57 protein-coding genes and 1 pseudogene (2 of these 58 only partly in view) are annotated in these 54,945 nt (G+C 61.0%); 25 read left to right on the top strand and 33 right to left on the bottom strand.

Features of this window, described 5'->3' with window-relative positions:
• The 4 genes from ABVN19_RS11845 to ABVN19_RS11830 all read right to left on the bottom strand — a co-directional run.
• On the bottom strand, positions 1–140 hold the 5' end (the start) of the coding sequence (locus ABVN19_RS11845) for an N-acetyltransferase (RefSeq protein WP_028945992.1). The gene continues 367 nt to the left of window position 1, outside the view; only the first 140 of its 507 coding nucleotides appear in the window; it begins with the start codon at positions 138–140; its stop codon lies off the left edge, out of view.
• A complete protein-coding gene (locus ABVN19_RS11840) occupies positions 137–511 on the bottom strand; it encodes a hypothetical protein (protein ID WP_028945993.1) in 375 nt (124 codons plus the stop codon). The genes ABVN19_RS11845 and ABVN19_RS11840 overlap by 4 nt, the downstream gene beginning before the upstream one ends.
• Positions 512–889: 378 nt before the next feature.
• Complete coding sequence (locus tag ABVN19_RS11835) at positions 890–1,231, bottom strand: DUF3077 domain-containing protein (protein WP_105641956.1); 342 nt, start codon at positions 1,229–1,231, stop codon at positions 890–892.
• Between the two features lie 510 nt (positions 1,232–1,741).
• The gene (locus ABVN19_RS11830; RefSeq protein ID WP_105641957.1) at positions 1,742–2,185 is read right to left on the bottom strand and encodes a GNAT family N-acetyltransferase; all 444 of its coding nucleotides are present in this window, start codon (positions 2,183–2,185) and stop codon (positions 1,742–1,744) included.
• Between the two features lie 291 nt (positions 2,186–2,476).
• Between ABVN19_RS11830 and ABVN19_RS11825 the strand changes: the two genes are divergently transcribed.
• The 3 genes from ABVN19_RS11825 (at position 2,477) to ABVN19_RS11815 (ending at position 6,516) form a co-directional block, all read left to right on the top strand.
• Complete coding sequence (locus tag ABVN19_RS11825; RefSeq protein ID WP_105642058.1) at positions 2,477–2,998, top strand: sigma-70 family RNA polymerase sigma factor; 522 nt, start codon at positions 2,477–2,479, stop codon at positions 2,996–2,998.
• Between the two features lie 8 nt (positions 2,999–3,006).
• On the top strand, positions 3,007–3,927 hold the full coding sequence (locus ABVN19_RS11820; RefSeq protein ID WP_158259229.1) for a FecR domain-containing protein: 921 nt from the start codon (positions 3,007–3,009) through the stop codon (positions 3,925–3,927).
• 84 nt (positions 3,928–4,011) lie between these two features.
• Positions 4,012–6,516 (top strand): TonB-dependent receptor, encoded by a 2,505-nt coding sequence (locus tag ABVN19_RS11815; RefSeq protein ID WP_105641959.1) that lies wholly within the window; start codon positions 4,012–4,014, stop codon positions 6,514–6,516.
• A 275-nt stretch (positions 6,517–6,791) separates the two neighbouring features.
• On the opposite strand, the gene ABVN19_RS11810 is transcribed toward ABVN19_RS11815, so the two are convergent.
• Entirely contained in the window at positions 6,792–7,808 is a 1,017-nt protein-coding gene (locus ABVN19_RS11810) for a hypothetical protein (RefSeq protein ID WP_105641960.1), read from the bottom strand.
• Positions 7,809–7,993: 185 nt separating this feature from the next.
• Between ABVN19_RS11810 and ABVN19_RS11805 the strand changes: the two genes are divergently transcribed.
• Positions 7,994–9,010 carry an AraC family transcriptional regulator gene (locus tag ABVN19_RS11805; protein ID WP_158259230.1) on the top strand — a complete coding sequence of 339 codons (1,017 nt, stop codon included), beginning with the start codon at positions 7,994–7,996 and terminating at the stop codon, positions 9,008–9,010.
• Positions 9,011–9,232: 222 nt separating this feature from the next.
• Here the strand turns inward: ABVN19_RS11805 and ABVN19_RS11800 are convergent, their stop codons facing one another.
• Positions 9,233–9,724 carry a GNAT family N-acetyltransferase gene (locus tag ABVN19_RS11800; protein ID WP_105641962.1) on the bottom strand — a complete coding sequence of 164 codons (492 nt, stop codon included), beginning with the start codon at positions 9,722–9,724 and terminating at the stop codon, positions 9,233–9,235.
• 242 nt (positions 9,725–9,966) lie between these two features.
• On the opposite strand from ABVN19_RS11800, the gene ABVN19_RS11795 reads away from it, so the two are divergent.
• Together ABVN19_RS11795 and ABVN19_RS11790 are read left to right on the top strand one after the other, a co-directional pair.
• A complete protein-coding gene (locus ABVN19_RS11795) occupies positions 9,967–10,359 on the top strand; it encodes a hypothetical protein (RefSeq protein ID WP_256585842.1) in 393 nt (130 codons plus the stop codon).
• Positions 10,337–10,477, top strand: coding sequence for a hypothetical protein (locus ABVN19_RS11790; RefSeq protein ID WP_177431061.1), 141 nt, complete (start codon positions 10,337–10,339; stop codon positions 10,475–10,477). Before ABVN19_RS11795 ends, ABVN19_RS11790 begins: the two co-directional genes overlap by 23 nt.
• Before the next feature lie 126 nt (positions 10,478–10,603).
• Here ABVN19_RS11790 and ABVN19_RS11785 read toward each other — a convergent pair whose 3' ends face one another.
• Entirely contained in the window at positions 10,604–11,521 is a 918-nt protein-coding gene (locus ABVN19_RS11785) for a LysR family transcriptional regulator (protein ID WP_028946002.1), read from the bottom strand.
• Positions 11,522–11,619: 98 nt separating this feature from the next.
• Between ABVN19_RS11785 and ABVN19_RS11780 the strand changes: the two genes are divergently transcribed.
• Positions 11,620–12,618, top strand: coding sequence for a cyclase family protein (locus ABVN19_RS11780; protein ID WP_105641963.1), 999 nt, complete (start codon positions 11,620–11,622; stop codon positions 12,616–12,618).
• Between the two features lie 197 nt (positions 12,619–12,815).
• Here the strand turns inward: ABVN19_RS11780 and catA are convergent, their stop codons facing one another.
• The 4 genes from catA to ABVN19_RS11760 form a co-directional block, all read right to left on the bottom strand.
• Positions 12,816–13,448 (bottom strand): type A chloramphenicol O-acetyltransferase, encoded by a 633-nt coding sequence (catA, locus tag ABVN19_RS11775; protein WP_105641964.1) that lies wholly within the window; start codon positions 13,446–13,448, stop codon positions 12,816–12,818.
• Positions 13,449–13,464: 16 nt separating this feature from the next.
• Positions 13,465–13,803: a hypothetical protein gene (locus ABVN19_RS11770; protein WP_146117325.1), complete on the bottom strand. Its 339-nt coding sequence runs from the start codon at positions 13,801–13,803 to the stop codon at positions 13,465–13,467.
• A gap of 162 nt (positions 13,804–13,965) precedes the next feature.
• Positions 13,966–15,480 (bottom strand): nucleobase:cation symporter-2 family protein, encoded by a 1,515-nt coding sequence (locus ABVN19_RS11765; RefSeq protein ID WP_028946005.1) that lies wholly within the window; start codon positions 15,478–15,480, stop codon positions 13,966–13,968.
• Between the two features lie 131 nt (positions 15,481–15,611).
• Positions 15,612–16,970 (bottom strand): 8-oxoguanine deaminase, encoded by a 1,359-nt coding sequence (locus ABVN19_RS11760; RefSeq protein ID WP_028946006.1) that lies wholly within the window; start codon positions 16,968–16,970, stop codon positions 15,612–15,614.
• A gap of 71 nt (positions 16,971–17,041) precedes the next feature.
• Here ABVN19_RS11760 and ABVN19_RS11755 point away from each other — a divergent pair, with 71 nt between their 5' ends.
• Positions 17,042–17,182, top strand: a complete 141-nt coding sequence (locus ABVN19_RS11755; protein ID WP_158259231.1) for a hypothetical protein — start codon at positions 17,042–17,044, stop codon at positions 17,180–17,182.
• Complete coding sequence (locus tag ABVN19_RS11750) at positions 17,179–17,442, top strand: hypothetical protein (protein ID WP_146117326.1); 264 nt, start codon at positions 17,179–17,181, stop codon at positions 17,440–17,442. Before ABVN19_RS11755 ends, ABVN19_RS11750 begins: the two co-directional genes overlap by 4 nt.
• 60 nt (positions 17,443–17,502) lie before the next feature.
• On the opposite strand, the gene ABVN19_RS11745 is transcribed toward ABVN19_RS11750, so the two are convergent.
• Positions 17,503–18,240, bottom strand: coding sequence for a GntR family transcriptional regulator (locus tag ABVN19_RS11745; protein WP_028946007.1), 738 nt, complete (start codon positions 18,238–18,240; stop codon positions 17,503–17,505).
• Between the two features lie 158 nt (positions 18,241–18,398).
• Here ABVN19_RS11745 and ABVN19_RS11740 point away from each other — a divergent pair, with 158 nt between their 5' ends.
• Both ABVN19_RS11740 and ABVN19_RS11735 read left to right on the top strand, forming a co-directional pair.
• A complete protein-coding gene (locus tag ABVN19_RS11740) occupies positions 18,399–19,223 on the top strand; it encodes an amidohydrolase family protein (protein ID WP_028946008.1) in 825 nt (274 codons plus the stop codon).
• A 30-nt stretch (positions 19,224–19,253) separates the two neighbouring features.
• On the top strand, positions 19,254–20,552 hold the full coding sequence (locus ABVN19_RS11735) for an SLC13 family permease (RefSeq protein ID WP_028946009.1): 1,299 nt from the start codon (positions 19,254–19,256) through the stop codon (positions 20,550–20,552).
• Between the two features lie 73 nt (positions 20,553–20,625).
• Here ABVN19_RS11735 and ABVN19_RS11730 read toward each other — a convergent pair whose 3' ends face one another.
• From ABVN19_RS11730 to ABVN19_RS11685, 10 genes and pseudogenes are all read right to left on the bottom strand, one after another.
• Positions 20,626–23,025, bottom strand: coding sequence for a TonB-dependent receptor (locus tag ABVN19_RS11730; RefSeq protein WP_105641966.1), 2,400 nt, complete (start codon positions 23,023–23,025; stop codon positions 20,626–20,628).
• A 78-nt stretch (positions 23,026–23,103) separates the two neighbouring features.
• Positions 23,104–24,084 (bottom strand): FecR domain-containing protein, encoded by a 981-nt coding sequence (locus ABVN19_RS11725; RefSeq protein WP_105641967.1) that lies wholly within the window; start codon positions 24,082–24,084, stop codon positions 23,104–23,106.
• The gene (locus ABVN19_RS11720; RefSeq protein WP_028946011.1) at positions 24,081–24,578 is read right to left on the bottom strand and encodes a sigma-70 family RNA polymerase sigma factor; all 498 of its coding nucleotides are present in this window, start codon (positions 24,576–24,578) and stop codon (positions 24,081–24,083) included. Before ABVN19_RS11720 ends, ABVN19_RS11725 begins: the two co-directional genes overlap by 4 nt.
• Before the next feature lie 292 nt (positions 24,579–24,870).
• Positions 24,871–25,746, bottom strand: coding sequence for a universal stress protein (locus tag ABVN19_RS11715; protein WP_028946012.1), 876 nt, complete (start codon positions 25,744–25,746; stop codon positions 24,871–24,873).
• Positions 25,747–25,863: 117 nt separating this feature from the next.
• Entirely contained in the window at positions 25,864–26,166 is a 303-nt protein-coding gene (locus ABVN19_RS11710; RefSeq protein WP_245219128.1) for a PLD nuclease N-terminal domain-containing protein, read from the bottom strand.
• A gap of 18 nt (positions 26,167–26,184) precedes the next feature.
• Positions 26,185–27,015 (bottom strand): alpha/beta hydrolase, encoded by an 831-nt coding sequence (locus tag ABVN19_RS11705; RefSeq protein WP_105641968.1) that lies wholly within the window; start codon positions 27,013–27,015, stop codon positions 26,185–26,187.
• 159 nt (positions 27,016–27,174) lie between these two features.
• Positions 27,175–27,987, bottom strand: coding sequence for a TonB-dependent receptor (locus ABVN19_RS11700; RefSeq protein WP_105641969.1), 813 nt, complete (start codon positions 27,985–27,987; stop codon positions 27,175–27,177).
• A gap of 16 nt (positions 27,988–28,003) precedes the next feature.
• Positions 28,004–28,140: pseudogene (locus tag ABVN19_RS11695) on the bottom strand (tautomerase family protein); the annotation flags it as partial.
• A gap of 65 nt (positions 28,141–28,205) precedes the next feature.
• Positions 28,206–28,820 carry a class I SAM-dependent methyltransferase gene (locus tag ABVN19_RS11690; RefSeq protein WP_028946017.1) on the bottom strand — a complete coding sequence of 205 codons (615 nt, stop codon included), beginning with the start codon at positions 28,818–28,820 and terminating at the stop codon, positions 28,206–28,208.
• A 3-nt stretch (positions 28,821–28,823) separates the two neighbouring features.
• On the bottom strand, positions 28,824–29,225 hold the full coding sequence (locus ABVN19_RS11685; RefSeq protein WP_028946018.1) for a hypothetical protein: 402 nt from the start codon (positions 29,223–29,225) through the stop codon (positions 28,824–28,826).
• Between the two features lie 264 nt (positions 29,226–29,489).
• Here ABVN19_RS11685 and ABVN19_RS11680 point away from each other — a divergent pair, with 264 nt between their 5' ends.
• Complete coding sequence (locus ABVN19_RS11680) at positions 29,490–30,131, top strand: GIY-YIG nuclease family protein (protein WP_028946019.1); 642 nt, start codon at positions 29,490–29,492, stop codon at positions 30,129–30,131.
• A 94-nt stretch (positions 30,132–30,225) separates the two neighbouring features.
• On the opposite strand, the gene ABVN19_RS11675 is transcribed toward ABVN19_RS11680, so the two are convergent.
• Positions 30,226–31,086, bottom strand: coding sequence for a CAP domain-containing protein (locus ABVN19_RS11675; protein ID WP_028946020.1), 861 nt, complete (start codon positions 31,084–31,086; stop codon positions 30,226–30,228).
• Positions 31,087–31,258: 172 nt separating this feature from the next.
• Entirely contained in the window at positions 31,259–31,855 is a 597-nt protein-coding gene (locus ABVN19_RS11670) for a hypothetical protein (RefSeq protein ID WP_028946021.1), read from the bottom strand.
• 157 nt (positions 31,856–32,012) lie between these two features.
• Between ABVN19_RS11670 and ABVN19_RS11665 the strand changes: the two genes are divergently transcribed.
• Positions 32,013–32,738 (top strand): tellurite resistance TerB family protein, encoded by a 726-nt coding sequence (locus ABVN19_RS11665; protein ID WP_028946022.1) that lies wholly within the window; start codon positions 32,013–32,015, stop codon positions 32,736–32,738.
• A 241-nt stretch (positions 32,739–32,979) separates the two neighbouring features.
• Here the strand turns inward: ABVN19_RS11665 and ABVN19_RS11660 are convergent, their stop codons facing one another.
• The 3 genes from ABVN19_RS11660 to ABVN19_RS11650 form a co-directional block, all read right to left on the bottom strand.
• Entirely contained in the window at positions 32,980–33,363 is a 384-nt protein-coding gene (locus ABVN19_RS11660; RefSeq protein ID WP_028946023.1) for a hypothetical protein, read from the bottom strand.
• 68 nt (positions 33,364–33,431) lie between these two features.
• Positions 33,432–34,409, bottom strand: a complete 978-nt coding sequence (locus ABVN19_RS11655) for a carbon-nitrogen hydrolase family protein (RefSeq protein ID WP_105641970.1) — start codon at positions 34,407–34,409, stop codon at positions 33,432–33,434.
• 38 nt (positions 34,410–34,447) lie between these two features.
• Positions 34,448–35,884 carry a cytosine permease gene (locus ABVN19_RS11650; protein WP_105641971.1) on the bottom strand — a complete coding sequence of 479 codons (1,437 nt, stop codon included), beginning with the start codon at positions 35,882–35,884 and terminating at the stop codon, positions 34,448–34,450.
• 278 nt (positions 35,885–36,162) lie between these two features.
• On the opposite strand from ABVN19_RS11650, the gene ABVN19_RS11645 reads away from it, so the two are divergent.
• From ABVN19_RS11645 to ABVN19_RS11635, 3 genes are all read left to right on the top strand, one after another.
• On the top strand, positions 36,163–37,101 hold the full coding sequence (locus ABVN19_RS11645; RefSeq protein ID WP_105641972.1) for a LysR family transcriptional regulator: 939 nt from the start codon (positions 36,163–36,165) through the stop codon (positions 37,099–37,101).
• Positions 37,102–37,402: 301 nt separating this feature from the next.
• Entirely contained in the window at positions 37,403–38,869 is a 1,467-nt protein-coding gene (locus tag ABVN19_RS11640) for a DUF1214 domain-containing protein (protein WP_028946027.1), read from the top strand.
• Positions 38,870–39,072: 203 nt separating this feature from the next.
• Complete coding sequence (locus tag ABVN19_RS11635; protein ID WP_105641973.1) at positions 39,073–40,485, top strand: DUF1254 domain-containing protein; 1,413 nt, start codon at positions 39,073–39,075, stop codon at positions 40,483–40,485.
• A 217-nt stretch (positions 40,486–40,702) separates the two neighbouring features.
• On the opposite strand, the gene ABVN19_RS11630 is transcribed toward ABVN19_RS11635, so the two are convergent.
• Positions 40,703–41,620 carry a LysR family transcriptional regulator gene (locus ABVN19_RS11630; protein ID WP_028946029.1) on the bottom strand — a complete coding sequence of 306 codons (918 nt, stop codon included), beginning with the start codon at positions 41,618–41,620 and terminating at the stop codon, positions 40,703–40,705.
• Positions 41,621–41,745: 125 nt separating this feature from the next.
• On the opposite strand from ABVN19_RS11630, the gene ABVN19_RS11625 reads away from it, so the two are divergent.
• The 5 genes from ABVN19_RS11625 (at position 41,746) to ABVN19_RS11605 (ending at position 46,037) form a co-directional block, all read left to right on the top strand.
• Positions 41,746–42,504 (top strand): 5-oxoprolinase subunit PxpA, encoded by a 759-nt coding sequence (locus tag ABVN19_RS11625; RefSeq protein ID WP_028946030.1) that lies wholly within the window; start codon positions 41,746–41,748, stop codon positions 42,502–42,504.
• Positions 42,505–42,567: 63 nt separating this feature from the next.
• Positions 42,568–42,813 (top strand): acetyl-CoA carboxylase, encoded by a 246-nt coding sequence (locus tag ABVN19_RS11620; protein ID WP_028946031.1) that lies wholly within the window; start codon positions 42,568–42,570, stop codon positions 42,811–42,813.
• A gap of 10 nt (positions 42,814–42,823) precedes the next feature.
• Positions 42,824–44,197: an acetyl-CoA carboxylase biotin carboxylase subunit gene (locus tag ABVN19_RS11615; RefSeq protein WP_028946032.1), complete on the top strand. Its 1,374-nt coding sequence runs from the start codon at positions 42,824–42,826 to the stop codon at positions 44,195–44,197.
• Positions 44,194–45,066, top strand: coding sequence for a carboxyltransferase domain-containing protein (locus tag ABVN19_RS11610; protein ID WP_028946033.1), 873 nt, complete (start codon positions 44,194–44,196; stop codon positions 45,064–45,066). Before ABVN19_RS11615 ends, ABVN19_RS11610 begins: the two co-directional genes overlap by 4 nt.
• Positions 45,063–46,037, top strand: coding sequence for a biotin-dependent carboxyltransferase family protein (locus ABVN19_RS11605; RefSeq protein ID WP_105641974.1), 975 nt, complete (start codon positions 45,063–45,065; stop codon positions 46,035–46,037). Before ABVN19_RS11610 ends, ABVN19_RS11605 begins: the two co-directional genes overlap by 4 nt.
• Before the next feature lie 116 nt (positions 46,038–46,153).
• On the opposite strand, the gene ABVN19_RS11600 is transcribed toward ABVN19_RS11605, so the two are convergent.
• From ABVN19_RS11600 to ABVN19_RS11590, 3 genes are all read right to left on the bottom strand, one after another.
• Positions 46,154–48,601: a TonB-dependent receptor gene (locus ABVN19_RS11600; RefSeq protein WP_105641975.1), complete on the bottom strand. Its 2,448-nt coding sequence runs from the start codon at positions 48,599–48,601 to the stop codon at positions 46,154–46,156.
• 110 nt (positions 48,602–48,711) lie between these two features.
• The gene (locus tag ABVN19_RS11595; protein ID WP_105641976.1) at positions 48,712–49,635 is read right to left on the bottom strand and encodes a FecR domain-containing protein; all 924 of its coding nucleotides are present in this window, start codon (positions 49,633–49,635) and stop codon (positions 48,712–48,714) included.
• On the bottom strand, positions 49,632–50,147 hold the full coding sequence (locus tag ABVN19_RS11590) for a sigma-70 family RNA polymerase sigma factor (protein ID WP_028946037.1): 516 nt from the start codon (positions 50,145–50,147) through the stop codon (positions 49,632–49,634). The genes ABVN19_RS11595 and ABVN19_RS11590 overlap by 4 nt, the downstream gene beginning before the upstream one ends.
• A 234-nt stretch (positions 50,148–50,381) precedes the next feature.
• On the opposite strand from ABVN19_RS11590, the gene ABVN19_RS11585 reads away from it, so the two are divergent.
• Positions 50,382–50,858, top strand: coding sequence for an isochorismatase family protein (locus ABVN19_RS11585; protein WP_105641977.1), 477 nt, complete (start codon positions 50,382–50,384; stop codon positions 50,856–50,858).
• A gap of 74 nt (positions 50,859–50,932) precedes the next feature.
• Here ABVN19_RS11585 and ABVN19_RS11580 read toward each other — a convergent pair whose 3' ends face one another.
• Complete coding sequence (locus tag ABVN19_RS11580; protein ID WP_028946039.1) at positions 50,933–51,706, bottom strand: ParA family protein; 774 nt, start codon at positions 51,704–51,706, stop codon at positions 50,933–50,935.
• Between the two features lie 218 nt (positions 51,707–51,924).
• Between ABVN19_RS11580 and ABVN19_RS11575 the strand changes: the two genes are divergently transcribed.
• From ABVN19_RS11575 to ABVN19_RS11565, 3 genes are read left to right on the top strand one after another with little or no spacing between them, the layout of a single operon-like run.
• On the top strand, positions 51,925–53,241 hold the full coding sequence (locus tag ABVN19_RS11575) for an alpha/beta hydrolase (RefSeq protein WP_051270725.1): 1,317 nt from the start codon (positions 51,925–51,927) through the stop codon (positions 53,239–53,241).
• A gap of 14 nt (positions 53,242–53,255) precedes the next feature.
• Complete coding sequence (locus ABVN19_RS11570) at positions 53,256–53,660, top strand: hypothetical protein (RefSeq protein WP_028946040.1); 405 nt, start codon at positions 53,256–53,258, stop codon at positions 53,658–53,660.
• Positions 53,644–54,720: an alpha/beta fold hydrolase gene (locus ABVN19_RS11565; RefSeq protein WP_028946041.1), complete on the top strand. Its 1,077-nt coding sequence runs from the start codon at positions 53,644–53,646 to the stop codon at positions 54,718–54,720. The genes ABVN19_RS11570 and ABVN19_RS11565 overlap by 17 nt, the downstream gene beginning before the upstream one ends.
• 128 nt (positions 54,721–54,848) lie before the next feature.
• Here the strand turns inward: ABVN19_RS11565 and ABVN19_RS11560 are convergent, their stop codons facing one another.
• Positions 54,849–54,945, bottom strand: the 3' end of a protein-coding gene (locus tag ABVN19_RS11560; RefSeq protein WP_105642060.1) for an SDR family oxidoreductase. 698 nt of this gene lie beyond the right edge of the window; the window shows 97 of its 795 coding nt (coding positions 699–795); the start codon falls outside the window, past its right edge; it ends in the stop codon at positions 54,849–54,851.

Below are 54,945 nucleotides of genomic sequence, written 5' to 3'. Positions count from 1 at the left end.
AGCTGGCCGGCGCGTCGCAGTGCATCGACGATAAAGTGTTCGGTGTGGCTTGAATGCACCTGAGTGCGGAATGCGGCTTCGGTCAGGCGGCTGATGGTGTCGATGTCCTCGGCCTGTTCAGTGCGGATGATCATGTTCATGCGCAGGCCTGGGCAAGTTCGGTGTAGCTCGACTCCCCACCGCCGGTCGCACCCGACAACCAGCCCCAGACAAAGCGCAGTGTGGTCCGGCCCTGGTGATCGACAGCCACCGTGCCACGCGACCAGCCGGCAAGCATCTCTCCCTCCGTTGTCAGGCATTGAAACAGCAGTTCAATGGAGTCGGCGCCTGTCACGCGGCCGATTTGAGTGCCCCTGCGGATCCGGCCGCCCTGGTAGGTACCGGAAATGGCATCGCCCTCGACCTGATAATGAAACACGGTGCCTGCGCCGGACAATCCGCTGGCGTTGTCCGCTACCGCGAATCGGCGATTGTTCAAGCGCTCACTGATTGTGGAGAAGGGTATTTCCATGAATAGCGCATCCTGTGGTAATCAGAGATTCCAGCGCGTGATCGTTGCAGGCTGGACAAAGATCCACCTGCCAATGGCGGAACAAGCAGTCATCACACCATAGCTGCCCCGCGCTCCGCTACTGGTCGTTGTCTGCCTGTCGCAGGAAGCAATCAACAGCATTGCACTGATCGCCTGCAAAGCTGGTTACGGATGGCGAGCCGAGCCGGTGTAGCCGCTGGCACCAGCCTGCGATCGGCCGCGCAGCGGTCGTGGTTCAAATCACCGCCGTGCCAAAACTGCTGCGCCGGGCTGAACTCGCTCCCGTTCGCCACCTTGCTGCGCCAATGCGCAGCGTGCGAAGGGCCGCATCGGCGGCCCCTGTTCAACCCGCAGTCACTACTTCACTGCAGCTTGAATGGCTTCAGCCGAGCGCTGCAGAACCGTTGACGTCGCCGCCCGTGCTTCTACTTCATCCAGCAACGCCTCGATCAGCGCCAGGCTCATTTCCAGCGTGTGCTGCGAACCCCAGAGCAGGTTACGGACCTCGGGGTCGGCCAGTTCACAGGCCTGGGCGTTGGTCTGGTAGGCGCTCTTGATGAGGATGGAGGCGTGGATCAGGGCATCTTCGGACGAGACACCGGCACGTACAGCGAACAGAGGTTCGTGGCTGCCGTTGCAGGAGCCGAAGGTGGTGGCGGTTTGCGTGGTGAGGGGAGGGTCAGGAACGGGTTTTGTCATTGTGGAGCTCCTTGATTGATGGAGCCGCCACGAACCGTGACCAAACGATGGGTGGCGACTGTACGCAGGTTGGTCAACCGGGAATCAAGGAACCCGGCGCGCACGAGTGCGCCCCACGCACAGCCGCCATAACACGAAACAGCAGACACAAAAAAAGCGCCAGCTGAATCGGATGGGGCGCTTGTGCGCCTTGATTTCTCGCAGGTGACCAAACCCGGTCGCTGGATTTACAACGACAGGGGGAGGGTAGCGGGGTCGGGGGTAGTATTCAAGAGCCAGCTGAATGTGTGTCAGGTAGCGGAGCGGTGCTTGCTACGCGTGCCTGCCCCTGGAACAAGCCAACTACCAGTCAGTAGGAGCGGGCTTGCCTCGCGATGCGAGGTATCGGTGTGATTGCTGTCGCGGAGCGAGCCCGCTCTAGAGGGCTGTAAAATACGGCCGCTATCGACCCATAGCGGACGTTCGCGAAGGTCAGCGAACAGCCAGAATTCCGCGCACACCAGAGCGCGTTTATAGGCAACGTTCGTATATCAGATAGCCATTCGCACCAGTACTGATGCACAAAAAACCCGCATTCTCGTACATCACCCTTGCAGGATTGTCAGGCCGTACACTTAACCGTAACTGAGTGAAACCCTGACATGCGGCATCGAACATATATGCCTCCAGCAGCTTTGTTCCAACGCCACTGCGACGAAAGCCTGGGGCTACGTGGAGGGTGCAAAGCTCTGCGTAGTTGCCATCGGGAATCCACAATGAGTAACCTGCGAAAGCATCCACGATGACAGCGATTTTCAGATGGTCGAGGTTCTCTGTCCATCGCGTCAAATGGCGCTCAAGGTCACTACGCCATGAAGCTTCATGCGCAGGCTCCCAAGTAAGGATATAGCTCTCCTCACCGCGATAAATGGCCGGTAGATCGGTCACGCAGGCTTGTCTTACTTGTAACGCCATTCCATCAGTCCCTGATTGTTCCTTTCATCCCATCCACGTCTCGTACCGCCGCCAACGTTGGATCGAAATGCCCGATCACCACTGACAGCATTCGAGCCATTGCGAACGTTCTGCCGCCTATGCAAGGTGAATTAGTAATCTCTATGCGCTGAGGGCGAACATTTGCGTGCACAAAAGGATGCTGAGCGGGTAGTTGATCAGCCCCTTGAGAGTACCCCCTAGAATCTCGTACCATTGCGAATGATTAACATCTGCATGCAATTTTGATTATGGACGAGAGGAGTCACCGTGTTGCCTTCACCTGCTTTCGCACCTGAAACACGTGACCGCATCGCTGGTCTTTACCGTGATCATCATCTCTGGCTGCTGACCTGGCTGCAACGTCGGCATCACTTCGGTGACCAGGCCTCGGACGTCGCACAAGACACTTTCTTGCATGCGATTCTGCGCCCGCAGCAGATTGCCGGGTTGCGACAACCGAGGGCCTGGTTGAGCAGCGTAGCGAGAGGGCTGTTGATTGACCGCTACCGCCGGCAAAAGTTGGAGGCAGCCTATCTAAGGGCGCTGGCGCAATTGCCTGAGGCCGAAGCGCCCTCTGCCGAGAGGCAACTGATGCTGCTAGAGACGCTGATGCAGATCGACGCTTCGCTGGACGGCCTGGCACCGAAGGTACGTATGGCGTTTCTACTGTCGCGCTTGGAGGGGCTCAGCTACCAGGAGATCGCAGCCCGCCAGGGGGTCAGCCTGAGCAGTGTAGAGAAGTACATGTCCAAGGCCATCCGTCACTGCTACCAACTCTCACTCGAACCATGACAGACAAGGTGCTCGATCAAGCCATCGACTGGCTGGTGAAGCTCGAGTCCTCACAATACGCACCGAGCGTGAGTGCCGCGTGCATGGCTTGGCGCCAGGCAGATCCAAGGCATGAGGCGCACTGGCAAGCCTTGCAGGAGGCTCAAGCCTGGTTCTCGCATGCGCGTGAGCTACCGCCCGGTGTCGCAATCGATACACTTGGCAACCAGGGACGCCGCACGGCGATCAAGACGCTTGGCTTGGGCCTTCTTGGCCTGGGCATGGCGGGTGGTGTCGTGCAGCAATCGCCTTGGCGCACCAGTTTCGCCGACTACAGCACCAGCACCGGCGAGCGGCGCCGCTTTGCACTGGCCGACGGCAGTACTGTGCAACTCGACAGCAGGAGTGCTGTGGATGTAAGGCTCGACTCGCGAGGTCGCCAGATCGCACTGCGAGAAGGACAGGCGTACGTACAAACGGCCGTTGACGCTTTGCAGCGTCCACTATGCGTAGCTACGGCGCAAGGGCGCTACGAGACCACCAACGCGACATTCAATATTTGCCAGGAAAACGGCTTCACGCGGTTAACCGTCGACAAGGGCGAAGTTGCCGTTCTGTTTCCAGGCCAAGCGTCAGCACAGGCGCAAGCCGGGCAGCAATGGCGCATCGACAGGGCCGGCCCCCAGCTTGTTGAGCGGCCGACATTCGAAGGCTCTGCCTGGGTTCGTGGCGTGTTGATCACCCGGGACATGCTCCTGCCAGAACTTGTCGAGCAATTGGCGCGCCAACGTGCAGGCTGGGTGGGTTGCGACCCGGCCGTGGCCGGGCTGAAGATCTCTGGCGTATTTCAGCTCGACGATACCGACAATGCCCTGCGCACCTTGACCCACACGCTGCCTGTGCGCCTGGTCTGGCGTACGTCGCTGTGGGTACGCATCGTTCCCGCCTGAAAAAAACTGCCGAGTTGTTTACGGGATTTCGCCGGCTCCTTCGACAAGAAGAAAAAGCCCGCATTTTTCAGGAGCCACAACTCGATGGATTTGCTATTCCGTTATCGTCCTGCCTTGCTTGCTCAGGCCATCCTCATTGGCACGATGTCGAGCCTCTGCCAAACGGCTCAGGCGCAGCAACCTGCACAGCGCTATGATTTGCCCGCAGCACCGCTGGCCCAGGCGTTGAATCGCTTTGCCGAGCAATCCGGCATCAGTTTGCCTTACACCCCAGGCATGGTCGAAGGCAAACAGGCAAAAGCAGTCAACGGCGAGATGCCTGCCGACATCGCGCTTCACCTGCTGCTGGAGGGCACTGGCTTGACGGCCACGCAGGCCGTGGATGGCAGCTGGTCTTTGCAACCGCTGACAAATGACGGCGGATCTGCATTGGAGCTGGGTAGTACCCTCATCGAAGGCCAGGGCATGGGCATGATGACCGAGAATACCGGCTCGTACACCACCGAGAAGGTCAGTATCGGCTCCAAGACCCCGACAAGCCTGCGGCAGACACCGCAGTCGGTGTCGGTGATCACCAAGCAAGTCATTGAAGAACAGCGTATGACCGATCTTGCCGATGCCATGAAGATTACCCCCGGCATCACGGTGAAGAACAACAACTTCCGCCTTTCGGATTTTTACTCGCGCGGCTTCAAGGTAGAGAACATCCAGATTGACGGTGCTGCACCGATGGCCTTGGGTACTACGTCGGGCAGCTTCTACTCGAACAAGAACTACGACATGGTCGAGTTCGACCACGTAGAAGTACTGCGTGGTTCGTCCGCCCTGTTCGGTGGCACCGGTGATCCGGGTGGCATGATCAACCTGGTGCGCAAACGCCCTATGGACACCTACCAGCTCAAGGTCGACCTGTCGGCCGGCAGCTGGGACAACTACCGTACCCAGTTCGACGTCACTGGCCCGTTGGGTTTCGACGGCAAGCTGCGTGGTCGCCTGGTAGCCGCCTACACCGACCGCCAGTATATGCTCGACGACCGCGCCACTGAAAAGCCGATCGTCTACGGTATTCTGGAGGCCGACATCACGCCAGACACCATGCTGACTGTCGGTGGCCGCTCCGAGCGCATTCACGAAACCGGTTCCGGTACTGGCTTGCCGCGCTATGCCACCGGCGCCGACCTGGGTCTGTCGCGCAACACCAGCCTGACCGAGAGCTGGGCCTATCTGGATGGCCGCTCACAGGAGGTGTTCGCCAAGGTCGACCACACGTTCAATGACGACTGGAAAGCCAACGTCACCTACACCCAGACCCTGGACTCCGGCTTCGGCAAGAGTGCGTTCAACTTCGGTTCAGTCAACCCGGTCACTCTCGATGGTCCGGCCTGGAGCGGCAACGTCAACCAGTACCGCAGCGACCAGAAGCTTTGGGATGCCAACATCGCCGGTAAATTCCAGGCATTCGACCTGCATCATGAGTTCCTCATGGGCGTCGACTATCAGAAAATTACCAGCCAGTGGGAAGGCACCATGCAGTCGGCCGGTTCCGGTGGCGGCATTGACGTGTTCGACCCAAGCTCCACGCCGTGGCCGATGCCGGCGACTAACAAAGACTTCTACCGCGACTACAGCCCTAACACCCAGACCCAGTATGGCCTGTACTCCACCCTGCGCCTTCAACTGGCCGAGCCGTTGCACTTGATCGTCGGTGCCCGGGCCCAGCGCTACAAGTTCGAGCAGCTGTACCGCGCGCGCAGCAACGGTGTGTGGAGCGTACAGTCCGACATCGACACCCGCGAGCCCACCAAGCTGGTGCCCTACGGTGGCCTGGTCTACGACCTGAACGACGAGTGGTCGACCTACGTCAGCTATTCCGAGATCTACAAGCCGCAGCAGAACAAGCTGCAAGGTCCACTGCCAGGCAGCTCGATCGAAGCGATGAAGGGCAAGACCTACGAAACCGGGATCAAGGGCGAGCTGTTCAATGGTGCGGTGAATGCTTCGTTTGCGCTGTACTACACCAAGCGTAACAACGAGGCGGTGGTCGACCCGAACTACACGCTCACCAACGTGCTGTTCGGTGGCAACTGTTGTTACCTGACCCAAGGAGAAGTGGTCAGCAAGGGTATCGACATGGAACTGACCGGCGAGATTCTGCCGGACTGGAATGTGCTGGCCGGCTACACCTACAACAACAATCGCAACCGCCAGGACAACACTGCGTTCAGCAGCATTACGCCTAAGCACCAGTTCAAACTGTGGAGCACCTACCAGTTGCCCGGCCAGTTCCACGACTTCAAGGTCGGTGGTGGCGCGATCGTGCAGAGCGCGAATCTGGTCAGCGGTACCGCCAGTGTGATCGACAGCGCCGGTAATGTGCTGCGCAACGAAGCCTACGACTACCGTCAGGGCGGTTACGCGGTGTGGAACGCGCTCGTCGAGTACAAGATTGACGATCACTGGACCTTGGCCTACAACGCCAACAACATCTTCGACAAGACCTACTACGCAACGTTAGGTTCTTCGGCGTCGGGTAACTGGTATGGCGAAAAGCGCAATCACATGCTGACCCTCCGTGGCACATTCTGGTAAGTGGTAACCGATCATCAAGAGTGGGGGTAAGATTTCCGCCCCCCACTGGCCGCTTTGGGTCGAACGCAGTCACTGACGAATGGCCGCTTTCGACCCTTTGCGGCCGTTCGTGGATGACCTGAACCGGCCAATACCAGCCAGTCGCATGCTTACATGACTGGCTAGAGCAGAACCTCGCTAGAAAGCGCAGCGGATTCGGATGCTGACGGACAGCAATAACCATCCGGCTGGGCAAGGTACAGAAGGGCACTTAAGCCGTCGCCTACCCCCTCACCTCAGTAGAGATGGCGCAGGTCATGCTTGACCACCGCATCGACCAATAGGCTGGTGGCCTTGCCCAACAGGCCCGTACCGTTCATGTGCTCGGACAGCATCTTGGAAAAGGCTGGAATCTGCCTTTCGTCCAGGTGTGTTGCGCGATCCCATAAGCCCGCGGCCAGCAGATCTGGGCAGTGCTGGAAGCGATAGCGCTCGACGTTCACGACGGTAGCGACCCGAGGTGGCTTGCCGTTGATTGCCAGTGGGGCGAGCAAGTTCGAGTCGTTGTTCAACCAGGCACGCCCGGCCACGGATAGAACCGTGTCGGCGCCGGGCTGAAGGAAGGACAGGCGCAAGGCGCCATCGACGAGGATATTGCTCAGGCTGCAGGCAACCTTGTTGCCGGGGCGTTCCGGTACCAGCAGAGTGTGGCGATCCAGTACCTGGACGAAACCAGCCGGGTCACCTCGTGGCGACATCTCGGTGCCGTCGGCCTGGCGCTGCGTGAGCATCAGCAGGTAGGGCGAGGCGGCGATAAAGGCCTGCGCTGGCTCGGACAAGGCCTGCCCTGTGTCAGCTAAAAAGGGCGTGGAGTACTCTCTGGCCCGCCAGAAATCGGCGCGTACCTTGGCTCGCGAACAGTGCAGGAACAGCGCCTCGGCGCGAAACTCCAACAGCTTTCCGGCCCGCAGAGAGCCCCGGCCATTGGCGCGCAGGCTGAACCCCACGCCGGGCAGGATGAAATACAGACTGCAGGCCATTTCCTCTATCGGCTGCTGTGAGATCGCTTTGTCTGCCGGCCAGGGCAGCAGGATGTCCTGGCCCTCGGCCCGTAACACTGGATGGTGGCGCAAATCGAGGTACTCGATATCTAACCGCGGGTCGGCGAAGCCGACGGCGCAAACCGTCGCTTGGCGAATCATCAGCAGGCAGTGCTCATCCAACCTGCGCTGCAGGCGTTTGTGCATCATCGCCGGTGGTGGCGGAATCAGTGCGCGCAAGGCGCTTAACGATTCGATTCTGTGCTCGGGCATAGCAGGTCTTCCTGTGCCATGGTCGTGTCGTCGATGCTAGGCGGTCCGATGACGGCTGGCCATGGCTCTGCGGTTCAACCTGCATGGCTTTTGGTTGCAACCTGCACTTGCACGGCCGACGGCTGGTCGCCGCTCTGCACCGTGCGTTAGAGTCGTTACCTAAGCAACTACCAAGAGCAAGCCCGATGGTCAGAAGTACCACCGTATCGGCCGTCGCAGTGCTGGATCTGCACGACCAGTTGCTGAATCTCGGCGTGGTCACTGCAACCCAGTTGCGGGAGGCCGGGGTGGAGGGTGCCAAACTTCTCGACCAGAGGGCTGCGGCATCGCCGATCCAGGAGCAGCGTGTCGACGAGACCCAGTTACTGGCGCTGTGGCAGTTCGCCGCGAACAACACGCAATTGCCGCATATCGGCCTGCTGATCGGGCAGACCTTCAACCCCGCCACGCATGGCGTGCTGGCTAGTTGGTTGTGCCAATGCAGTCGGGTGAGTGAGGCGCTGGAAGTGTTCCAGCGGCATATCGCGCTGATGAACCCTTCGGAGAGCTGGCAGTACAGTGAAACGGCAGATGCTCTGGTGCTAGAGATCACCTTCGCCCCTGGCAAAACCTACCCGCAGGCCGCCATCGAACGCAGCATGAGTGCAGTGCTGCGCTGGAGCCGGGAGATGACCGGCGTAGAGCTGCGGCCTCTGGCCTGCGAGTTCGCTTTCCCATCCCCGGCCTACCATGCGCACTATGTCGAGCTGTTCGGCAGCGAGCTGCGCTTCGACAGCGAGAGAAACAGCCTCCACCTGCCGCGCGACTTCCTGCAGCATCCCATTCTCGGCGCCAGCGACTACCTGCGACAGATGCTGGAGTCTCGTGCAAGGGCGACACTCGCACAGCTGCAAGACGCAGATACGCTTGCCGGCACGGTGCGTCGCTTGATTCTCGCAAGCCTGCCCGAAGGCATGAGCATCGAGCCTGCCTGCCAGGCGTTGCACGTCAGTCGCACCACGCTCTACCGACGCTTGAAGGAAGAGGGCACCAGTTTCAGCGCGCTGGTGGCGGAGGTACGTCGCGAGTTGTCCGCGGAGCTGATTCGCCAGGGGCTGCCCGTGGCGACGGTTAGCGAGCGGCTGGGATTCAGGGATACCAGCACTTTCCACCGTGCCTTCAAGCGTTGGTTCGACCGCCCTCCGGGAGCCTTTCGAGACTAGCAATGGGCTTGCCGCTTTCGGCGTCAATGGCGCGTTAAGCGAGGCGATTGAATTGCCTGAAAAGGTAGGTACCTGCGAACCTCAATGCAGGAGACTGGCCTGCTGCGAATCAGTCCGCTTCTGGCCGATTGCTGCCATTCGCCAGGGGCAGCCAAGGGTCGAAAGCAATCAACCGTGCCCCTCTGTTTTCGACCCACTGCAGTCAGTTGCAAGACGCTGACCTCAGTCGTCTGAGTCAGCTTGATTGCTCGGCCCGTAAAGGCGAAAGCGCAAAAAGCGCACGCCATCAATATCAACCTCACCGTCCGCCTGGAACCCCAGTCGAAAGATTGCTTTTATTCTTGTTCTGGTGGGCGGCAGCAAGATCGTGATGGAAGAGAGTCCCATCTCGGTGAAGGCGCGTTCAACAATCGCTTGATAAATGGCCCTGCCACGCCCCCAGAAGGTGGGATGAAGCACCAGTGCCAGATCTGCGTCATCGTTCTCATGTTGCAGGCCGCCCCAGCCAGCAAATTGCTGATCGATCAGGAATGCCCATGGGCCATAGCCATGCTGCTCCCACTGGGCGTCTTTTTGATTGACCCATGTTCTGGCTGTAACGTCATCGAAATGTGCGCCGCCCAGTGGCATTTGTCGCAGCACGCTGGGGTTGTTGTTGAGCGATACGATGTCTGACAGCCCGATTTCGGTGAGGCGCTTGAACTCCAGGGTCATGTTCTATCCTTTGCAGGCACATCAATCAAAGACGCTCGAAGCCTATCAGAGTGCATTTCCCCAAGCTTGCATGCCCACGCTCTAGCGAATCAAAGACAAACCCTCTTCAGCTCCCCGTCGACCCCATCGAGGTGATAGATCCAGCCCAACGGCATCTTCGCCTGATCCATGCCGGCATGGGGAACCTCATCCCTCGGTCCTTATGCTCCCCCGACATCACATGAACAATAATTACAAGTTCCATGGATACCGAATTTCCCGCGAGCGCGTTCTGGCGGCGTCTGGCCCGGCCTCGCCGCAGCCTGGTGGCGCGTTATACCCTGCTTTCAATCGTGGTCATGAGCGTGGCGTTGATCGTTCTGGCGGTGCTCTATGAGCAACTGGCCAAGGACTTGCTCAACCGCCTGACCGACGAACGCCTCGATGCCCAGGCCCTCTCCACGGCGAACCGGGTGTCGTCGATGGCGCCGATGATTCGCTTCAACCTGCCGGCGGCACAGCAGCAGTATGCCGAACTGGCAGCGTATCTCTTGCCCGAAGCGACGTTCGAGGACCCAGCCAGCGCAGCACTGGCGTTCGTTCAGGCCATCGAAGAGCGGCCTGGAAACACGCTTGTCCAGGCTGGGGATCGATGAGGCGTCGATCCCCGTGATGGCGGCAGACGTGGTGAACGGGTTGCAGCGCCTGATCGACGGCAACCCCAGGGACATGACCGAAGGGGAGGTGGAGGCCATCTGTCGTGGCATTTACTGACCATGCACCGGCGCTTGCATCGTCGCGTGATGGCCTTTTGTCGTAGCCGCTGCCGCCAGGCTGCGATCGGCCGCGAAGCGGTCGTAAAATCCCTGAAGCGACTGCTGCGCAGCCAGGCGGCAGTGGCTACGGAGCAGGTGTTGCGGCTGTTGCCATGCCGGCAGGGAGTGCATCGGCGAGGAAGTCGACAAACACCCGCACTTTCTGCGACACATGCCTGTGGCTGGCGTACAGGGCATAGATCGAGCGCCGTGGCATCGACTGCCCGGGGAGCAGTTGCAGCAGTTGGCCGCTGTCGAGCAAGGGCTGGGCGATGAACGAGGGCAGGGCGCCGATGCCCAGGCCGGCCAGCAACAGGTCGCTGAGCATCAGGCTGTTGTCTACCGCAAGGCGCACCGGCAGCTCCAGGCGGCTGTTGCCTTGCGGGCCTTGCAGGTGCCAACTGCCCGGGTGCTCGGCCAGGCGATAGGCCAGGCAGCTGTGCTCGCGCAGGTCGTCGACGCTGTGCGGCGTGCCGTTGGCCTCCAGGTAAGCCGGTGCGGCGCAGATCATTTGCTCAACGTCGCCCAGGCGCCGGGCGACCAGGGATGAGTCCGGCAGGTGACTGCGAATTCGCAGCGACACATCGAAACCTTCGCTGACGACGTCCAGCAAGCGGTCGTCGAGGGTGAGCTCGACCTTGAGCTGTGGGTAGCGCTGCATGAATGCCACCAGGATCGGCGACAGCACCTTGAGGCCGAATGACAGCGGCGCGTTGACGCGCAGGCGGCCGCTGGGCTCGCTGGCGCCGAGCTGGGTCGCACGTTCCAGGGCGTCGAGTTCATCGAGCAAGTGGCAGCATTCGCTGAAGTACGCCTGGCCGGTCTCGGACAGGCTCATGCGGCGAGTGGTGCGCACCAGCAAGAGGCTGCCCAGGCGTTCCTCCAGTTGCCGCACCTGCTTGCTCACCGCAGCCGTGGATTGCCCCAGGTCGACAGCCGCGAGGCTGAAGCTGCCGCGTTCGACCACCCGGCGAAACGTACGCATGGCCACCCATACATCCATATATTTTCTCCTGGGTTGAATATCAATCAACGAAACGCCTGATTATCTATGATGCATCAGTCAATAACATGACTGCTCCCTTTTACAGGAGTCATCTCATGTTGCTGCGTTCGTGGATCAAGAATGTCACCCGGTTGGCCGTCGTGCCGATGCTCGGCGCACTGTGCAGTGCCGGTGCGCTGGCCAAGCCCGAGGTGGGTATCAGCCCCTGGGGAGAGAAGGACGAGATCGGGCGCCTGAACCTCATGACCCCGCAGTCGCAGGCCGCGATCATGGCCCGGGTCAACGGGGCCCCGGCCTACGACCTGGCGGTGGAGTACTTTGTCGGCATGCCCAGCTGGCAAGCGGCGGGTGACCCGCCCTACCAGATGTGGATGACCCACACCCCGCACGGCAATGTCATCGCCGACCCGATGAAGGTTGGCGAACCGATGAACCAGCACGTCAGCTACAGCGGTTCGGCGGTTTCCATGTATGCCCACATGGGCACCCATATCGATGCGCTCAATCACTTCGGTCTCGACGGCAAGATCTGGAACGGCTTTCGTGCCGACCAGCACCTGGGCGACCGTGGCTGGAATGTCACAGGTGCAGAAAAGCTGCCGCCGATCATCGCGCGCGGGGTGATGATCGATGTTGCCGCGGCCAAGGGCCTGGAGCAACTGGCGGACAACTACCGCGTTACCCGCAGCGATCTGCAGCAGGCCCTGGCCAAGCAGCGCGTGGCGCTGGAGAAAGGTGACGTCGTGTTGATCCGTACCGGACGCATGCGTGACTATGACAACGCCCAGGCCTACATGACCAACCCCCCGGGCCTGAGCCTGGATGCAGCGAAGTTCCTGGTGGAGGACAGCGGTGCGATGGTGGTGGGGGCCGACAACCTGAGCTTCGAGACCTTCCCTTCGGAAGTCGAGGGCAACTACCTGCCCGTGCATACCTATCTACTGGCCATGCAGGGCGCGCCGATCATTGAACTGGTGAACCTGGAAGGCCTGGCCCGGGACCGCGTCTACCAATTCGCGTTCGTGGGGGCTTCGCTGAAACTGCGCGGTGCCGACGCCGCACCGATGCGTCCGATGGCCTTGCCGGTTCACTGAGCAACGCTACGACCGCTGCGCGGCCAATCGCAGGCTGTCGCCAGCGGCTACGGGGAAACGGCAACCGTAGCGGCTGCCGAGGAACGAGGCTGCGATCGGCTGCAACGCGGTCGTAGAGGGTATCCAGACGACCGCTCCGCGCTCGATCACAGGCTGTCGCCAGCGACTACGGCGGCGCGATACATCAACGATTGCCGTTAGAAGTCATCGCAGGCCATTTGCAGCTCATTGATCAACCTGCCGACATGAAAACCATCGCACACCGCATGATGCACTTGCACCGCCAGTGGCATCAGCACCTTGTCACCGTGCGCATAGTATTTGCCGATGGTGAACATGGGGGCGAAGAAGTTGTGGATGTTGGCCATGTTGAAATCAAAGCTGGTAAAGCTCACCCAAGGGTTGGCCGACACGAAGAACAGGTTCTCGATGAACCCCTTGGGGAAATACGCGACATCATCGCGATAGCGCTGCTCGTCGTCTGAAAACGTCTGCAGGAACTGACCGAGGTCTTCATCGTAATGGCTCCACAGTGACGAAAAGGTCTCGGTTTGTTTATGGAAAATCGTGAAACTTGGGTGAATCACATCCCAGGTCACCAGCGCTTCGTCTTTCATCGCCATGCGAAACTCCGGGTGTTGGTTCAGCAGCCGGGCGATCAGGTGGATCATGCTGGGGTAGAACTTCCAGCCCTGCGCCCTGGTGCGCTCCAAGACCTTGGTGATATCCAGCTGGACGGTTTGGCTAAACGTACACTGGGCCACGGCTTGGAATGTCTCGAAATGCTCCTTGCGGCCCCAGCGCGCTGTATCAACCGGTGTGTATCCCATGTGACAACCATTCCCATTACAAAAGGCTCAAGTATGCCATAGGGGGCAGGAGCGGCGGTGCCGCTGCTTCAGCCTGATAAAAAGTAGGAGCAGAGCTTTTCGACTGTGGAGGGTGACCGCCCGCACACATTGAAAACGTGCCTGCTCCTATGAAGCCTAGGGCGTGCGGCTCGCTGGCCGCCGAGCGCGCCAGCAACGCCTCGTAGTCACTGCCCAACGCGGTGCTGTCACCAACGCTGATGCAGTGAGCGATTTGCGGCAGATCGTCCATCAGCGGCACCAACGCGTCGCTGAAGCGACGTTCGGCAATCAGCGCGACAGCGCCCACGGCGCGCATCAGTTCAAGTATTTTCACCGGCGTGGGGTGCAAGGGGGTGGGGCGATGTGCTTGGCCGCGGCCAGGTCGGAAGCGACCCGGGGGCAAGTGAAAGGCGGGGACAACGTCGTGATCGTGGCGTTGTTTCGTGACCTGGGGCATAGCGACGCCTGCGCGTCGCTATGCCTGATTCATGGTCGGTCAGTGCGCCGGTTCGAGGTGGTTTCTGCGCGGTGCCGAGGTTGGTTCATGGTCCTCGTCGGTTTCCACGATCGGCACTTCGTTGCCGTCGCAGTCGAACAACTTGCCATCGCGGAACACATCACCCTCGTTGAGCCCGGCGACATCGCGGTAGCGCAGGGTGCGCTCGCTGGCGGCGACGAATACCGACTGCTGGTCGGAGTTGCCGGCCCGCAGATGGTTGAACAACAGGTTGAGCAGGATGGCCATGATCGCAGCCGAGCTGATGCCGGAGTGGAAAATGGTCTCGAACCAGGCCGGGAAGTGATGGTAGAAGTTCGGTGCTGCAATGGGAATCATGCCGAAGCCGATCGAAGTGGCGACGATGATCAGGTTCATGTTGTTGCGATAGTCCACCTGGGCCAGGGTGCGGATGCCGCTGGCCGCGACGGTGCCGAACAGTACCAGGCCAGCCCCGCCGAGAACGGCGGTAGGCACGGCGGCGACCAGGCGGCCCATGACCGGCAGCAGCCCGAGCGTCACCAGGATCAGGCCGGCGGTGGCCACCACATAGCGGCTCTTCACCCCGGTCACGGCGACCAGGCCGACGTTCTGCGCAAACGCGCTCTGGGTAAAGGAGCCGAACAGCGGCGCCAGGGCGCTGGAGATCATGTCGGCGCGCAGGCCGTTGCCAAGACGCTTCGAGTCGACCTTGGTTTCGATGATCGCGCCGACGGCGAGAATGTCGGCAGAGGTCTCGACCATGGTCACGATGATCACAATCAACATCGACAGGATGGCAGCGACCTGAAACTGCGGCATGCCGTAGTGCAGGATCTCGGGCAGGGCCACCAACGGCCCTTCAAGGGTCTGCGAGAAGTCGGCCATGCCAACGGCTGCGGCTACCAGCGTGCCAATCACGATCGCCAGCAGAATCGACAGACGCGAGAGGCTGGCGCTACCCAGCTTGCTGAGCAGCAGCACGGTAACCAGCGTGAACGCCGCCAGACCGATATTGCCCACGCTGCCAAAATCGGCGGCCTGGCTGTTGCCACCCATGGCCCAGCGCGCGGTGACCGGCATCAGGGTCAGGCCGATAGTGGTAATGACGATACCTGTCACCAGCGGTGGAAAGAACTTGATGATGCGCGAGAACAGCGGCGTGATCAGCAGGCCGATCAACGATGAGGCGACCACCGCCCCGAACACCACTGATAATCCTCCAGTGCCGTCGCTGCCGATGATGGCGACCATGGTGGCGACGCCGGCGAAGGACACCCCCTGGACCAACGGCAGGCGACAGCCAAAGAAGGGAATGCCAAGTGTCTGCAGTAACGTCGCCAGGCCGCCGGCGAACAGCGAGGCAGCGATCAACAGGCCAACCTCGGCAGATGAAAGACCGGCCGCCTGACCGATGATCAGCGGAACGGCGATGATGCCTCCATACATCGTCAGCACATGCTGCAGCCCGTAGGCCAGGTTGGCGCCAACGCCGAGGTTCTCGTCTTCGGGACGAGATGAAGCGGGAGATGTCATGGTGAGTAGCTCGCTTTTGTTATTTTGATGCGTCTAACAGCACGGTCTCAGTCGCAGTGGATGCGTTCTGTGGGGTAGAACGGGTGTCACGCCGCTGCGCCCGGCAATGAGCGCAACGGCTTGAACGAGGGTCAGTCGCCGATTACCAACTGACGGGCCAGCTGGTTGTGGCGCTCCAGCACCAGGGGCAGGTCGACGGTGGTGATGCGACCATCCTTGACCACTACGCGGCCATTGATCACGCTGGTATCGACGTGGGTCGGGGTGCAGAACACCAGGGCAGCGAGCGGGTCGTGATGGGCGCCGGCATAGGACACATGGCCAAGGTCGAACGCGACGAAGTCGGCGATCATGCCGGGGGCCAGGGCACCGATGTCATTGCGGTTGAGCACCTTGGCGCCGCCCAGGGTGGCGATTTCCAGCGCCTCGCGAGCGGTCATCGCATCGGGGCCGAAACCGACCCGCTGCAACAGCAGCGCCTGGCGCACTTCACCGATCATGCTGGCGCCATCGTTGGAGGCCGAACCGTCGACACCCAGGCCCACCGGTACGCCGTGGTCGCGCATCTTGCGGATGGGCGCAATGCCCGAGGCCAGGCGCATGTTCGAGCACGGGCAGTGGGCTACGCCGGTACCGGTACGGGCGAACAGTTCGATGCCGTGCTGGTCGAGTTGAACACAGTGGGCATGCCACACATCGTGGCCGACCCAGCCCAGGTCTTCGGCGTACTCGGCCGGCGTCATGCCGAACTTTTCGCGACTGTAGGCGATGTCGTTGACGTTTTCTGCAAGGTGCGTGTGCATCGATACACCGTACTGGCGCGCCAGCACCGCGGCTTCGCGCATCAGGTCGCGGCTCACCGAGAAGGGCGAGCAGGGCGCCACCACAACCCGCAGCATCGAACCGTGGCTGGCATCGTGATAGTCCTCGATCAGGCGCTGGGACTCCTTGAGAATGTCGCTTTCTTTCTCCACCACCGAATCGGGCGGCAGGCCACCCTGGCTGCGGCCGACACTCATGCTGCCGCGTGCGGCGTGGAAGCGCATGCCGATTTCCCCGGCGGCGTGGATGCTGTCGTCGAGCTTGCAGCCGTTGGGATAGATGTAGAGGTGATCGCTGGAGGTAGTGCAGCCGGAGAGCATCAGTTCAGCCATCGCGGTCTGGGTCGACACGGCGATCATTTCGGGCGTCAGTCGTGCCCAGATGGGGTACAGGTTGGTCAACCAGTTGAACAGTTCGCCGTCCTGGGCCGCCGGTACTACGCGGGTAAGGCTCTGGTACATGTGGTGGTGAGTGTTGACCAGGCCTGGGATGACCACTTTGCCGGCCATGTCCAGCACCACATCGGCCGTTTGCGGCAACGTTTCGCTGGGGCCGACCTGCTTGATCAGGTTGTCCTCGATGTACAGGCCACCGCGTTTGATCTCCCGGCGTTCGCCATCCATGGTCACCAGCAGTTCGGCGTTCTTGACCAGTAATGTCTTGGGCATACGTATTCCTCTCCCGATTGGAGTTGGCATTCAACTTGGTTCTGTTGCAGGCACGGGGGGGGGCCGCTTGAATGAAGCCCTTGTACCCCGGCACTGCGTGGAGACAATCCCTGGCGGGCTGGATCGATCAGCGCGTACGTGCGCGCAGCGGTGCTGCCCGGGAGCGTGTCCTGGGCTTGGCCGAGCAGTGGCGTGAAGTGACCGGCAGATGATCCAGTCCACCCTGTGGAGCCTGGCACAGCGGCAGGCATTCAAAGGTGATCCAGGAAGCTTTGTGGGTGTACGCGATAGAGACGAATGCGTCGTGGAACGACGTTCGTGGATGACGCTCGACAGGTGCGAGCAGCAATGGGTGTTGCATGGCTTTGGACCGTCGCAATACGCACCGGCGATTACCGGTGTCGTAGGCGTGGAATTATGTAACCAGAATAATGAGTTTTTGTATACAGGGAATGTAGGGGAATTCTCCTGAACCCCGACCGCGCAGCGGTCGATCGCAGGCTGTGCCAGCGGCTACCTCGGCGGACCGGGACTACGAAATCTCGACCTGATAGCGAAAAGTATCTGCCGCCCCCCGCGACAACCGGTACTCAAGCGGTTGGCGGTCATACCCCAGCGCCACGCGCTCGACCACCACCACCGGGCTGTCCACCGCCACCTGCAACACGCCAGCCAACGCTTCGTCGGCCGACGTTACCGTCAGCGTTTCCCGTGCCGAGGCCACGCGCATGCCGCAGTGCTCTTCATAGAAGGGGTAGAGCAAGGTGCCGAAGTCGCTCAGGTCGATCGCTAGCAGGGGGCCGAATTTTGCAGCAGGCAGCCAGATCTGCTCGTGAAGCAACGGCTGGCCCTCGATCAGGCGCAGACGCTCCAGGCAAAGGGTGGTTTCCCCTACCGCCAGGTTCAGTGCCTGGCGAACCTGGGCAGGCGGGGGTTCCTGGGTGCGGGTCAGTATCAGGCTTTGCGGAACCTGTGATTCACCGCTGGCGTTGACCTGGCGAAAGAAGCGGAACAGTGATCCGTCGAAGTTGGGGCGGCGCACGAAAGTGCCACGGCCCTGCGCGCGCAGTAGGAGTCCTTCACTGACCAGGGTGTCGACCGCCTTGCGCACGGTACCGACGGCAACGCCGTAACTGCGAGTCAGTTCAGCTTCTGTGGGAATCGCCTCGCCCGGCAGCCATTCGCCGACCGCGATTTTCGCCACGATCTCGTCGCGAAGCCGTTGATAGAGCGGGAGACGCTCGTCATGTCCAAGGTGATTAGGGGTCATACCATCGATCCGATTTCAAGCCATGCGCCACTTTACCTCAGTCGCCAGATTGACAGTAATGGTTGTTTATAGATATGGTCATTCAGTCATCTATATGAATTTGGCCGCGAATGCATCACCCCGTGGCCCCTAACAAAAATCAATAGAGGTAGCTCTTGATGTCCATGCCGCTTGCGGGCGTCGATTCTCACGCCCACATCTTTCGCCATGACCTGCCGATGGCCGCTGATCGCCGCTACAGTCCCGATTACGATGCCTTGGTAGAAGACTACCTGGCGCACCTGGATCGCTGTGGCCTTGCCCATGGCGTGCTGATCCAGCCCAGCTTCCTGGGCACCGACAACCATTTCATGCTCGAAGCGCTGATGCGTTTCCCGGAGCGTTTGCGTGGGGTGGCGGTCGTCGACCCACAGATCGACGACGCACAGCTCGAAGCGCTGGCCAATGCTGGCGTGGTCGGTGCCCGCTTGAACCTGATCGGCAGGGCACCGAATGACTTCACTGCAGCGCAATGGCAAACCTTCTTCCAGCGCTTGGCACGGCTAGGCTGGCAAGTGGAGATTCAGGCTGTGTTTGACGCGCTGAGTCAGGTGCTGCCAGCCATCATTGAGTCAGGCGTCACGGTGGTGGTAGACCACTTCGCGCTGCCCCAGCGCGACATCGATCCACTTGACCCTGCACACCAGGCGCTGCTTGTGTTGCTCGGGGAGCAGCGGGTGTGGGTCAAGTTGTCTGCTGCGTATCGCAGCCAGTCCGACCTAGTGCGTGCGGTCGCCGTGTTGACGCATTTGCGCGCGGCGTGCGGCGGTATCGATCGCCTCGTCTGGGGCAGCGATTGGCCGCATACCCAGTTCGAGTCACGCACCGGCTATGACGAGCAATTCGCGTGGCTTGAGGCTTTGTTGCCCGATCCGCTGGAGCGTCGCCAGGTGCTGGTGGACAACCCTTCGAAACTGTTCGGCTTCGCCGCGTCGGCGCGTTGAGCTTCACCAGACTAATCAGGTACACGCATTATGATGAGCCTCTACGTCGTCGCCGCGATCGTTCTTGCTGTCGCCCTGGGTTACATCACCAGGGTCAACATCGGCCTGTTCGCTATCGCCTTCGCCTACCTGCTGGGCTGCTTCGGCATGGGCTTGAGCCCGTCTGAAGTCATTGCCATGTGGCCGCTGAAGATCTTCTTCATCATTTTCTCGGTCTGCCTGTTCTACAGCTTCGCCACGGTCAATGGCACGCTGGAGAAGCTGGCCGAGCATCTGCTTTATCGCTGTCGCAACGCGCCGCATTTGCTGCCTTATGCGGTGTTCCTCACTGCCTGTGTGATTGCCGGCCTTGGGGCGGGCTACTACACGGTGCTGGCCTTTATGGCGCCGTTGACCTTGATGCTATGCCAGCGCACCGGAATGAGCCTGATCCTGGGCGGCATGGCGGTCAACTATGGTGCGCTGGGCGGCGCCAACTTTGTGTCGAGCCAGAGTGGCATCATTTTCCGCGGCCTCATGACCGGTCTTGGGGTTCCCGAAAGTGAAGCCTTCATCAACGGCCTGGCCATCTTCGCCAGCACCATGGTGATTCCGCTGGTGGTCATTTCCGTGTTCGTCTTCGTCGCCGGTCACGGCCGCGCACTGAAGAACGCCGCCATTACGGTAGAGCCCCCGAGCCCGCTCAACCGCGAGCAGAAGATCACCTTGTCGCTGACTGTACTGATGATGCTGATCGTGCTGGCCGGGCCGATCGCGCTGATCCTGTTCCCTGACAACTCGGCAGTGACGTTCTTCAATTCGAAGGTGGACATCGGCCTGATCGCCAGTGTGTTCTCGGTGGTTGCGCTGGTGCTCAAGCTTGGCGACGAGCGCAAGGCGATTGCCTCGTTGCCGTGGGGCACGCTGATCATGATCTGTGGCGTCGGTATGCTGATCTCGGTGGCGATCAAGGCCGGTGCCATCGACGCCCTGGCTTCGTGGATCGGCGGCAATATCTCGCCGATCATGGTAGCGCTGGTGTTCGGTATCGTCGCGGCCCTGATGTCGGTCTTCGCCAGTACCCTGGGGGTGGTCACACCGGCGTTGTTCCCGATGGTGCCGCCGTTGGCGGCGGCGATGTCCATTGACCCGATGGTGCTGTTCGTCAGCATTGTCGTGGGTGCTCAGGCGACGTCCATTTCGCCGTTCTCCTCGGGCGGCAGCCTGATTCTGAGCTCTTGCGCCGATGAGCAGAGCCGCACGCGCTTGTTCCCGCAACTGCTGCTGCGTGCGGCGCCCGCCGGCTTCGTGGCGGCAATGCTGTTCAACCTGGTGCTGACCTTTTTTTGAACAACCTGGAGTGGTAACTGAAAACGCCCAGTCCTTTAAGGGCTGGGCGTTTTGCATTGCCGCTGCGGATGACCTAGAAGTCGTACTTCAGGCCTACCGTTGCGTTGCGCGGGGTGCCGTAGTAGCTGCTGCCGGCCGTGCTGGTGTAGTACTCCTCGTCAAACAAGTTGTTGACGTTGACGGTGGCACTCAACTGGCGGGTGATCGGGTAGCGTGCCATCAGGTCGACCACGGCGTAGTCGTCCTCGGTAAAGCGCACGCGGTTCGGGCCCTGGTTGTCGCTGTAGATCTTGCTCTGCCAGTTCACCCCTCCGCCCAGGGTCAACCCATTGCCAATGCCGCGCAGGGTATAGGTGCTGAACAGCTTGAAGGTGTTCTGCGGGACGTTGGTGTTGAGCTTGCCGCCCTCTGCGTTCTGTACGATGTTACGACTGAAGCTGGCACTGGCCTGCCAGTCCGGGGCCAGTTCGCCGCTGACCTCCAGCTCGAAGCCGCGGGTCTTGGTGCCCGATTCGGCTCGGTAGGCGAAGCCACCACCGGGCACCGGGACGTTGGGCTGGATGAGTACGGCCAGGTTGTCCTGTTTGATTTCGTACAATGCCAGGCCGAAGTTCAGGCGGTCATCGAAGAAGGCGGCCTTGCTGCCGACCTCGTAGCCGTCGCCTTCGAGCGGGTCGATGTATTGGCCGTTGATGTCCTTGTTGCTCTGCGGCTTGAAGATGCTGGTATAGCTGGCATACACCGACCAGTGCTGGTCGAGGTCGTAGACCACACCGGCAAATGGCGTAACGACGCCGGTTTCCTGGCGACGGACGTCGGTGTCCGGGGTCTCGTCGTAGTAGTCGGTCTTGACGGTGTTCTTCCAGTCGTTGACGCGGGCACCGAGAATCAGCGAGAGATCGTTGGTCAGACGCAGGCGAGTGCTGCCATAGGTGGCAGATTGATCTTCCTGATAGTCAATGCGGCTGGTGGCCGGCAGCGGCGGTTTGCCGGGGGTGTCGCCGTTCCAGGTGTAGATGTTCGGGATGGCATTGCTCCAGCCATCGAACCACCACAGCGGATAGCCGTTGGTGCGGTACTGCGTGTGCTGTCGGGTATACCCGAATACCGCATCGTGTTCGAGGCCCCACAGGTCGAAGTTGCCCGCGATGTTCAGGTCTGCGCTCGTTTGCACGGGCTTGGCTGCCCAGCGCCCGGCCCACAGATTGACACCGGCCCCGGTCGCAGGGTCAGGGTTGCCGCCGGCGGCATAGCCGAGCACTTCATCGTATTCATAGCGGTCGCGGTTCAGGGTCAGCTTGGCTTTCCAGCGCTCGGAAAGGTTGTGCTCGAGGGTGGCGAAACCGGTGGTGAAGTGCCGGTCGGAATAGGCCCAGCTGGCGGCCGCCGAATCCGAGCGGGACCATTTGGCCCGCGAGCCGTCACTGTTGAACAGGGGAAGGCCACTGCGGGCATGGTCGTCGGCTTCGTGGGACTGCGAGTCCATGCCAAAGGTCAGTAGTGTGTCGGGTGTCAGATCAGCCTCGATGATGCCGTAGAACACCTTTTTGCGTTCGTTGAAACGGTCGATGTACGACTCGTTGTCTTGATAGGCACCGACCACGCGGGCACGCAGGGTGCCGCTGTCGTTCAACGGGCCGCTGACATCGACCTCGTTGCGCTGGTAGTTCCACGAACCGGCAGCGACCGACACGCTGCTCTGGAAGTCGGCAGTCGGGCGCTTGCGGATCAAGTTCACGGTGGCACCGGGAGTGCCCACGCCATTGGTCAGGCCGGTGGCGCCGCGAATGATCTCGACGCGGTCGTACAGGACCATGTCGCTGCTCTGGGCCACGGATTTGTAGTTGCTGTCCAGGCGCTGCAAGCCATCGACCTGGTAGTTTTCGACGGCAAAGCCACGCGAGAAAATCTGGCTCGAGTCCGACCCTGCGTTGCCGCCCTGGTTGACACTCAGGCCCGGTGCCTGCTTGACCACGTCCAATAACTGGGTGAGGTTCTGGTCTTCCATGCGCTGGCGGGTCATCACGCTCACTGCCTGCGGTGTTTCGCGGATCGACAGCGGCAATTTGGTCGCGGTGGCGGTCGAGCCGGTGGTGTAGGAGCCGGTGCCCTCGGTGGTAGCGCCAAGGGAGGAGTCATTGATGCTGGTCGCACCGAGCTCCAGGGCATTCCCGCTCGGTTGGCTGACGATCAGGGTGTTGCCGCTCTGTTGGTAGTTCAGGCCGCTGCCTGCGAGCAGCAGGGTCAGCGCGTTGCGCACGTCCAGCTGGCCGCTGACCGCCGGCGCCTGGCGACCCTGGACGAGGCTACTGTCGACGGCGATGGACATGCCAGCGGCTTCGCCCAATTGACGCAGTGAGGTCGCCAGCGACTGGGCTGGCAGGTTGAGGTCGATGGGCGCGGCCAGGGCCTGGGTGGCCAGCGTCATGGCCACTGCGGCCGACAGGGCACGCAGGGTCGATTGCATCGGCATGCAGATAATCCTTCTTGTGTTTGATAGCTCTAGCACTAACGCGCGGGGGGCGCTTTACCCTGATGTTGTGATTGCGAATTATTTGCGATGCGGACGAGCGGTAGTTTCACTGACACTTGCCTGCGCGGGGATGGGCTGCAGGAGGGTGGTGCCCGCTTCATCGAGCAGACGCACCGGCACGACCTGTGGGAGCGACTGAAGGAAGCCTTCGATATCGTCGAGTTGCACCACAGCGCTGATTCGGGGGCTTTTGCCGCTGCCGGCCCGCACAGGTACCTGGCGATAGCGCGACAGGCTGGCGGCGACCTCCGCCAGGTCGGCCTGGTCGAACACCAAACGCCCCAATTCAAAGGTGAAGGCGTCGCTGGCAGCGCGAGGCAGGCGGTGCAGGCGCCCGTCGGCGCTCACCTCGGCGACTTGGCCGGCCTTGAATACCTGGCTTTCGCCGGGGCGGGAGAGACTGTCGACCTGGACCAGGCCATGATCGACGCTGATCCTAAGCCGGTCTGGCAGGCGATTGACCACAAAGCGGGTGCCCAACACCCGTACCCGGGCCAGGCCGCTGTTGATGACGAAGGGTCGCTGTGGCTGGCTGGCCACTGAGAAAATGGCCTCGCCGCGCAGTAGTTCGACCTGGCGCAAGGTGGCGGCGTAGCGCAGGCGCAGGTGGGTGTCGGCGTCGAGCATGAGTTCAGTGCCGTCACGCAACTGCTGCACCTGTCGTTCGCCGATGCCGGTGTGCAGCTCGAGTTCCAGCGGGCCATAGCGATGGGCGTGCCAGCCAAGTGTGCTACCCAATGCCAGCAACACCGTCAACACACCCCCTTGCAGCAGTCGGCGGCGCTGGCGCCGACGGTTCTGCTCCATGGCCTGGGCCAGCGCTTCGGTGTGTCGAGTGGAGGCCAGGTCGCCCCACAGTTCGGCGAGCTCATGATATTCGCTGCTGTGTCGTGGGTCGGCGGCCAGCCAAGTCTCGAATTGCGCGCGTTCAGGATGGTCGGCCGCGGCGTTGTACATGCGCGCAAACCACAGCGCAGCCTGGTCGCGAACTGTACTCATGGGCCTAGCAGTTCACGGGCGTTGCGCAGGTCGACCAGGGCACGGGCCATGTGCCGCTCCACCATGTTCAGGCTGATACCCAACTGCTGGGCGATCTCGCTCTGCGCGCAGCCTTCGATGCGCGCCAGCCAGAATACTTCGCGGCAGCGCGGCGGCAGGCAGTCGAGGATGCGTTGCAGGGCCACCAGCCGCTGCTGGATATCCTGCAAGTGCTCGGCGGACGGGGCGAAATGCGTATCGCCGGCTTCTTCATGGTGCTCGGGCAGTGGCTGCAGACGGGCGTTGCGACGGAAATGGTCGATCAACACCGACTGCGCGACCTGCCTGAGGTAGGCGTTGGGCTGTGTCAATGGCTGGGGGTGGCGGGCCAGCGCGAATCGCAGGAGGGCGTCGTGCAGCACATCATAGGCACGTTGCACGCAACGGGTCTGACGACTGAGGCTGAGCAGCAGGTCACTGTAGGCCCAGCGCAGATCGATGTCCTGCCAGTTCAACGGCGGGCTCCAGACATTGGCTCGGGCGAGGGGACAATCGGCACGATCGGCGGCTCTGTGGTACGACCGGGTTAGTCGCGCCAGGAAGCTTAAATACTTGTCAATCGCATGTAAATAAGAAGTATTGCTATTTATTTTCTTATTGGACGAAATGCGTCGCGGCCTGCGGCAGCAACACCGTTGCGCTTACCTGGCGACTGCTGCGCAGTCGATCGCAGCCTCGTTCCCCGGCAGCGGCTACGGCGTGCAACCGCGGTAGCCGCTGTCGACAGCCTGCGATCGACCGCACGGCCTACAGTGACACCAGCACATCACACTGGGATTCGTTGAGCACATGTTTGGTGATGCTGCCGATCAACAGCTCTTCCAGTGCGCTTTCACCCTGTTTGCCGATCACGATCAAATCGCAGTCCAGTTCCTGTTCCTGCTCAACGATCCGCCAGGCCGGGTCACCGTGCACCACGATCTGCCGGGCATTGACCAGCCCGGCGGCTTCGCTCAATGCCGCGAGTTTTTCCACGGCGTCTTTCTTGATGACGTTGCGGTAGTGGGTGAGGGTGTCCTGGTCGATGTGGGCAAAGCGCATGCTGCCCTCGAAGGGCGCTTCGTAAACGTGCAGAAGGATGATCTCGGCTTGCGGTGCCACGGACTTCGCCAGCTCGATGGCGCGAAGCGATGAAGGCGAGAAATCAACGGGAACGAGCAGGGTACGGTACGCATCACGCGGGGCGTGCTTGACCACCAGCATGGGGCAGAGCATGCGGTTGAGCATGCGTTGCACGGTAGAGCCCAGCAGCAGGCGGCGAGCCAGGCTTTGCCCCTTTGCTCCGCACACCAATAGGTTGGTGCGTTTGTCCTGCACTACACGGGTGATCTCCGTGGTCACCGAGCCCGACGCGACCTGTACGCCAGAAGCGATGTCGTAGCGCTGGAACAGCAGGTCTGCCAGCTCGTGGGCTTTTTCGCTGGCTGTCTCCAGCACGCTACTCAACAAGTCGTCATCCGGTACCACGACCTGCTTGAGGCGCTCGTAGGGGGCCGGGTTGGCGACGTAGAGCAGATCCAGTGATGCGCTCTGCGCCTTGCTCAATTGCGCCGCTCGCTCTGCTGCGTTGCGGGCAGCGCTGGATAAATCGGTAGCAACCAGAATGTGGTTCAACGGGGACATGAATAGCTCCTTGTGCAGTCCTTGCTTCCAGCCATCCTCTCGCGAACCACGCCGGGCGTCTTGACCTGCATCAATCACGACCGCTGTGCGGTCGATCGCAGGCAGGAGCGAGTGCCTTCAGCCTTCGCGTGAAATCGGCACACCCGGGCTCGATTTAGGTCCGGCCGCTGCCCAGACGATCAGGCCGAGCACCGGCACAAAGACGATGAACACGATCCACAACATCTTGTGGTCCGCCCGGCTTTTGCTGCCGATGATGCGTTTGATGGCCCAGAGTTCGACCAGGGTGAGCAGGACTGCGAGAGAGATCCAGATATGACCGTTTTCCATGTAAGCCTCCAGTAGGTTCTGGAGGTTAGGCTTGGCGAGGCGGCCAGGGTTCATTTCGATTTGGTGGGTGGAGAAGGGGAGCAGGATCATTACCCGCTCCCCCGTTGTTCAACCTCGAACGAATGCGAGCAAGTCGGCGTTGATGGTATCGGCGTGTGTGGTAGGCATGCCGTGTGGGTAGCCGGCGTAGGTTTTCAGCGTGCTGTTCTGCAACAGCTTGGCCGACAACAGCCCGGAGTTCTCGTAAGGCACGATCTGATCATCATCGCCATGCATCACCAGCACGGGGATCGTGATGCTCTTCAGGTCATCGGTGAAGTCTGTCTGGGAGAAGGCAACGATCCCGTCGTAATGCGCCTTGGCGCAGCCCATCATGCCTTGGCGCCACCAGTTGCGGATAATGCCCTCGGACGGCATTGCACCGGGGCGGTTGTAACCATAGAAAGGCCCGGCTGGAATGTCATGGTAGAACTGCGCGCGGTTGGCCTTGAGCTGTGCCTGCAAGTCATCGAACACCGACTTCGGCAAGCCGCCAGGGTTGCTTGGGGTCTGGACCATCAACGGCGGCACCGCGCCGATGATGGCAGCCTTCGACACGCGGTCCTCGCCGTGACGGGCAATGTAATGGATGACTTCTCCGCCGCCGGTTGAGTGCCCCACATGCACAGCACCCAGCACGCCAAGATGATCGACCACGGCCGCGACGTCGTCGGCGTAGTGATCCATGTCGTGGCCGTCCCAGACCTGGCTGGATCGCCCATGGCCCCGCCGGTCGTGCGCAACGACCCGGTAGCCATTGGCCAGGAAAAACAGCATCTGCGCATCCCAGTCGTCGGTACTGAGCGGCCATCCGTGATGAAAGAAAATCACCTGGGCATCGCGCGGGCCCCAGTCTTTGTAAAAGATCTCGACACCGTCCTGCGTAGTGACATACCCCATGTTCGCATCTCCTCAATGAAGTGGAGGCCAGATCAGGATCGTGGCCTGGTTGAACAAAGTGCAGCCCAGCGTGAAGTCAGTTTCTTTGGGTGGACTATGAGGATAGGCGAAATGGCGAAAATCAGTGGCTTTGCGCCTTTACGCATCCGTTTCTACCGATTAGAAGTCGTATTTAAGGCTTGCCATGATGTTGCGGGGGTCACCGTAGAGGGTCGAGCCGTAGCTGCCCATGCCGCTGAAGTACTTGCGGTCGGTAAGGTTGTTGAGGTTGAGATTGCCCCGCAGGTTGCGGCTGAAGTCATATGCAGTCATCAGCCCGACCAGTGTGTAGGCCTTCTGCTCGAAATGGGCGTCGATAGCGTTGCTACCGAACCCCAGTGTGGTGTCGTAGTGGATCTTGCTCTGCCAGGAGACATTCCCGCCAACGGTCATGCGGTTGAGGGCGCCAGGCAGGCGGTAGGTGGTTGCCAGGCGGAGGATCTGTTCAGGTTGGGTGGTGCTGACCTTGGCGCCGTCCTTGTCTTCGGAGTGGCGGTAGGTATAGCCACCCTGCACGTTCCAGTCGGGCATCAGTTCGCCAGAGACTTCCATTTCAAAACCACGGGTCGAGACCCCGGAGGCAGCACGGTAGGCGGTGGAGATGGGCACATCCAGACGAAGGCCATCGGCTTCGGCGACGTTGTCCTGGAGGTCGAGTAGTATTTGCTGGTAAACGCGCTGGCCGAGTGATCCACGGCGTTGATCTGGCCATTGACCGACGAGGTCAGGTTGTCGACGCCGTCGCGGCGGAAGTGGGCTTCCAGCTTGACCAACCAGTCGTTGTCCAGGTGGTGCTGGTGAAAAAACGCTGGGTCTCGGTGTCGCTGTACGCCCACTTGGCACCTGAGTTGGTGGAGCGCGATGGCTTGACGGTGGCACCGTTGGAGAAGAACGCCGGCAACAGCACACCACACCGGGATTCGTTGAGCACATGTTTGGTGATGCTGCCGTGCTCGGTCAGTACCTGGAAGTTGTCATGGTGGGGACATTGATCGTGCGTTTCATGGCGCTATAGTCGACTTGTCCAAGCCTGGGCAGGTGCGCGGGATCGGGGTGTCGTTTGATGTCTATGCGTACCAGTGGCATGGGGGCTCCTTGGGCAGGCGACCAGATGAGACACAAAAACGGGCGTTGCCAGAACTAAGATAGCTTCACCCGCGAGCAGTACCCCGGGATTGTGTGGGCTTGGTCACAACAAAATTGAAACGATGCCAATTAAGTGGCCCGGAGCGCCCCTCCATTAACGTCTCAGATTCACGCAACAATGAAATGTCCATCCTGTCGCACAGGCTTCGGATCTCCTGTTCAGTGTGGAATGACAAATGATCGAATGCCGACCACCCATGCCGGACACCAAACAAATGGCCGGCAAACACGCCGCCGGGCTTTAATGCGTTCAGGATCTGGTCCCAAAGGTGTTGAAAGCGATCAGGCCGGCAGAAGGGCAGCGACAGGCCGGCATGGATCAACATCGCCTGAGGCAGATCGGGTATCTGCTCAAAATCCATCAGCCAGGTGGTCAGTTGGGCTGCGTCTAAACCTGAGCAGGTTGCGGTGGTTCGAGCAATAGCTTCTGGCTCGTTATCGATGGCGAGCACGTGCCAGCCTGCTTCTAAAAGTTGGCGTGCTTCGTTACCTGCACCGCAACCCAGATCGATGGCTTGACGGTTGTCGCCGTGCTCCGGGGCAAGTTGCAATGCCCTGGAGAGGAGGGGAGATATACCCCGCTTTTCAGTCTTTTTGTAGAAATCGCTCCAGCTGGTCACAGGCTAAGCATCCTTATTCATCCTCGCCAACGAGTGACTGACTTCAGCCGCCATCTTTTCAGCACTGTTTGCCCCGTCAATTTCTAAAACCGCAGACGTCTGCGCTGAAAGCCACCTTTCGTGCCAGGCCTGGTTACGTCCTGAAAGGCTCGGTTCATCAGACTGCGAAGCCCACGGCATACAGGAGCCGGTCAGCAGCCAATCGTCGTCACCCAGTGTTTGTCGGATCAATGGCACGCGTTCACTGACAGGACGCTTGGTCGAGAAAGCAGGGTTGGTTGGCAGCCAGAAAAAGTCCTCGATGTCGGCATGTCGCATACCGAACGGTGAGGCGAGGTTTTCACCCAGAGTGGTCACGCCCGCGCACGAGGCGCCTGTCATGTAAATCCGCAATTGTTCCTCCATGAATACAAGCCGGGTTTCGGGGCGGCAAGATATCGCATATCAGCTGCGGCCGTCCGCTATCGAACCCTGGCGGTGTCATCGCGGATGTCGGGAACGGCCAAAAGAGGGCGGTGGGAGTGGGCTAATGAGTTCTTGTACTGGTTACACGCGATTGTCACCGGCAGCGTTGGGGCGACACGCGTCGTTCTGCAGTGCGCGCAGACTATGTTTCATTCCCCGGCCCGCTGATACCATCAACGGATCGCAGAATTTTCAGGACTTGAAATGCACAACGAACTCAGCTTCATCGATGTAGTGCGCGAAATTCTTCGCCAGCATCCTGAAGGACTGACACCCCAGCAGATCCGAGAGATCGTGAAGGTTGATTACCCCCAGCACGTCGGCACCCCGAGTCATCTAAAAAACGTCGCGGCTGGCAACTACAAGGACGTGGACCATGCGGTTCTGGCCCGAATCTATCTGGCCTGCAGAGGCGCATCGGACATCGCTGCAGATAAAAGCCGTAAGCCTCACCTGATGACGCTCCTGGCGGATGCGGCCTCAGTCGAGATCAAGGACGATGATTTCATCGAAGGGGAAGATCTTGCCAAGCTGGAGGCCGATATCGGCACCTTGTACGTGCTCTCCACCGGTCTCTATACCGCTGACCAAGTCGAAATAGTCAAGATCGGGATCACTACCGGCCCCGTCGATAAGCGCATCACCCAGCTTTATACGACGGGGGTGCCATTTCGCTTCACGATCATCAGTCAGCTTGAAACCACAAACTATTCAAAACTTGAGCAGGCCTTGCACTGCCTGTTCGATAAGTACCGGATCAACAAATCCCGCGAGTTCTTCACCGCTCATTGCCTGAAGTTTTTCCCGGATCTGGTCGCCATCCACCAGAAGATCGAGGAGGCCTAAGGAGGCAGATGGGCCGATCGGGTGACGGCGCTGCCAGAACCAGGCGCCTTGATGGTCGAATAACGATGGGGAGCCAGCCGGGGCTCGCGCCCCATCAAGGCGCGCCGAACAGCATCGTCCAATACACACCCTCATCGCTACGCGAGTTCGCGGCATAGGCCGCCCCCACCTGGGTAAACATCGGGTTCATCAGATTGGCGCAATGCCCGGGGCTGGCCAGCCAGCCTGTCATCGCCTTGCTCGGTGAGCCCTGTCCGGCGGCGATGTTTTCACCGATCCGACGGCCACGGTAACCGGCATCCCTCGCCCGGTCTGCCGGCATGTCACCGTCGGGGTCACGGTGTGCGAAGAAATTGCTGTTGGCCATCGTCCGGCTGTGCTTCTGCGCCGCCGCCCCCAGGGCGGTATTCCAGGTCAACGGACGTGCCGCTGCGAAGCGCTGGCGACCACACAGGCGTGGCTTCGCCCGTGCTGCGTTGACCTGTGCCAGCAACGCTTTGCTCGCGGACCGTCCATCGCCCAGCTGAGCATCGAGCAAGGGGCGCGCCAGCACCACCCGCCACTCATTCCGGGCGCGACTGACGCCGATATCGGCAAACTGAGTATCGAGCAGGGCTGCGCAGTAGTCGCTCTGGAGCATGTCAAAGGCCTCCTCGGCATCTTGCGCGCCGACCAGACGGATGCTCCGCACCGTCACCGCCTGATACCCGGCAGTCTTCAACCTTTCTCGCAAAGCGCCGCCATAGCCAACCGGCAACGCCAGGTTCGACTTCAACGTCAGCGGCGTCGAGACCTGAACCACACGTCTCTCGCAGCGCTGGGGCTGGGCGCGGTAGTCGTTGATAGCCTCCACCAGTTGTCTTTCCCCGCTGGCAAGGGCGGGGCTGGCGAACAGGGGGAGCAAAGGAATGAGGCAGAGCGAGACAAAGCGGGAGCAGCGGACGGCTTGGCGCATGGGGCGAACAGCTCTGATGGGATGACGGCGGTAATGCCGATAAAAGGGCTCGGCTAAGACTGCGGTCCTGTACACAAGGTTCACGAGCAAAGGGGACAAATTTATGGGGGGCAATGCCTCTGTTCCAGGCTGACGCCTTCATGTCAGGCCGGCAAAAAACAGCCAACAGGAGTCAGTCGGAGGTGCCTTCGAAACGTGGGGCGATTCGCTTGACCAGCGCAGCATGACCGCTGGCGTCGTCGCCGCGGGAAATGACCTGGATGACGGCCATGCGATCACCGGAGCCGGCGATAAAGGTGCTGTTCAACGTTTTGCCGCCGCCCAGGGTCGCCGTACTGTCGACTTGTCGCACACCCAGCCCGTTGCGGCTAAGGCGCGATTCGCCGGTTTGGCGAAAGTCTGGCAGCCCGGCACTCTGGCGGTCGACGAAACCACTGACGGCGCCGTCGAGGAAGGCATCGTCGTTGTCGCCGGTGCGAGAAGCGTCGGGGAGGGGTTTCTCGATCACCATGACCACGCGCTTTTCCTGCGCATTGGCATACAGGGTACCCACGGCGCCGGCGCCTTCGCTGCTCTGCTCATCGGCGCTCAGCGGGCTGGCGTTGAAGCCTGCCGGCAGGTTGAAGCTGAACTTGCCGCCGAGCACCGCGACGTTTACTTCAGGCTCCGGCTTGGTAGTGGGTGTGCTGGCAGCCTGCAGATTCGACAGCCCCAACAGGCCGACGACGGCCAGGGTCAGCGTCAGGGTGCTTTTGTTGAAAATCGACATACAGCCTCTCATGGGGCACAGCAGGGTGGATATGCTCACATAAACCTGCTTGCTCGGTAAGCCCCGGGTTGCCTGTCGGCTAGACGGTCATGGCGGATCGCTTTCAGGGGGCTATCGTTGCTTGTCTGGGCAATAACTACCGACCGAGGGCGGTGCCATGAACACCAGTGATCTACTCGAACAGTTACTTCGGGCCGGGCAGGGCTCGCAGGCGCAACAAGGGAGCGGCGGCATGCCATCGCAAGACGGCCTGGGCGGTTTGGGCGGCTTGCTGGGTGGCCTGCTTGGCGGCGGCAGTGCAACGGGTGGCAGTAATGGCCTTGGTGGTTTACTGGGCGGCCTGTTGGGTGGCGGTGGTGGCAGCAGCGCTGGCGGCTCTACACAGGGGCGCTCCGCTGGTGGCACCAATTACGCGGCCCTGGCGTCGTTGGGCATGATGGCGTTCCAGGCTTATCAAAGCTGGCAGCGCAGCCAGGCGGCAGCCCCGCAGCAGGCGGTTCGTACTGTCGATCAATTGTCCGGCCCCGAGGCCGAGGATCACAGCCATGCAATCTTGCGCGCGCTGATTGCGGCAGCCAAGGCTGACGGTCGCATCGATAAGCAAGAAGAACAGTTGATCTACGCTGAAATCAAACGTCAAACCAGCGACCCGCAACTGCAGCAATGGCTGGATGAGGAAGTCAGCAAGCCACTCGATGCTGCCGAGGTGGCTCAGTCGGCCCAGGACCCGGCCATGGCCGCGGAAATGTACCTGGCCAGCGTGATGCTGGTGGATGACCAGCAGGACGCAGAGCGGGCCTACCTTGATGAACTGGCCGGCGCACTGCAAATCGATCCGACATTGCAGGTACACCTGGAACAACAGGCCAAGGGAGGCGTCTGATCGGGCTGAGATGCCTGCGTTTTTCATCGATAGCGGTAGGTCGCATAACCACACAGTCTGTGCAAGACGGTTGCGCCTACCTGGCGACTGCTGCGCAGTCGATCGCAGCTTCGTTCCTCGGCAGCGGCTACGGATGCAAGCCGAGCCGGTGTAGCCGCTGGCGACAGCCTGCGATCGACCGCGTAGCGGTCGTGGTTCAAGTCACCACCGCGCCGAAAGCTGCTGCGGCGCCAAAAAAGCATCAACCACCGATAAATATAACTGCCGCTGCAATCAGTCCCACACTCAGCGAAACAAACGACACGAGCGACACCCATTGAAACGCCTTGGTGGTCTCCACCGTGGTGGAGAACGCCATTGGCACAAACGTCAGGGGATTTACCACGCCACCAAACATCACCAGCGCAGCGACCCAGTCAGGAAGCTGCGGATTGGCAAGCGCGGTGACCGCCATCACCGTCCCCATGATGATCCAGTCCAGATGTGCCTGCCGCACGCGCATCGGGTTGACCACGCCCAGGGCGCGAAGCTTGGCTGGGTAGTCCACAGAAGCCAGAACGGCGAATCCGGAGAGCGCACCCAACGCGATGGATGACAGAGCGGCAGCCAGAAGTACTTGAACCATAGGTTAGCCTCACTGATATTCCGGGCCGGCCTATGCACGGCTACCCGGAACATACGATCGAGGAGAGATCAGACGTCGCGCAGCGTTAAGCCCGTGCGTACGCGTCGATCAATCGAGAGCTCGAAAACATCCGGGCGCAAGTAATGCCCGGCTACATCGAGGTCGTGGTGCTGGGCGTCGATCTGCGTCAGGTCGATGGTTGCCATTACAATTCCAGGTTCATCAAAGAGCGGCGCCGTCACCCACGAACCATCAGGGGCGATCACACCCGATCCGCCGTTGAACAGTAAGTCCTCCTCCAGTGCATGGCCGCCAACTCCACGGCGGTAGGCCGCCAGCAACTCGGCCGGTACATCAGCAGCGGCCAGGTACTGGCCGGCGCAGAGCACGAAGCAGCGCCCTTCGAACGCATAGGAACGGGCAGCGATATGGTGCATTTCCGGCATGTCCGGCCAGGCCGCCACATGAATCTGTTCATCCTGTGCATGCAGAGCCTGGCGCGCCAGGGGGTGCCAGTGTTCCCAGCACACCAATCCCCCTACGCGACCAACCGCGGTGTCGACTACCCGTAGCCCGGCGGCATCACCGCTGGCCCATACCGTGCGTTCGGTGTGGGTGGGCGTCAGTTTGCGGTGCACATTCAAAAGGGCGCCATCGGGGCCAATAGTCACCAGGGAGTTGTACAGCGAGCCGCCGTGGTGGCGGGAGCGCTCGTTCATACCCATCACCACGGTGACTGCGTTAACGCGCGCAGCCTCACGCAGCACCGCTAGGTCATCGTCCATGTCTTCAGGCGGTCCAATAACCGGGCTATCTGCCAGTAGTTTGGCGTACCAGGACTTTGCTTGCGCATCGTCCCAGCCCGCCATTCCAAATACCCATGCCGGGTAGCAGCTCAGCCAGGTTTCCGGAAATACCACGAGCTGAGCCTCCTTGCGTGCAGCTTCCCTGATATGTTCGGCTGCCCGGCGCATCGATTCGGCTCGATCAAGAAGAGCCGCAGGCATCTGCACAATGGCGACTGTTTTTTCGCGTTTGCTGGTCATTTGAAAACCTTGTCTTATGGTCGTTAATCAGTGGGCGCTTACCCGGCAATACCTTCAAGCACCCGCTGACTTTCACGTTGCGCGGCAATCTCGGAGGAGCGTTCGACGTTGCGAGCCAGTACGAAATACAGGCCGCCGGAAATCAGCAGGCCGGGGATGAATGCGATATCCGCACTGCCCAGCATTTCAGCTACCGGGCCAACGAAAAACGGAAGAGAGAAAAACGGCACCATCGCGACAAACCCGACCAAATAGGCAAGCACGCCGCGCCAGGCCCAACGGCCATATACGCCGTGCGGATTGAATATTTCGGCGATGGCATATTCACCTTTGCGAATCGAATAGAAGTCGACGAGGTTGACCGCCGTCCACGGGATCAGGAAGTACAGCATCAGCAGCACAAAGCCATTGAAGCTGGCCATGTAGGCAGCCGGCAGCGCCAGCGCGATCACCAGAGACACCAGGCCCACCATGCTCAGGCCAATCACTCTCACACGGACACCGGGGCGTACTGGTCGGAAACCGTCCACTGCGCTGATGCCGGTAAGCATGGCGCCATAGCTGTTTATGCCGGTGACCGACAACTGTGCGACGGCCCCTACCAACGCGACGAATATGCCAAAGCCAGGGAACAAATAATTGCCGGTTTGCACCAGCGAAACGATGCCATCGGCGCCCGGTATATAGCTGGACAACACCACGCCCAGCGACATCAGCCAGGCCGCCGAAGCAGCCGCGCCCAAGTAGGTCCAGAAGATCAACCTGGGGCTGGACGAATCTTGGGGCAAGTAGCGTGAGTAATCGGAGACATACACCGAATAGCTGATGTTGTAGCCCGCTGCGAGTGACAACTGCACCAGGAACGCGGTGGTGCTCCAGCCCGAGCTTGCCGGTGGTGGAGCCGCCGCTGGCAGTGCAGTAACAGCCATCAACGTCACGATGCCAAACACCACAATCAGCAGGTACGTGAGCCAACGCTGCACAAAGTGCAACAGGTCATAGCCCACCACGGCGATCACAATGCTGATCGCAATCAATGTGGGGTACCAGAACCACGTCGAGCCCGGCAGAACCAGCTGTATGGCCTGGGTTACCAAAATGACGCCGAACACTATAAAACCGATGTAAACAAAGATAGTCGCCGCAAACGGCACAATGGCTCCACGGCTGCCGAACTGCGCGCGTGACTGGATCATCTGCGGCAAGCCCATCTTCGGCCCCTGGTTGGCGTGCAAGGCCATGAATACGGTACCGAAGCCAGCACCCATGACAACCGCCAGTACGCTCCACAGGATGCTGAGCCCCATGCTCGGCCCAACGAAGCCGACCATCATTGTGAGAAACACAAAGTTGCCGGTAAACCAGAACGGGCCTTGGTGCCAGACCTTACCGTGCCGTTCTGCACGAGGCACATAATCGATTGAGCGAGCTTCGATGGTAGGTCGGCTCGACCCGCTACTTCGTTGAGTTGCCATACCGCACTCCGTAAACGTTATTTTTTTTCTGGGTGAAGTCGTGCTCGTGCAGGCTGCGGCAGTGGCTTACCTCCCTGCAACACTGCCGCCCAGCAGCACCGCGAGTATCGGAAGAAAGAAATGGCCGGTAAATCCTGCAGTACAGAAGCTGACTTACTCGAAATCGCAACTAAAGCACGGCCTCTTTCGCGACCGTTCAGGCGCATTGATCCGCAAGGCAACTTTGCTGGTATAAGGGCTGTCCCGATGGCATTCGTGAATCTGTACCGGAGGTCTTGATGCTCACCAATCTCTCAGACGTGGATCTGCGCAAGTTGCGCATCTTCTGCACCATCGTCGAGGCTGGAGGCTTCACTGCCGCGCAGGTACGCCTGAATACCAGCCTGCCTCGCCTGAGCACTTTGGTGCGAGATCTGGAAGTTCGCCTCGGCTACACCCTCTGCCGTCGCGGCAAGAGCGGCTTTCAACTTACCGAGCAAGGCGCCCAAACCTATGCGGCGGCGCAGGAACTGTATGCTGATATCGACCGCTTTCATCAGCGGGTGGTCATGCTTAACGAGCAGTATCCAGAGTTCTTGCAGATAGGCAGCGCCGATAACCTGCTTTCGCTCGAGCAGGCACCACTGCCGCTGGCCCTTGCGGCCTTTCGCCGAGACTCGCCCCGTACCCGCATCGACCTTCAGGTAATGCGCGCCGACGAGCTAGAGCAAGCCGTGCTCGAAGGACGTCTGCACCTCGCCATTGGTTGTTTTAACCACCAGCTTTCGGGCCTGCATTACCAGGCGCTGTTCGAGGAAGAACAAAACCTGTATTGCGGACGCGAACATCCTTTCTTCGCGCGTCCCGACGAGCATTTTACGGACGAGGAAATCGGTGCTGCAGATTACGTAGACCGTGGCTACATGCTCGAAAGCCGCCGGCCGCACAAATTGCGTTTCGGCAACTCGGTAAGCGCTTTTTCCATGGAGGCCATCGCCACGCTGATTGCTTCCGGCACCTGCATCGGCTACCTGCCGACCCACTACGCCGATATCTGGGTAGCGCGCGGCATGCTGCGTGTAATTGCACCGCAGCGGCTGAGGTATAGCGCAGCATTTCACTGCATTACCCGACAAGGGCAAGTACCGACGGAGTCACTGGCCAAGCTGCTGCAAGCGTTGCAGACGGCACAGCACGCGGTGGCATTGAAGTCGGGCGACGTTATGCCACGCTCATAAACTTGATACGAGCATGTGCCGCGTTGCGTAGCGAGGTGGTTCTATCACGCCTATCTCTGCGGGGCTGAGTCGAATGTCTGGCAGGGTTTCAACACAGTCTACGCGTACGAGCCTGGTGAATAGGCTGGGCGTTGCGTTGGTAAATGAGAGACCCGATCAGGTCATGCCTTAATGACTGACATGAGTACTTCAATGGCAGGTAAGTTGAGCAACGCATCCTACGAAAGGTGTTGGTTTATCGTTTGTCTATAGTGTTCATCGTTTACCTGCTAATCAGGGATCAATTGCGGGAGTACGAACGATGCACAGGATCAGACATTTCACCGTCACCTTGCTGGCTATTGCGGTGTTGGCTGGCTCCGAGGTTGGTTTTGCTCAGGAGGGTATGGAAACCCAGGGCGGGCAACCTCCTCCTGGCTCGCGCAGTTCCATCCAGGATTTCGACTATCAGATAAAATACCAGCGCGCGTTCGAAGCCGTGCTCTGGAACATGCCGGCGATCGCCATCTACAGTTTCAGGCGCGCAGCCTTTGACAACCTGGGGGTCAAGGACAACGACATCATTGCCTATTCGGCGCCGGCAACGCCGAAACTTGAAGCGATCACGGCCAATAGCAGTACTCCTTACATCACGGCATTCACCGATCTGCAAAAAGGCCCGGTGGTCCTGGAGTTGCCTGCCGCGAGCGAGGAGGGCAGCGTCTACGGGCAGGTGGTGGATGCCTGGCAGCTCACCATCGCCGACGTGGGCCCATCGGGTCTAGACAAGGGCAAGGGCGGGAAATTGCTTTTCACGCCGCCGGGATATACCGGCGAAGTTCCCGCTGGCTACATTCACGTGCCGTCACCCAACTACCGGATCGCCCTCGCTTTCCGCTCTGTGCGCGCCCCAGGCAAATCCGCCGCTGACGCTTATCAGTATGCAAAACAACTGCGCATGTATTACCTGGCAGAAGCGAGTCATCCTCCGCAGCAGCGCTTTATCGACCCGATCGACAAGGTTTACCCGACGTTGCCCTTCTATGACGAACGGCACTTCGCGGACATGCATGCGGTAATGAGCGTCGAGCCTGCGCGTCCACAGGACAAGGTGATGATCGGGATGCTGCGGTCACTGGGCATCGAGAAAAGCAAGCCGTTTGCCCCAGACGAGGTGACGAAAAAAGCGATGCGCCAGGCGGCAATTGATGCCTGGTTCTACCTGCAACACTGGTTCGATAACCTACCCAAAGACAAGCTCTATTGGCCGGACCGCCACTATGCCTCGCTGTTGATGACCGATGAAAACAAGCGTTTCTCTTTTGAGTATGCTGACAGTATTGATCTGATCGGGCGGGCGGCGGAGTACTTCTGGTGTACCTATATGCCGAAGGCGTTAAGCGACTCACCGGCAACCCAATATCTGATGGCCATGGCGGATAAAAACGGTAAACCTCTCGACGCTGGCCAGAACTACAAAATCGATGTGCCCGCACAGATGCCGGTCAAGCAGTTCTGGGCATTGACCGTTTATAACCGTGACACCATGTCGTTCATCTACAGCGATACCAATCGCACGACGTTGTCCTCGTACGATCTGGATGCAATGAAGAAAAATGCCGACGGCAGCGTCACGATCTACGTCGGCCCCAAAGCGCCTGCCGGACTGGACAGCAACTGGATTCCCACCGCCGGGAAGCGGCCGCTACCGGCCATGCGCTTCTATGGCGGCACTGAGGCACTGAACGACAAGAGCTTCAAGCTGCCGGATTTCGAACGGGTTGAGTGAGCAGTGCGCTGAAGCGTGCCTCAGTCTCGATCGGTAAAATTGCCAGTCGCACCTGGGATATCCGGCCGTTATCGCAACGCCATTAGCCCAGGTTCGTTTGACGAGTCGAAACCCAGTGCCTACGGTTCTTGCAGATGTTCAATCGTCAGACAGGCGCTTCAGACGGCTGCGCCAGTCGAAGTACTCATGGAAGGATGCTCGTTATGATTTCACCACGTAGTCTTTTGGCTTGTGTTCTGCCCTTGTGTGTTGCGCTCGGTAGCGCGATGCACGCGCAAGCCAGCACACCGGATTTACTGCTGACCACACCTGCAACACCTGATGCAGTAGAAAAAGGGATGCAGGCCGATGGCTACAGCCTGGCGATCTCGGCTTACAACTGGGGTTATCCGCTGGTTCGCATGGAACGAGTGGCACGTGAATACATCACCGTTCCCTCACCCAGGCCCGACACCAGCTATCGTGCAGGTCTGAACCAGATCGGCTGGGCGACTTCGCTGGCGTCACCGTCCGCCAAGGACATGCCCACTGCCAATAATGACACCTACTACATGAGTGCGGTGCTGGACCTGACCGAGCCCTACGTGTTGACTGTGCCCGATACCCATGACCGTTATTACGTGGTCGATGTGTTCAATATGTGGCAGGAACTTGAGCACTACGTCGGCCGGCGTACGACAGGTACCAAGGCCGGAAAATTTGTATTGGTGCCGCCGGGCTGGAAGGGCGAACTGCCAAAAGACGCGAAGCGCCTGGACGTCTCCACCAAGAAAATCTGGCTGTGGGGGCGTATTCACGTCAACCAGGGTGAAGATGTGGCACCGATTCTCGCCTTGCAGAAACAGTTCAGTGTCATGCCGTTGAGTGGCAAAACGCATAAGGAACAAACCTTGCCTGCGTTGCCGAAGACGGGTGACGACCCGCTGGGTTTCTTCACCGAGCTGGCGTCGGCGCTCAAGGACAATCCGGTCAAACCAGGCGACGCGGCATTGTTTGCCCAATTCGCGCGCATCGGCCTGACGGAAAAGGGCTTTTCACCCGAGAAGCTCAATCCGGCCACACGCAAAGGTCTTGAGGAAGGTTTGAAAGATGCGCCCTACGTGGCGATTGCGTCGCTGGCCAGCACGTCGGAAGTGCGCAATGGTTGGAACTGGGTGACCGGCCTTGACAGTTTTGGTTACAACTACCCGCTGCGCGCCATGGTGGCCGGCCCCTATCTGGGAGGCCAGGGTGAGCATGAAGCGATGTATCCACTGCGCTTCACCGACAGCAAAAACCAGCCACTCACTGGAGCCAATCAATACGAAATCAAACTGGCTTCGGCACCGCCGGTGAATGCCTTCTGGTCGCTGACCATGTATGACGCCAGCGACAAAATGCTGGTCGATAACGAGATCAGTCGCTACAAGGTAGGTCCCGATACGAAGGGGTTGAAAGTCGCGGCGGACGGTTCGATCACCATTCCCATTTCCCACAAAAAACCACAGGGAGAAAATGCCGCTAACTGGCTTCCGGCACCCGAAGGCGGTTTCTACGTGATGTTACGGCTGTATCAACCCACAGACGATGTGCTTTCGGGCAAGTGGCAGTTGCCGCAATTGAACAAAGTCAATTGAGTGCTTAGTACCTTCAATCCTGATCATCGGCCAATAGTCTGGACGTGACCGTCCGCTATTGGCCGCATCGCGGGGCAAGCCCGCTCCTGCCTGGCGACTGCTGCGCAGTCGATCGCAGCCTCGTTCCTCGGCAGCGGCTACAGCTGCAAGCCGAGCCAGTACGGATGCAAGCCGAGCCGGTGTAGCCGCTGGCGACAGCCTGCGATCGTGGTTCAAGTCACCGCCGCGCCGAAAGCTGCTGTGGCGCCAAGAACGCATCATGAAAGTAATTGCGAAACGCATTCATTGCCGGACTGAACTCCCGCTCCCGATGCCACGCCAACCCCACACTCATCGGCGTCACCTTGTCGGTGATTGTCAGTGTCTCGATCCGCTTGCCCTCCAGCGACCACGGGCGATGAACCAGGTCCGACAGAATCGCCACGCCACTTCCGTTCGCCACCATGCTGCGCACCGCTTCCACCGAGCTGGTGCGCACGCGCACGTTCGGGCGTTGGTGCGCGTGTTCCCAGTAGCGCATGGCGCTTTGTTCGGCTTCGTCGACGGTCAGCAGGATGTAGGGCTCCTTGGCCACGTCGGCCAGGCTCACGGCGGACTGCTCGCACAGTGGGTGGTGGCTGGGCAGCCACAGGCGGCGTTCGGAGTTGAACAGGGTTTCGGAGACGATGTCCGGGTGGGTGAGGTTGGCCGTGAGGACCACAGCCATGTCGAATTGGCCCTCCAGCAGACCGTGTTCGATGGAGTGGCGTTCTTGTTCGTGTACTTCGATGGCGACGTCCGGGTGCCAGTGCCCCAGGCGTTGCAGGTGGTGGGGGAGAAAGTAGCCGATCACGGTGTAGCTGGCGGCCAGGCGCAGCTGGCCGCTGGCGCGTACGTCGGGGAGCGGGCTGTTGAGGGCATCGTCGACGCTGCGCTGGATCACGTAGGCACGGTTGAGAAAGTGCCGCCCGGCATCGGTCAGGCTCATGCCCTGGGCCGAGCGCTGGAACAGTAGGGTTCCCAGCATGGCTTCCAGCTCCTTGATGGCGGTGGTTACCGCCGATTGGGAGATGTTCAGGTGGATCGCCGCCTGGGAGATCTGGCCGATCTCGGCGGTGGCGACGAAGTAGCGCACCTGGCGCAGGGTCAGTGACATGTTCGCTCCGGTCGGACAGGTATCTGTTTTTCAGAAGATGCCATATCTGTTAATAGATCTTCCCAAGGGGTGAGAGGGAATCTAACGTGGCCTGCAGGTAGTGACAAGTGTCAGGAGCGAGCACCATGCAGGCAGTAGATTTCAATTCGGACATGGGCGAAGGCTTTGGCCCATGGACCATCGGCGATGGCGTCGACACGGAGCTGATGGGCTTCATCAGTTCGGCCAATATCGCCACCGGTTTTCATGCCGGCGACCCCGGCACCATGCGCCGCACGGTCGAGCAGGCCAAGCGGCTGGGCGTGGCGGTTGGCGCGCATCCGGGCTTTCGTGACCTGGTCGGCTTCGGCCGCCGGCACATCAATGCGCCGGCCCAGGAGCTGGTCGACGACATGCTCTATCAGCTCGGGGCGCTGCGCGAGCTCGCCCGGGTTCAGGGCGTTGCGCTGCAGCACATCAAGCCCCACGGCGCGCTGTACATGCACCTCGCACGAGACGAAGAGGCAGCGCGCTTGCTGGTGGAGAACCTGCAGCGCCTTGAGCCCGAGCTGCTGCTGTATTGCATGCCGGGGTCGGTGATCTGGCGGGTCGCCAACGAGCTTGGTCAACCGGTGATCCGCGAGTTCTACGCCGACCGTGAGTACGACCTCAGCGGCTCCATCGTGTTTACCCGCAACGTGCGTGCCTACGATCCGGCCCAAGTGGCTGCGCGGGTGTTGCGTGCCTGCCAGGAAGGGGTAGTGCGCACGGTCGAGGGGGAAGACCTGGCAATCGAATTCGACTCTATCTGTTTGCACAGCGACACGCCCGGCGCCCTGGCGCTGGTTGAAGCCACGCGCAAGGCACTCGACAACGCCGGGATCAGCGTACGCGCGCCGCGCTGAAGCCCGCGCCCGTAACCATCATTTTTGCCTGCCTTTCTACAACTAATTCCAAGAGGAACAGACATGGCCGAACACAGCGTAATTACCCCATTGCCCGGTACGTTCTACCGCAAGGCTACCCCTGACGCACCCGTATACGTCGAGGAGGGCGCACAGGTCAGCGCCGACACCGTGATTGGCCTGATCGAAGTCATGAAGCAGTTTTCGGAACTGACCGCCGGGGTGGATGGCCGCCTGGGCGCCTTTCTGGTGGAAGACGGCGATCCGGTGGAGCCGGGTCAGGTCATCGCCACGCTCGATAACCTGTGAGGGCGCGATCATGACGCAAGCCATTGGTAAATTGCTGGTCGCCAACCGTGGCGAGATTGCCGTGCGGATCATCCATGCCGCCAAGGCGCTGGGCATTCCCACCGTTGCCGCCTGCAGCGAGGCAGACATTGACTCCCAGGCCGCGCGCCTGGCGGATGAAGTCCATGTCCTCGGCCCGGCCCGCGCCGATAAAAGTTACCTCAATGTCGAGGCGCTGCTCGGTGCCTTGCAGGCCACGGGCGCCAACGCGGTGCATCCGGGTTACGGCTTTCTCTCGGAGAACGCCGACTTTGCCGAGGCCGTGCTCGCCGCCGGGGCGATTTTTGTCGGCCCCAGCCCGCAAACGATCCGGCGCATGGGTGACAAGGCCGAGGCACGGCGCACGGCACAGGAGGCTGGCGTGCCGGTGGTGCCGGGCTCGCCGGGGGAGTTGTTCGATGTGGATTCGGCACTCAAGGCGGCCGAGTCTGTTGGCTACCCGTTGCTGATCAAGGCGTCGGCCGGTGGCGGCGGGCGCGGTATTCGCCTGGCGGAAAACGCCCGGCAATTGAGTGAGGAATTTCCGCGCTCCCAACGCGAGGCCCAGGCGGCGTTCGGCAATGGCGCGGTGTACCTGGAGCGTTTTATCAGCAAGGCGCGGCACATCGAAGTGCAGGTATTGGGCGATGGAAAGAACGCCGTTCACCTGTTCGAGCGCGAGTGTTCCCTGCAGCGTCGGCGGCAGAAGATTTTTGAAGAGGCGCCGTCGCCGGCCCTGAATCAGCAGCAGCGCGAGACGCTCTGCGCCAGTGCGGTACGCTTGACCGAAGCCCTCGGCTACCAGGGCGCCGGAACACTGGAATACTTGTATGACGATGTCACCGGTGAGTTCTTCTTTATCGAGATGAACACGCGGATTCAGGTGGAACACCCGGTCAGCGAGTTGATTACCGGCGTCGATCTGGTCCAGGCGATGCTGCGCATTGCCGGTGGCGAACCGCTTGGACTCAAGCAAAGCGACATTCAACTGCACGGCGCCGCCTTGCAAATGCGCCTGAACGCCGAAGACCCGGCCCGGGACTTTTTCCCAAGCCCCGGGCAGGTAGACACGCTGGTGTGGCCGCAAGGGGAGGGTGTGCGTGTTGATAGCCATCTCTACCCGGGTTACCGCGTGCCGCCTTACTATGACTCGCTGCTGGCCAAATTGATCGTGCATGGCAGCGACCGTGCCCAGGCCTTGGCCCGTGCGCGCCTGGCAGTGGAGCAGACCACGCTCAGCGGCATGGCCAGCACCTTGTCGCTGCACGGTGAACTGCTGGAGCAACCCTGGCTGCACAGCGCCGATTTTCATACCGGCACCCTCGAAACCTGGCTGGCCGAGCGCCGTAGCGGAGGTAACGCATGAGCACCCCAATCCGTTACAGCTTTGGCGCAGATGAACATCTGTTTGCCGAAGTCAGTGACAGCATGTCGCTGGAAGCCTTCTTCAAAGGCATGGCGGTGACGCGCGCGGTGGAGCGCCTGGCCCTCGACGGCGTGCTGGATGTGTGCCTGGCCAATGCGTCGTTCCAAATTCGTTTCGACCCGGACCGTATCGCCCCGCATACGCTGCTTGAAGCGGTGAAAGCCGCTGAAGCCGAGGCCGTCGCCCAACGTACCCTGCACACGCGAATCATCGAGATTCCGGTGCTGTACAACGACCCCTGGACCCACGAAACCCTGATGCGTTTTCGCGACCGTCATCAAGACCCGAGCGTAACCGACCTGGAATACGCTGCCCGGATCAACGGCCTGGCGGATGTCGAGGCGTTCATCGCCGCCCACAGTGGTGCGCCGTGGTTTGTCTCGATGGTGGGCTTTGTCGCGGGGCTGCCGTTCATGTTCCAGATGGTCGAGCGCGAGCGCCAGTTGCAGGTGCCCAAGTACCTGCGCCCACGCACCGACACGCCGAAGTTGACCCTGGGCCACGGCGGCTGCTTTGGCTGCATTTATTCGGTGCGCGGTGCCGGTGGCTACCAGATGTTCGGCGTGACGCCGGCGCCGATCTACGACCCGCAGCAGAACCTGGCGTACCTCAAGGAGCACATGGTGTTTTTCCGCCCGGGCGACATCGTGCAGTTCAAGCCGATGGATCGCGAGGCCTACGACCAGGCTGTGGCCGAGGTGGACGCAGGACGCTTTGACCTGCGTATTCGTCCGGTGGAGTTCTCGCTGGATGCGTTTCTGGCCGACCCGGTCGGTTATCCCAAGTCGCTGCAGGAGGTGCTGGCATGATCAAGGTACTCAAACCAGGTTTGGCCACCTCCGTGCAGGACCTGGGCCGCGAAGGCTACTACCACCTGGGCATTCCGCCTTCCGGTGCGCTCGATCAATACGCCTTGAGCGCGGCCAATCAGTTGGTTGGCAACCCGGCGGGCGCGGCGGGGCTGGAATGTACGCTGCTCGGCCCGGAGCTTGAGTTCCAGCAGGATGCGTTGGTAGCCGTGTGCGGCGCGCACATGACGCCCAAGGTCGATGGTGTGGACATGCACCCCGACACCGCCTTTACGGTCAAGGCCGGACAAGTGCTGCGCTTTGATTTTCCCAAGGCCGGCGCGCGGGCCTACCTGGCCGTTGCAGGGGGCATCGACGTGCCGGTGGTGCTGGGCAGTCGCTCTACCTATGCGTTGGGCGCCCTGGGTGGTTTCCAGGGGCGTCGGTTGATCGCCGGTGATGTGTTGCCGGTGGGGGTTGCCAGTGGCAAGAGCCGGGCCGGTGCCAGCCTGCCCATGGCCTTGCGCCAGTCGTTGGGCGGCGAGATCACCCTGCGCGTGGTACCGGGCTTGTACTACGAGCGTTTGACTGCCGCTGCAGCGGACAGTTTTTTCGCCGAAGCCTGGACCGTGGGCTCGGAGGCCGACCGCATCGGCTACCGCTTCAAGGGTGGCAGTGCGCTGAGCTTTCAACCGCGTGAACAACCGTTTGGTGCCGGGTCCGATCCGTCGAACATCGTCGACAGCTGCTATCCGATCGGCTCTATCCAGGTGCCGGCCGGGCTTGAACCTATCGTGCTGCACCGCGATGCGGTGTCCGGTGGCGGCTACGCCATGATTGGCACCGTGATCAGCGCCGACCTCGACCTGGTCGGCCAGATGCAGCCTAACCAGAAGGCCCGGTTTGTTGCCGTTACCCTTGAAGAAGCACTGGAGGCACGACGCTCCTACAAGAAAAAACTGGCCTGCCTGAGCAAGCTGTTTCCGTCCTGAGAGCGACCGCTGCGCGGTCGCTCTCAGGCTGTCGCCAGCGGCTATACCGGTAATCTGTAGGCGCTGCCGAGGCACGAGGCTGCGATCGACTGCGCAGCAGTCGTGGTTGTGATGTATCAGAATCGGTACTGGGTCGAGAGCATCACGTTGCGCGGCTCGCCGTAGTAGCCGCTGAAGAAGGTGGTGTCCAGGGCGCTGATGTACTTCTTGTCGAACACGTTGTTGACGTTGAGGGTGGTGGAGAGCTGATCGGTCAGTTGGTAGCGGGCCATCAGGTTGACCACGGTGAACTGATCCTGGCTGGCCTTGACGGTTCCCAGGGCGGTGCTCGGGGTCACCGTGATGTGGGTACCACTCTGCCAGTTGGCGCCGCCACCGATGGTCAGGCGATTGAGGTCGCCGGGCAGGCGGTAGGTGGTCCACAGTTTGACCATGTTGGCCGGCGCTTCGGTGTTGATGCGTTCGTCGTCGGCATCTTCGGTGATGCTGTGGTTGTAGCTGGCGGCAACGTTCCAGTCCGGCATCAACTCACCATTGGCCTCGATCTCGAACCCGCGGGTGGTAGCGCCACTCACCGCCTTGTAGGCCGCCGAGGTGGTGCCGGGGATGACCTGGCCCGGATCTATCACCGCAAGGTTGTCCTGCTTGATTTCGTACGCCGCGAGGCTGGTGTTCAAGCGGCCACCGAAGAACTCGCTTTTCAGGCCGATTTCATAGTTGTCACCCTCGCGCGGGTCGAGGGTTGCCCCGCTGGCGTCGCGCACGCTCTGCGGCTTGTAGATGCTGGTGTAGCTGGCATACACGGAGTGAATGTCGTTGAGGTCGTAGACCACGCCGGCATAAGGCGTGACCACGCCGCTTTCGCGGTACTGAGTGGTGCGGTTGCTGTTCGGGGTCAGCACATACTCCAGGTCGTAGTTGTATTTGTAGTCGCTGGCACGGGCGCCGAGGATGATCGACAACGCGTCGGTGGGGCGCAGCCGCGTGGCGATGTAGGTACCGTTCTGGTAAATGGTGGTGTCGCCGTCATACAGCTTGCCGTTGCTGGTGTTCGGCTCGCTGGTGTAGTTGTCCCACGCGTAGAAGTTGACGAATGTGCCTTCGATGGCCGTGCCACGCAGCGGCGAGTGGCGGTTTTCGTAGCGGGAAAAATTGTAGCCGACGATCAGCTCATGCTGGCGGCCGAACAGCTGGTAAGGTCCCTGGGCCTGTACGTCTACACCGGTCTGCTTCTGCCAGGTGCTGCCGGCGCCACCGTACAGGCGCACGCCGGCGCCGGTGTTGAGGTCGGGGAAGCCCCAGCTGGCGGTGGCCAGTTTGTAGTCATCACGTTTGATGTACATCTGGTTGACGGCCACCTTCAGGCTCCAGTCGTAGCCCAGCTGCTGCTCGATACTGGCGAAGGTGTTGAGTGCGTCCTGGGGGTTGCTGCTCCAACGCGCGGCACTGTTGGTCGAGCGGGAGAAGTCGGTCTGCTGACCGTTGCTGTAGAACAACGGGAACGCCACCGAGGAGGAACCCTGGGGGTCGTTCTTCTGGTAGTCGGCGCCCACGGTGAGCACGGTGGTGTCGGTCAGGTCCGCTTCGAGGATCCCGTAGAAAATCTGCTTTTCCTGGGAATAGTGATCAACGTAGCTGTTGTTCTGCTGATACGCCGCCACCATGCGCCCGCGCACGTTGCCGGTCGGCGTGAGCGGGCCAGACAGGTCGAGCTCGGTGCGGTACTTGTCCCACGAGCCCAGGCCCGCGGTGATGTGTCCCTTGAACTCGGCGGTGGGGCGCTTGCGCACCATGTTGATGGTGGCCGAGGGGTCACCGGCACCGGTCATCAGGCCGGTAGCGCCGCGCAGCACTTCGACGCGGTCATAGATGGCCATGTCGGCAAGGCTCTGCGCCGAGACCTGGCTGACGATGTCCAGCGTGGTGGGTATGCCGTCGAACTGATAGTTGTCGACGCTGTAGCCGCGGGAGTAGATGTTGAAACGCTCGCTGCCCAGGCTCTGCACCGACAGCCCGGGTGTCTGCTTGAGTACTTCGGTAAGGTCGTTGAGGCCTTGGTCGTCCATGCGTTGTCGGGTGACGACACTGATCGACTGTGGTGTCTCGCGCAATGACAGCGGCAGTTTGGTCGCGGTGCTGCTCAAACCGGTGGTGTAAGAGCCGGTGCCTTCGGAGGTGGCACCCAGGCCAGCGGCGTTGATGCTGGTAGCGCCGAGCTCCACGGCGCCGCTGTTGTCAACCTTGGCCAGCACGTAGCGCTTTTCCCCGGCCTGGACCACGCGCAAACCACTGCCTTGCAGCAACCGGGCAAACCCCTGGTCCAGTTCAAAGTCACCCTGCAGGCCCGGCGATGGCAGGCCGGCGGTGTCTTCGGAGCTGAAGGTAATCATCACGCCACTGGCCGCGGCGAACTGGCTGAGTGCAACAGACAGGCTTCCGGCCGGGATGTCGTAGGTGAGCGGTTCGGCCCAGGCTGGCGCCATTGCCAGAAGCGAGCCGGACAGGCCCAGGGCAAGCGCAGCATGGTGGATGCTGCACCCAAGAATCGAAGAGTGGAAGGACATGCAAAGGTTCCTGTTCGGGTTGGCAGGGGCTGCGTCTGATGCGCACGTGCAGGTAGAGCCGAAACAGGAATGAAAATCTGTTACCCACATAACGAAAATTTTTCACGCGCTCAGGCTTGCCTGCTTTCCACGCGAACCCAGTAGCGCGTCACGCGGCGCAGGTACACCGGCAGGGAGTCCTGCAGGTTGGCCAGTACGGCTTCAGTGTCATCGAGCAGGAAGGTGCCTGAAACACGCAGGTCGGCCACTTCGGGGGCGCAGCCCAGATACCCGTGGCGGTAACGGGAAAGCTCAGCGAGCAGGTCCTGCAACCGCCAGTCGATCGCCACCAGCATGCCGCGTGTCCAGGCCGACACCTGTGCTGGCGCGGGCAGCAGCGGGCCAACGCTGTCGGCGGCGAAGCTCAGGGTATGCCCGGCGTCAGCGCGCACTGCCTGCGCCGTCGCCAGGCGCGGACGTACCTCCACGGCGTGGGCCTCGACGGTCACCCGGGTGATTCCCTCGCCCTGGCGCACCGCGAAGCGCGTACCGAGGGCGAGGATGCGGCCTTCGGCACTTTGCACACTCAACGGGCGCGAATCCTTGGCTGTTTCGACCAGGATTTCGCCCTGGCGAAGGACAATCAGCCGTTGACGGTCATCGAATTGCACGTCGACCCGGGTGTTGGTGTCGAGCACCAGTCGACTGCCATCGGCGAGAGTCAGCGTACGACGTTGCCCCACCCTTGACACGTAGTCTGCGCGCCAGGGCGAAGCTTGGTAGCCCTGCCAGCCGACCATGCCGACACCCACCAGCAAGGCGAACATTTTCAGGGCGGCGCGACGCTGTTGTCGGGCCTGTTCGAGCGTGCTGGACGCTACCGCAACGGGTGCCTGGGCCAGGCGTTGCTGCAGTTGCTCGATACGCTCCCAGGCCTGGGCATGTTGCGGGTCGGCGGCCAGCCAGGCTTGCCATTGGCGGCGGGTGGTTTCGCTGACGGAGCTTTCGTTGAGGCGCACATACCATTCCACTGCCTGGGCAAGAACGACTTTCATGCCTCATCCAGCAGCAGGCAGTGCATCAGGGCAGTGGCGAGATGCTTGCGTACCGTGCTCACCGATACCCCGAGCCGTTCAGCCGTCTTCTCGTAGGTGAGCCCGTCCAGTTGCACGGCGAGAAAGATCTGGCGCGTACGGGCACCGAGGCCATCGAGCATGCGGTCGATGGCCATCAGGCTGTCGAAAATCAAGGCACGGGCTTCTGCCGAAGGCGCATGCACCTCGGGGCGTAGCGCCAACGCTTCAAGGTAGGCCTGTTCCAAGCTGCGGCGACGGTAGAGGTCGATCACCAGGCCACGGGCAATGGTCGCCAGATAGCGGCGAGGCTCCTGCAAGGTGCCGGATGTGCGAGCCAGCAGCACGCGCACGAAGGTGTCCTGCGCCAGGTCGGCTGCATCGGCTGAATTGTTCAGACGCTGACGCAACCAGCCTCGCAGCCAGCCGTTGTAATCCCGATAGAGCTCATGCAAATGCTCGTGGTGCCCTGCATCACAGCCTGCTGTGGACATTCCCTCTCCCTGGAAGGCAATTAATGCGAATAGGAATTTGTCGCGATTGTATAAGGCCGAAGGGAAGTTGGAAAGCCTGGTGGGAGCGGGGCTGCGACGTCTCTGCCCCGCTGCCTGCGACCGACCGCACTGCGGTCGTGGTGCAAGACAGTCGCTCCCACCGGATCAGTGCAAGACCGTTGCCGCATCGGCGTATACTCCGCGGCCATATCAAGCGCTGCGGGGGAGAAGTTCATGCGCCAGGTTTTGCTTATCGTTGATGTCCAGTCCACCTTCAGCCCGCCCGAGTGGCTGGTCGATGGCGTGCGGGCGCTGTCTGCGAGGATGCCTGCGGTCGCGTCGGTGGAGTTGCATGATGAGCAGATCACCCCCTTTGAAAAGCAACTCGGCTGGCACCCGGCGGCCGAGGACGAAAGCCTGGTCGAGGCTGACCAGGTGTTCATCAAGCACGGTTACGGCCAGAGCGCTGAAGCCATCGCCTACCTCAAGCAGCTTGGTGTCGAGCGGGTGCTGGTCTGTGGCATCCAGACCGAAACCTGTGTGCTGGCTGCCGGGTTTGCGCTGTTCGATGCAGGCCTTAACCCGACGCTGATCACCGACCTGACCGTGGGCTCGTCCCTGGACAGGTCCGGCCAGATGGGCATCAACCTGTGGAAGCATCACTTCCGCCAGGTCACCACCCGCGCCGAGGTCATCGCCGAACTGGGCTAGGCGTAACGGTCTCGAACCACGAGCGCTGCGCGGCCGATCGCAGGCGGTCGCCAGCGGTTCCACCGTATACGGGCCTACGCCGCACGTTCCAGGGCGCCCAGTAAATCCACGAACTCCAGCGAAAGCTTGCTGCGAGGTGCCAAACGGACCAGTGGAATCGACGCTTCGTGGGATTCGCGCATCTTCACCGAGCTGCTCAGGTAGGTCGGCAGAACGGGGAGGCCTTCGGCGAGCAATTGGTCAATGAGCGTTTGATGCAGGGTGGTGCGCCCCGAGAACTGATTCACCACGATCCCTTCAAGCAGCAGCGACTCATTGTGGTCGAAGCGCAAGTCCTCGACCTGGGCGATCACGCTGTACAGCGCCTGGCGGGAAAAGCTGTCGCAGTCGAAGGGAATGAGCAGCCGGTCGGCCGCCACCAGGGCACTGAACGTGTAGAAGTTCAGCGAGGGCGGGGTATCGATGTAGATGCGCTCGTAGTCCTGCGAAAGGTCAACCAGCAGTTTGCGCAGCTTGTTGATTTTGAACTTGCTTTCAAGTTTGGGCTGAATGTCTGTCAGGTCTGGGCTGGCGGTCACCAGGTGGAGGTTGTCGTACGCCGTTTCGGTGACGGTCACGCGCGATCTTTTGCTGGCGGGTCCGCTGGACAGCGTCTGCTTGAAGAAGTCGGTGATACCGGACGGAATGTCGTTATCGAGGAGGCCGGTCAGGTAGTGCGTTGAGTTGGCCTGAGGGTCGAGATCGACCAGCAGTGTTCTATAACCTTCGGCGGCACTGACCGCGGCGAGGTTACACGCAATACTGGATTTGCCCACTCCACCTTTCTGATTGAATACAACTCGACGCATGAGGCGCTTGATCCTTGAGTAGGTCTACGACGGAATGAAAATCAGCAGTAGCGCTCAATTTATTACCAAGATGTTTCAGAATTAAGTCACGACTGGCCACGTGTCGGTTTTTCAGGCACGCCCCAGGCAACCCCCCATCGTGGGTAGCCACAGAAAACCAAGGCGCTCAGTAGTCTATTGCCGAGCGTGAAACACCGGTTTCTGCAAAGGGAGTGGCAATGAAAAACAACCAAGAACCCGAGGCACCCTCCGGGCCGCAGGCCATCGGCATGCCTCGCGTGTTGCGCGCACATCAGCCCGACCGAGAGGCTCGGGCCTTTCTGCGGCTAGTGAACTTCTCCACCCGCCTGCGTCCCGCCGAAAACTACTCGCTGCCGCGATTGCGCCAGGGCTGGCGCTTGACGGCGCTTGCGCTGGGGAAGAATCCGCCGGTGGCTTCGGTCACCGAACAACGGATCGATGGGCCAGGCGGCGAAATCGCCTTGCGCATCTTCAAGCCTGCCAATACCCAGGCATTGCAGCCGGCATTCATGTGGTTTTTCGGTGGTGGGTTCATCATTGGCGACCTGGACACTGCCGACGGCATCTGCCGCAGCATTGCCCTGGCCGCTGATTGCATGGTGATCGCGGTGCGTTATCGCCTGGCGCCGGAGCACGACCTGTCGGCAGGCCGTGCAGATGCCTTGGCGGCGTTGGAGTGGGTGGCCAAGAACGGCGCGCAATGGGGGATCGACACAACGCGCCTGGCCATTGGTGGCGATTCGGCGGGCGGCAACCTCAGTGCTGCCGTTGCCCAGGAGAACCTGCGTCGTGGCGGCCCGGCGCTGAGCCTGCAAGTACTGGTCTACCCGGCCACCGAGCTGGTGGAGAAGTTTCCGTCCTATGCGCAGAACGCCTTCGGCCAACACCTGCTGACCGATCAGGCGGTGAAATGGATCGAACGGACCCTGGCGCCTTCGCTCGCCACACTGGACCTGCTCGACCCGTGGTATTCGCCACGCCGCAGCCCCGATATGCACGGCCTGGCACCGGCGGTGATCATCAGTGCCGGGTTTGACCCGATCCGCGATGACGGGCTGGACTATGCCGCCCGCCTGCGGGCGGCCGACGTGCCGGTGGAGCTGTTGCACTACCGGGGCCAGTTTCATGGATTTCTCAATTTCGACTCGGTCAACGGCGCCAGCCGCGATGCCCTGCAACGCATCGGCGAGGCACTGGGCCGGGCGTTCAAGCGTCAACCGGCTGCCGACAGGACCATCGAGGTCGCCGACAGCCTGCCACGCAAGCATTCGCGCCTGCGTGCCAGTGCCGACGAGCTGGCGACCTCGACCTTGACCTCGTGGGTGCTCACCGAGCGCTGGGGGATCGCATTATTGCGTTTGCTGGCGCCCAGGACCGCCAGCGCCTGCCGACTGCTGATCAGACCCTGGCTGTTGCCCACGGTAATGCTGCGGCGCAAGGCCATTACCGGACTTGACCGGCTGGCCGCACGCCAAACCTGGCCCGCAGAGAAACGCTGCACTGTGAAACCCTGATCGAGGAAAACGTCATGGCATTACCGGATCCGTTGAAACTGTATCGCGAGGCCATCACCCGGTTTGAAAACGGCATCAATGCCCTGGCTGCCCGTCACATCGACGCGAAAGAGGTGGGCCTGGTGATCGACCACTATTCCAGGGTCTCCCACGGCTTGCAGCACCTGTCGCAGACGTCGCTGGAGCGCTTGTACAAGCGTATGGACCTGCCCAGTCGCGGCGAAGTCGACGCCCTGGCCACGGCTTTGCGGCGCGTGGAAGACAAGCTCGACCAATTGCTTCCGGCATCCCGCAGTGCGGCGATTGCACCTCGCCCGCCACGGACGCGACGCCCCATGGTTGAAGCGTCCCCGGCGCCGGTCAAACCGGCATCCAAACGTAAACGCAAGGCAGGAAGTGACGATGACTCGGCCACATGACAACAAGGTCGTCGACAGTTCGATGACGCACAGGTTGCGTTCGGAGCTGGGCATGATGGTCCAGCGCGGTATAAAGGGCCTCGAATACCTCAGCACGCCACCGCCCGCCGTTGGCATGACGCCAAGGACGCTGGTACACCGCCGCGGCACCTTGTGCCTGTACCACTATCACGCCACGGCAGACGAGATCTATCGCGTGCCGCTGTTGTTCGTGATGGCGACGACCAGCAAGGCGGCGATCTTCGACCTGGCAAAGGGGCAGAGCCTGATCGAGTTCCTGCTTGCGCGGGGTTATGACATTTACGTCATGGACTGGCATGCGCCGAGCCGGGATGAGGCGCACCTGAAGCTCGAGCATTATGTGCTCGACTTCATTCCCGATTGCATACGCCGGGTGCAGCAAGACACCGGCATCGATGATGTCACGCTGATCGGCTACTGCATGGGCGGTGTCCTTGCCACGCTGTACGCCGCCTTGCACCCCGGTGGGCCGTTGAAGAACCTGGTGTGCTTCACCACGCCCGTGGACTGGACGAAGATGCCCCTGGCCAAGCAACGTCACTTCAAGCCCGAGCGGCTGATCGGGGCGACGGGGCTGGTTTCGCCACAGACCATCATCAGGGCTATTGACCTGCACCGTCCTGCAGGTCGCATTGCCGGCAAGGCGAGGCTCTGGGACAACCTGTGGAATGACGATTACGTCCGGGGTTTCCGCATGATGGCGCGGTTCAGTGACGAGACCTTGCCGCTGCCCGGTGAGTACTTGCGGCAAATCCACCAGGAACTGGGGCAGAACAATTCGCTTTACGAAGGGGGTATGCGCATTGGTGGCAAGGAGGTTGATCTGAAGCGTATCGAGGTGCCGCTGTTGCACATCATTGCGCAGTACGACTCCCTGGTTCCCCCGGACTGCGCACAACCGCTGGTAGCGCGTGTGGGGTCGCGTGACAAGGAAGAGCTGTTGCTGCCGGGCGGGCATGTCAGCCTGGTGGCGGGACCGGCTGCGGTCAAGCGGATGTGGCCAAGGCTCGATCGGTGGTTGGGGGAGCGGTCTGTTTGAAGGGCTGCGTAAATGACGACCGCTGTGCGGCCGATCGCAGGCTGGCGCCAGCGGCTACGAGGTCTGGTAGCCGCTGGCGAGGAACGAGGCTGCGATCGGACGCGCAGCGCTCGTGTTTGTGTGTGCCGTCAGGCCACTGTATCCACCACCCCGCCATCCACCCGCAAGGCGGCACCGGTGGTAGCCGAGGCCTGGGTAGACGCCACATAGACCACCAGGTTGGCC

This window comes from Pseudomonas vranovensis (genome assembly GCF_040438935.1).
Lineage (GTDB): Bacteria > Pseudomonadota > Gammaproteobacteria > Pseudomonadales > Pseudomonadaceae > Aquipseudomonas > Aquipseudomonas vranovensis.
Note: the sequence above shows the minus strand (reverse complement) of the source record. Positions and strands in the feature narration are given on the sequence as shown.

Excerpts from the sequence above, each read along its gene's own strand:
- ABVN19_RS11700 (WP_105641969.1), bottom strand. The coding sequence starts at position 27,987 with ATGTGCTCAACGAATCCCGGTGTGGTGTGCTGTTGCCGGCGTTCTTCT.
- ABVN19_RS11605 (WP_105641974.1), top strand. The coding sequence starts at position 45,063 with ATGATCAAGGTACTCAAACCAGGTTTGGCCACCTCCGTGCAGGACCTG.
- ABVN19_RS11665 (WP_028946022.1), top strand. The coding sequence starts at position 32,013 with ATGAACACCAGTGATCTACTCGAACAGTTACTTCGGGCCGGGCAGGGC.
- ABVN19_RS11755 (WP_158259231.1), top strand. The coding sequence starts at position 17,042 with ATGAAGCCCTTGTACCCCGGCACTGCGTGGAGACAATCCCTGGCGGGC.
- ABVN19_RS11660 (WP_028946023.1), bottom strand. The coding sequence starts at position 33,363 with ATGGTTCAAGTACTTCTGGCTGCCGCTCTGTCATCCATCGCGTTGGGT.
- ABVN19_RS11765 (WP_028946005.1), bottom strand. The coding sequence starts at position 15,480 with ATGACATCTCCCGCTTCATCTCGTCCCGAAGACGAGAACCTCGGCGTT.
- ABVN19_RS11650 (WP_105641971.1), bottom strand. The coding sequence starts at position 35,884 with ATGGCAACTCAACGAAGTAGCGGGTCGAGCCGACCTACCATCGAAGCT.
- ABVN19_RS11600 (WP_105641975.1), bottom strand. The coding sequence starts at position 48,601 with ATGTCCTTCCACTCTTCGATTCTTGGGTGCAGCATCCACCATGCTGCG.
- ABVN19_RS11725 (WP_105641967.1), bottom strand. The coding sequence starts at position 24,084 with ATGAGTACAGTTCGCGACCAGGCTGCGCTGTGGTTTGCGCGCATGTAC.
- ABVN19_RS11585 (WP_105641977.1), top strand. The coding sequence starts at position 50,382 with ATGCGCCAGGTTTTGCTTATCGTTGATGTCCAGTCCACCTTCAGCCCG.
- ABVN19_RS11675 (WP_028946020.1), bottom strand. The coding sequence starts at position 31,086 with ATGCGCCAAGCCGTCCGCTGCTCCCGCTTTGTCTCGCTCTGCCTCATT.
- ABVN19_RS11590 (WP_028946037.1), bottom strand. The coding sequence starts at position 50,147 with ATGTCCACAGCAGGCTGTGATGCAGGGCACCACGAGCATTTGCATGAG.
- ABVN19_RS11805 (WP_158259230.1), top strand. The coding sequence starts at position 7,994 with ATGGTCAGAAGTACCACCGTATCGGCCGTCGCAGTGCTGGATCTGCAC.
- ABVN19_RS11670 (WP_028946021.1), bottom strand. The coding sequence starts at position 31,855 with ATGTCGATTTTCAACAAAAGCACCCTGACGCTGACCCTGGCCGTCGTC.
- ABVN19_RS11795 (WP_256585842.1), top strand. The coding sequence starts at position 9,967 with ATGGATACCGAATTTCCCGCGAGCGCGTTCTGGCGGCGTCTGGCCCGG.
- ABVN19_RS11730 (WP_105641966.1), bottom strand. The coding sequence starts at position 23,025 with ATGCCGATGCAATCGACCCTGCGTGCCCTGTCGGCCGCAGTGGCCATG.
- ABVN19_RS11685 (WP_028946018.1), bottom strand. The coding sequence starts at position 29,225 with ATGGAGGAACAATTGCGGATTTACATGACAGGCGCCTCGTGCGCGGGC.
- ABVN19_RS11800 (WP_105641962.1), bottom strand. The coding sequence starts at position 9,724 with ATGACCCTGGAGTTCAAGCGCCTCACCGAAATCGGGCTGTCAGACATC.
- ABVN19_RS11830 (WP_105641957.1), bottom strand. The coding sequence starts at position 2,185 with ATGGCGTTACAAGTAAGACAAGCCTGCGTGACCGATCTACCGGCCATT.
- ABVN19_RS11625 (WP_028946030.1), top strand. The coding sequence starts at position 41,746 with ATGCAGGCAGTAGATTTCAATTCGGACATGGGCGAAGGCTTTGGCCCA.
- ABVN19_RS11715 (WP_028946012.1), bottom strand. The coding sequence starts at position 25,746 with ATGTCCCCGTTGAACCACATTCTGGTTGCTACCGATTTATCCAGCGCT.
- ABVN19_RS11655 (WP_105641970.1), bottom strand. The coding sequence starts at position 34,409 with ATGACCAGCAAACGCGAAAAAACAGTCGCCATTGTGCAGATGCCTGCG.
- ABVN19_RS11780 (WP_105641963.1), top strand. The coding sequence starts at position 11,620 with ATGTTGCTGCGTTCGTGGATCAAGAATGTCACCCGGTTGGCCGTCGTG.
- catA (WP_105641964.1), bottom strand. The coding sequence starts at position 13,448 with ATGGGATACACACCGGTTGATACAGCGCGCTGGGGCCGCAAGGAGCAT.
- ABVN19_RS11615 (WP_028946032.1), top strand. The coding sequence starts at position 42,824 with ATGACGCAAGCCATTGGTAAATTGCTGGTCGCCAACCGTGGCGAGATT.
- ABVN19_RS11735 (WP_028946009.1), top strand. The coding sequence starts at position 19,254 with ATGATGAGCCTCTACGTCGTCGCCGCGATCGTTCTTGCTGTCGCCCTG.
- ABVN19_RS11705 (WP_105641968.1), bottom strand. The coding sequence starts at position 27,015 with ATGGGGTATGTCACTACGCAGGACGGTGTCGAGATCTTTTACAAAGAC.
- ABVN19_RS11710 (WP_245219128.1), bottom strand. The coding sequence starts at position 26,166 with ATGATCCTGCTCCCCTTCTCCACCCACCAAATCGAAATGAACCCTGGC.
- ABVN19_RS11815 (WP_105641959.1), top strand. The coding sequence starts at position 4,012 with ATGGATTTGCTATTCCGTTATCGTCCTGCCTTGCTTGCTCAGGCCATC.
- ABVN19_RS11680 (WP_028946019.1), top strand. The coding sequence starts at position 29,490 with ATGCACAACGAACTCAGCTTCATCGATGTAGTGCGCGAAATTCTTCGC.
- ABVN19_RS11640 (WP_028946027.1), top strand. The coding sequence starts at position 37,403 with ATGCACAGGATCAGACATTTCACCGTCACCTTGCTGGCTATTGCGGTG.
- ABVN19_RS11835 (WP_105641956.1), bottom strand. The coding sequence starts at position 1,231 with ATGACAAAACCCGTTCCTGACCCTCCCCTCACCACGCAAACCGCCACC.
- ABVN19_RS11785 (WP_028946002.1), bottom strand. The coding sequence starts at position 11,521 with ATGGATGTATGGGTGGCCATGCGTACGTTTCGCCGGGTGGTCGAACGC.
- ABVN19_RS11610 (WP_028946033.1), top strand. The coding sequence starts at position 44,194 with ATGAGCACCCCAATCCGTTACAGCTTTGGCGCAGATGAACATCTGTTT.
- ABVN19_RS11810 (WP_105641960.1), bottom strand. The coding sequence starts at position 7,808 with ATGCCCGAGCACAGAATCGAATCGTTAAGCGCCTTGCGCGCACTGATT.
- ABVN19_RS11750 (WP_146117326.1), top strand. The coding sequence starts at position 17,179 with ATGATCCAGTCCACCCTGTGGAGCCTGGCACAGCGGCAGGCATTCAAA.
- ABVN19_RS11635 (WP_105641973.1), top strand. The coding sequence starts at position 39,073 with ATGATTTCACCACGTAGTCTTTTGGCTTGTGTTCTGCCCTTGTGTGTT.
- ABVN19_RS11570 (WP_028946040.1), top strand. The coding sequence starts at position 53,256 with ATGGCATTACCGGATCCGTTGAAACTGTATCGCGAGGCCATCACCCGG.
- ABVN19_RS11575 (WP_051270725.1), top strand. The coding sequence starts at position 51,925 with ATGAAAAACAACCAAGAACCCGAGGCACCCTCCGGGCCGCAGGCCATC.
- ABVN19_RS11645 (WP_105641972.1), top strand. The coding sequence starts at position 36,163 with ATGCTCACCAATCTCTCAGACGTGGATCTGCGCAAGTTGCGCATCTTC.
- ABVN19_RS11840 (WP_028945993.1), bottom strand. The coding sequence starts at position 511 with ATGGAAATACCCTTCTCCACAATCAGTGAGCGCTTGAACAATCGCCGA.
- ABVN19_RS11595 (WP_105641976.1), bottom strand. The coding sequence starts at position 49,635 with ATGAAAGTCGTTCTTGCCCAGGCAGTGGAATGGTATGTGCGCCTCAAC.
- ABVN19_RS11630 (WP_028946029.1), bottom strand. The coding sequence starts at position 41,620 with ATGTCACTGACCCTGCGCCAGGTGCGCTACTTCGTCGCCACCGCCGAG.
- ABVN19_RS11580 (WP_028946039.1), bottom strand. The coding sequence starts at position 51,706 with ATGCGTCGAGTTGTATTCAATCAGAAAGGTGGAGTGGGCAAATCCAGT.
- ABVN19_RS11745 (WP_028946007.1), bottom strand. The coding sequence starts at position 18,240 with ATGACCCCTAATCACCTTGGACATGACGAGCGTCTCCCGCTCTATCAA.
- ABVN19_RS11760 (WP_028946006.1), bottom strand. The coding sequence starts at position 16,970 with ATGCCCAAGACATTACTGGTCAAGAACGCCGAACTGCTGGTGACCATG.
- ABVN19_RS11620 (WP_028946031.1), top strand. The coding sequence starts at position 42,568 with ATGGCCGAACACAGCGTAATTACCCCATTGCCCGGTACGTTCTACCGC.
- ABVN19_RS11565 (WP_028946041.1), top strand. The coding sequence starts at position 53,644 with ATGACTCGGCCACATGACAACAAGGTCGTCGACAGTTCGATGACGCAC.
- ABVN19_RS11740 (WP_028946008.1), top strand. The coding sequence starts at position 18,399 with ATGTCCATGCCGCTTGCGGGCGTCGATTCTCACGCCCACATCTTTCGC.